Annotated in this window: 57 protein-coding genes (2 of these 57 running past the window's edge); 29 read left to right on the forward strand and 28 right to left on the reverse strand. The window is 51.4% G+C overall.

Annotated elements, in window-relative coordinates; translation table 11 throughout:
• Both V7676_RS01390 and V7676_RS01395 read left to right on the forward strand, forming a co-directional pair.
• A protein-coding gene (locus V7676_RS01390; protein WP_335657868.1) for a long-chain-fatty-acid--CoA ligase crosses the window boundary here: on the forward strand, positions 1–42 show its final stretch. Its footprint begins 1,545 nt before the window's first position; 42 of the gene's 1,587 nt are visible here — the last part of the coding sequence; its start codon lies off the left edge, out of view; its stop codon occupies positions 40–42.
• Positions 43–161: 119 nt separating this feature from the next.
• Entirely contained in the window at positions 162–1,703 is a 1,542-nt protein-coding gene (locus V7676_RS01395; RefSeq protein ID WP_335657869.1) for a nitrilase-related carbon-nitrogen hydrolase, read from the forward strand.
• Positions 1,704–1,773: 70 nt separating this feature from the next.
• Here the strand turns inward: V7676_RS01395 and V7676_RS01400 are convergent, their stop codons facing one another.
• On the reverse strand, positions 1,774–2,577 hold the full coding sequence (locus tag V7676_RS01400; protein ID WP_335657870.1) for a lipid II flippase Amj family protein: 804 nt from the start codon (positions 2,575–2,577) through the stop codon (positions 1,774–1,776).
• 179 nt (positions 2,578–2,756) lie between these two features.
• Between V7676_RS01400 and V7676_RS01405 the strand changes: the two genes are divergently transcribed.
• Entirely contained in the window at positions 2,757–4,550 is a 1,794-nt protein-coding gene (locus tag V7676_RS01405; RefSeq protein WP_335657871.1) for an SLC13 family permease, read from the forward strand.
• 66 nt (positions 4,551–4,616) lie between these two features.
• Here V7676_RS01405 and V7676_RS01410 read toward each other — a convergent pair whose 3' ends face one another.
• Positions 4,617–5,483, reverse strand: a complete 867-nt coding sequence (locus V7676_RS01410; protein WP_335657872.1) for a DMT family transporter — start codon at positions 5,481–5,483, stop codon at positions 4,617–4,619.
• A 289-nt stretch (positions 5,484–5,772) separates the two neighbouring features.
• Here V7676_RS01410 and V7676_RS01415 point away from each other — a divergent pair, with 289 nt between their 5' ends.
• From V7676_RS01415 to mmsB, 5 genes are all read left to right on the forward strand, one after another.
• Positions 5,773–7,191 carry an aldehyde dehydrogenase family protein gene (locus V7676_RS01415; protein ID WP_335657873.1) on the forward strand — a complete coding sequence of 473 codons (1,419 nt, stop codon included), beginning with the start codon at positions 5,773–5,775 and terminating at the stop codon, positions 7,189–7,191.
• 66 nt (positions 7,192–7,257) lie between these two features.
• Positions 7,258–8,403, forward strand: coding sequence for an acyl-CoA dehydrogenase family protein (locus V7676_RS01420; RefSeq protein WP_335657874.1), 1,146 nt, complete (start codon positions 7,258–7,260; stop codon positions 8,401–8,403).
• 26 nt (positions 8,404–8,429) lie between these two features.
• On the forward strand, positions 8,430–9,479 hold the full coding sequence (locus tag V7676_RS01425) for an enoyl-CoA hydratase/isomerase family protein (RefSeq protein ID WP_335657875.1): 1,050 nt from the start codon (positions 8,430–8,432) through the stop codon (positions 9,477–9,479).
• Positions 9,480–9,579: 100 nt separating this feature from the next.
• A complete protein-coding gene (locus V7676_RS01430) occupies positions 9,580–10,365 on the forward strand; it encodes an enoyl-CoA hydratase-related protein (RefSeq protein WP_335657876.1) in 786 nt (261 codons plus the stop codon).
• Positions 10,366–10,435: 70 nt separating this feature from the next.
• Complete coding sequence (gene mmsB, locus V7676_RS01435) at positions 10,436–11,317, forward strand: 3-hydroxyisobutyrate dehydrogenase (protein WP_442955382.1); 882 nt, start codon at positions 10,436–10,438, stop codon at positions 11,315–11,317.
• A 225-nt stretch (positions 11,318–11,542) separates the two neighbouring features.
• Here the strand turns inward: mmsB and V7676_RS01440 are convergent, their stop codons facing one another.
• Complete coding sequence (locus V7676_RS01440; RefSeq protein WP_335657877.1) at positions 11,543–13,075, reverse strand: CpaF family protein; 1,533 nt, start codon at positions 13,073–13,075, stop codon at positions 11,543–11,545.
• Between the two features lie 187 nt (positions 13,076–13,262).
• Here V7676_RS01440 and V7676_RS01445 point away from each other — a divergent pair, with 187 nt between their 5' ends.
• Positions 13,263–14,183, forward strand: a complete 921-nt coding sequence (locus tag V7676_RS01445; protein WP_335657878.1) for a DMT family transporter — start codon at positions 13,263–13,265, stop codon at positions 14,181–14,183.
• 42 nt (positions 14,184–14,225) lie between these two features.
• On the opposite strand, the gene V7676_RS01450 is transcribed toward V7676_RS01445, so the two are convergent.
• Genes V7676_RS01450 through V7676_RS01470 form a run of 5 tightly spaced genes read right to left on the reverse strand, consistent with a single transcriptional unit; the run spans position 14,226 to position 18,963 of the window.
• Positions 14,226–14,483 (reverse strand): ATP synthase F1 subunit epsilon, encoded by a 258-nt coding sequence (locus V7676_RS01450; protein ID WP_335657879.1) that lies wholly within the window; start codon positions 14,481–14,483, stop codon positions 14,226–14,228.
• Between the two features lie 44 nt (positions 14,484–14,527).
• Complete coding sequence (gene atpD, locus V7676_RS01455; protein WP_335657880.1) at positions 14,528–15,973, reverse strand: F0F1 ATP synthase subunit beta; 1,446 nt, start codon at positions 15,971–15,973, stop codon at positions 14,528–14,530.
• Positions 15,974–15,996: 23 nt separating this feature from the next.
• Positions 15,997–16,869, reverse strand: a complete 873-nt coding sequence (locus V7676_RS01460) for a F0F1 ATP synthase subunit gamma (RefSeq protein WP_335657881.1) — start codon at positions 16,867–16,869, stop codon at positions 15,997–15,999.
• Positions 16,869–18,398 (reverse strand): F0F1 ATP synthase subunit alpha, encoded by a 1,530-nt coding sequence (gene atpA / locus V7676_RS01465; protein ID WP_335657882.1) that lies wholly within the window; start codon positions 18,396–18,398, stop codon positions 16,869–16,871. Before atpA ends, V7676_RS01460 begins: the two co-directional genes overlap by 1 nt.
• 10 nt (positions 18,399–18,408) lie before the next feature.
• A complete protein-coding gene (locus V7676_RS01470; RefSeq protein WP_335657883.1) occupies positions 18,409–18,963 on the reverse strand; it encodes a F0F1 ATP synthase subunit delta in 555 nt (184 codons plus the stop codon).
• Positions 18,964–19,275: 312 nt separating this feature from the next.
• Here V7676_RS01470 and ada point away from each other — a divergent pair, with 312 nt between their 5' ends.
• Positions 19,276–20,316, forward strand: a complete 1,041-nt coding sequence (ada, locus tag V7676_RS01475; RefSeq protein ID WP_335657884.1) for a bifunctional DNA-binding transcriptional regulator/O6-methylguanine-DNA methyltransferase Ada — start codon at positions 19,276–19,278, stop codon at positions 20,314–20,316.
• A 41-nt stretch (positions 20,317–20,357) separates the two neighbouring features.
• Here the strand turns inward: ada and V7676_RS01480 are convergent, their stop codons facing one another.
• Entirely contained in the window at positions 20,358–21,905 is a 1,548-nt protein-coding gene (locus tag V7676_RS01480; protein ID WP_335657885.1) for a trypsin-like peptidase domain-containing protein, read from the reverse strand.
• A 118-nt stretch (positions 21,906–22,023) separates the two neighbouring features.
• On the reverse strand, positions 22,024–24,201 hold the full coding sequence (locus tag V7676_RS01485) for a primosomal protein N' (protein ID WP_335657886.1): 2,178 nt from the start codon (positions 24,199–24,201) through the stop codon (positions 22,024–22,026).
• A 78-nt stretch (positions 24,202–24,279) separates the two neighbouring features.
• Here V7676_RS01485 and V7676_RS01490 point away from each other — a divergent pair, with 78 nt between their 5' ends.
• Both V7676_RS01490 and fsa read left to right on the forward strand, forming a co-directional pair.
• Positions 24,280–24,954: a DUF4197 domain-containing protein gene (locus V7676_RS01490; RefSeq protein WP_335657887.1), complete on the forward strand. Its 675-nt coding sequence runs from the start codon at positions 24,280–24,282 to the stop codon at positions 24,952–24,954.
• Positions 24,955–25,087: 133 nt separating this feature from the next.
• Positions 25,088–25,741 (forward strand): fructose-6-phosphate aldolase, encoded by a 654-nt coding sequence (fsa, locus tag V7676_RS01495; RefSeq protein ID WP_335657888.1) that lies wholly within the window; start codon positions 25,088–25,090, stop codon positions 25,739–25,741.
• A gap of 45 nt (positions 25,742–25,786) precedes the next feature.
• On the opposite strand, the gene V7676_RS01500 is transcribed toward fsa, so the two are convergent.
• On the reverse strand, positions 25,787–27,007 hold the full coding sequence (locus V7676_RS01500) for a penicillin-binding protein activator (protein ID WP_335657889.1): 1,221 nt from the start codon (positions 27,005–27,007) through the stop codon (positions 25,787–25,789).
• Positions 27,008–27,017: 10 nt separating this feature from the next.
• Here V7676_RS01500 and rsmI point away from each other — a divergent pair, with 10 nt between their 5' ends.
• Genes rsmI through V7676_RS01520 form a run of 4 tightly spaced genes read left to right on the forward strand, consistent with a single transcriptional unit; the run spans position 27,018 to position 29,832 of the window.
• Positions 27,018–27,860, forward strand: coding sequence for a 16S rRNA (cytidine(1402)-2'-O)-methyltransferase (rsmI, locus tag V7676_RS01505; protein ID WP_335657890.1), 843 nt, complete (start codon positions 27,018–27,020; stop codon positions 27,858–27,860).
• The gene (locus V7676_RS01510) at positions 27,860–28,213 is read left to right on the forward strand and encodes a YraN family protein (protein WP_335657891.1); all 354 of its coding nucleotides are present in this window, start codon (positions 27,860–27,862) and stop codon (positions 28,211–28,213) included. Before rsmI ends, V7676_RS01510 begins: the two co-directional genes overlap by 1 nt.
• Before the next feature lie 35 nt (positions 28,214–28,248).
• Positions 28,249–29,202, forward strand: coding sequence for a glutathione synthase (gene gshB, locus V7676_RS01515; RefSeq protein ID WP_335657892.1), 954 nt, complete (start codon positions 28,249–28,251; stop codon positions 29,200–29,202).
• 21 nt (positions 29,203–29,223) lie between these two features.
• Positions 29,224–29,832: a DedA family protein gene (locus tag V7676_RS01520; RefSeq protein WP_335657893.1), complete on the forward strand. Its 609-nt coding sequence runs from the start codon at positions 29,224–29,226 to the stop codon at positions 29,830–29,832.
• Positions 29,833–30,015: 183 nt separating this feature from the next.
• Here the strand turns inward: V7676_RS01520 and V7676_RS01525 are convergent, their stop codons facing one another.
• The 5 genes from V7676_RS01525 to rph all read right to left on the reverse strand — a co-directional run bounded on the left by V7676_RS01525 (position 30,016) and on the right by rph (position 34,026).
• The gene (locus V7676_RS01525) at positions 30,016–30,360 is read right to left on the reverse strand and encodes an endonuclease domain-containing protein (RefSeq protein WP_335657894.1); all 345 of its coding nucleotides are present in this window, start codon (positions 30,358–30,360) and stop codon (positions 30,016–30,018) included.
• A 174-nt stretch (positions 30,361–30,534) separates the two neighbouring features.
• Entirely contained in the window at positions 30,535–31,446 is a 912-nt protein-coding gene (locus V7676_RS01530; RefSeq protein WP_335657895.1) for a tyrosine recombinase XerC, read from the reverse strand.
• A 58-nt stretch (positions 31,447–31,504) separates the two neighbouring features.
• Complete coding sequence (gene hemW, locus V7676_RS01535; RefSeq protein ID WP_335657896.1) at positions 31,505–32,665, reverse strand: radical SAM family heme chaperone HemW; 1,161 nt, start codon at positions 32,663–32,665, stop codon at positions 31,505–31,507.
• A 9-nt stretch (positions 32,666–32,674) separates the two neighbouring features.
• Positions 32,675–33,304, reverse strand: a complete 630-nt coding sequence (rdgB, locus tag V7676_RS01540; protein WP_335657897.1) for an RdgB/HAM1 family non-canonical purine NTP pyrophosphatase — start codon at positions 33,302–33,304, stop codon at positions 32,675–32,677.
• Positions 33,305–33,312: 8 nt separating this feature from the next.
• Positions 33,313–34,026, reverse strand: a complete 714-nt coding sequence (rph, locus tag V7676_RS01545; protein ID WP_335657898.1) for a ribonuclease PH — start codon at positions 34,024–34,026, stop codon at positions 33,313–33,315.
• Positions 34,027–34,123: 97 nt separating this feature from the next.
• On the opposite strand from rph, the gene hrcA reads away from it, so the two are divergent.
• Together hrcA and grpE are read left to right on the forward strand one after the other, a co-directional pair.
• Entirely contained in the window at positions 34,124–35,167 is a 1,044-nt protein-coding gene (hrcA, locus tag V7676_RS01550) for a heat-inducible transcriptional repressor HrcA (RefSeq protein WP_335657899.1), read from the forward strand.
• Positions 35,164–35,775 (forward strand): nucleotide exchange factor GrpE, encoded by a 612-nt coding sequence (grpE, locus tag V7676_RS01555; protein WP_335657900.1) that lies wholly within the window; start codon positions 35,164–35,166, stop codon positions 35,773–35,775. Before hrcA ends, grpE begins: the two co-directional genes overlap by 4 nt.
• Before the next feature lie 10 nt (positions 35,776–35,785).
• Here the strand turns inward: grpE and V7676_RS01560 are convergent, their stop codons facing one another.
• Positions 35,786–37,141: a GntP family permease gene (locus V7676_RS01560; RefSeq protein WP_335657901.1), complete on the reverse strand. Its 1,356-nt coding sequence runs from the start codon at positions 37,139–37,141 to the stop codon at positions 35,786–35,788.
• A 546-nt stretch (positions 37,142–37,687) separates the two neighbouring features.
• Between V7676_RS01560 and V7676_RS01565 the strand changes: the two genes are divergently transcribed.
• Positions 37,688–37,984: a glycine zipper 2TM domain-containing protein gene (locus V7676_RS01565; protein WP_335657902.1), complete on the forward strand. Its 297-nt coding sequence runs from the start codon at positions 37,688–37,690 to the stop codon at positions 37,982–37,984.
• A gap of 244 nt (positions 37,985–38,228) precedes the next feature.
• Positions 38,229–39,617 (forward strand): MATE family efflux transporter, encoded by a 1,389-nt coding sequence (locus V7676_RS01570; protein WP_335657903.1) that lies wholly within the window; start codon positions 38,229–38,231, stop codon positions 39,615–39,617.
• Positions 39,618–39,650: 33 nt separating this feature from the next.
• On the opposite strand, the gene V7676_RS01575 is transcribed toward V7676_RS01570, so the two are convergent.
• Together V7676_RS01575 and V7676_RS01580 are read right to left on the reverse strand one after the other, a co-directional pair.
• Positions 39,651–40,100, reverse strand: a complete 450-nt coding sequence (locus V7676_RS01575) for a vgr related protein (protein WP_335658881.1) — start codon at positions 40,098–40,100, stop codon at positions 39,651–39,653.
• 27 nt (positions 40,101–40,127) lie between these two features.
• Entirely contained in the window at positions 40,128–40,598 is a 471-nt protein-coding gene (locus tag V7676_RS01580) for a copper chaperone PCu(A)C (protein WP_335657904.1), read from the reverse strand.
• A gap of 200 nt (positions 40,599–40,798) precedes the next feature.
• On the opposite strand from V7676_RS01580, the gene dnaK reads away from it, so the two are divergent.
• Both dnaK and dnaJ read left to right on the forward strand, forming a co-directional pair.
• Positions 40,799–42,745 carry a molecular chaperone DnaK gene (gene dnaK, locus V7676_RS01585; RefSeq protein WP_335657905.1) on the forward strand — a complete coding sequence of 649 codons (1,947 nt, stop codon included), beginning with the start codon at positions 40,799–40,801 and terminating at the stop codon, positions 42,743–42,745.
• A 112-nt stretch (positions 42,746–42,857) separates the two neighbouring features.
• Positions 42,858–44,009: a molecular chaperone DnaJ gene (gene dnaJ / locus V7676_RS01590; protein ID WP_335657906.1), complete on the forward strand. Its 1,152-nt coding sequence runs from the start codon at positions 42,858–42,860 to the stop codon at positions 44,007–44,009.
• Between the two features lie 291 nt (positions 44,010–44,300).
• Here the strand turns inward: dnaJ and V7676_RS01595 are convergent, their stop codons facing one another.
• Positions 44,301–44,486 (reverse strand): hypothetical protein, encoded by a 186-nt coding sequence (locus tag V7676_RS01595; RefSeq protein ID WP_335657907.1) that lies wholly within the window; start codon positions 44,484–44,486, stop codon positions 44,301–44,303.
• Positions 44,487–44,801: 315 nt separating this feature from the next.
• On the opposite strand from V7676_RS01595, the gene V7676_RS01600 reads away from it, so the two are divergent.
• The 5 genes from V7676_RS01600 to V7676_RS01620 all read left to right on the forward strand — a co-directional run bounded on the left by V7676_RS01600 (position 44,802) and on the right by V7676_RS01620 (position 47,562).
• Entirely contained in the window at positions 44,802–45,317 is a 516-nt protein-coding gene (locus V7676_RS01600; RefSeq protein WP_335657908.1) for a sigma factor-like helix-turn-helix DNA-binding protein, read from the forward strand.
• Positions 45,318–45,381: 64 nt separating this feature from the next.
• A complete protein-coding gene (locus V7676_RS01605; RefSeq protein WP_335657909.1) occupies positions 45,382–45,717 on the forward strand; it encodes a hypothetical protein in 336 nt (111 codons plus the stop codon).
• Between the two features lie 289 nt (positions 45,718–46,006).
• Positions 46,007–46,774 (forward strand): JAB domain-containing protein, encoded by a 768-nt coding sequence (locus tag V7676_RS01610; protein WP_335657910.1) that lies wholly within the window; start codon positions 46,007–46,009, stop codon positions 46,772–46,774.
• Positions 46,771–47,115 carry a hypothetical protein gene (locus V7676_RS01615; RefSeq protein ID WP_335657911.1) on the forward strand — a complete coding sequence of 115 codons (345 nt, stop codon included), beginning with the start codon at positions 46,771–46,773 and terminating at the stop codon, positions 47,113–47,115. Before V7676_RS01610 ends, V7676_RS01615 begins: the two co-directional genes overlap by 4 nt.
• A gap of 93 nt (positions 47,116–47,208) precedes the next feature.
• Positions 47,209–47,562 carry a hypothetical protein gene (locus V7676_RS01620; RefSeq protein ID WP_335657912.1) on the forward strand — a complete coding sequence of 118 codons (354 nt, stop codon included), beginning with the start codon at positions 47,209–47,211 and terminating at the stop codon, positions 47,560–47,562.
• Positions 47,563–47,571: 9 nt separating this feature from the next.
• On the opposite strand, the gene V7676_RS01625 is transcribed toward V7676_RS01620, so the two are convergent.
• On the reverse strand, positions 47,572–47,739 hold the full coding sequence (locus tag V7676_RS01625) for a hypothetical protein (RefSeq protein ID WP_335657913.1): 168 nt from the start codon (positions 47,737–47,739) through the stop codon (positions 47,572–47,574).
• Positions 47,740–48,071: 332 nt separating this feature from the next.
• On the opposite strand from V7676_RS01625, the gene sthA reads away from it, so the two are divergent.
• Positions 48,072–49,493: a Si-specific NAD(P)(+) transhydrogenase gene (gene sthA / locus V7676_RS01630; protein ID WP_335657914.1), complete on the forward strand. Its 1,422-nt coding sequence runs from the start codon at positions 48,072–48,074 to the stop codon at positions 49,491–49,493.
• Position 49,494: 1 nt separating this feature from the next.
• Positions 49,495–50,580 (forward strand): GGDEF domain-containing protein, encoded by a 1,086-nt coding sequence (locus V7676_RS01635; RefSeq protein WP_335657915.1) that lies wholly within the window; start codon positions 49,495–49,497, stop codon positions 50,578–50,580.
• Between the two features lie 501 nt (positions 50,581–51,081).
• Here the strand turns inward: V7676_RS01635 and V7676_RS01640 are convergent.
• The 7 genes from V7676_RS01640 to V7676_RS01670 all read right to left on the reverse strand — a co-directional run.
• Positions 51,082–51,927: a flagellar motor protein MotB gene (locus V7676_RS01640; RefSeq protein WP_335657916.1), complete on the reverse strand. Its 846-nt coding sequence runs from the start codon at positions 51,925–51,927 to the stop codon at positions 51,082–51,084.
• Between the two features lie 3 nt (positions 51,928–51,930).
• On the reverse strand, positions 51,931–52,794 hold the full coding sequence (motA, locus tag V7676_RS01645; RefSeq protein ID WP_335657917.1) for a flagellar motor stator protein MotA: 864 nt from the start codon (positions 52,792–52,794) through the stop codon (positions 51,931–51,933).
• A 130-nt stretch (positions 52,795–52,924) separates the two neighbouring features.
• Positions 52,925–53,773, reverse strand: coding sequence for a flagellin (locus tag V7676_RS01650; RefSeq protein WP_335657918.1), 849 nt, complete (start codon positions 53,771–53,773; stop codon positions 52,925–52,927).
• 24 nt (positions 53,774–53,797) lie between these two features.
• On the reverse strand, positions 53,798–55,129 hold the full coding sequence (gene flgK / locus V7676_RS01655) for a flagellar hook-associated protein FlgK (RefSeq protein WP_335657919.1): 1,332 nt from the start codon (positions 55,127–55,129) through the stop codon (positions 53,798–53,800).
• Positions 55,122–55,424: a rod-binding protein gene (locus V7676_RS01660; protein WP_335657920.1), complete on the reverse strand. Its 303-nt coding sequence runs from the start codon at positions 55,422–55,424 to the stop codon at positions 55,122–55,124. Before V7676_RS01660 ends, flgK begins: the two co-directional genes overlap by 8 nt.
• Positions 55,421–56,545 (reverse strand): flagellar basal body P-ring protein FlgI, encoded by a 1,125-nt coding sequence (locus tag V7676_RS01665; protein WP_335657921.1) that lies wholly within the window; start codon positions 56,543–56,545, stop codon positions 55,421–55,423. Before V7676_RS01665 ends, V7676_RS01660 begins: the two co-directional genes overlap by 4 nt.
• A gap of 21 nt (positions 56,546–56,566) precedes the next feature.
• Positions 56,567–57,061 carry the 3' portion of a flagellar basal body L-ring protein FlgH gene (locus tag V7676_RS01670; protein ID WP_335657922.1) on the reverse strand. Its footprint extends 162 nt past the window's final position, so only the last 495 of its 657 coding nucleotides appear in the window; its start codon lies beyond the right edge, outside the window — the gene reads right to left on this strand; its stop codon occupies positions 56,567–56,569.

A 57,061-nucleotide genomic window follows, 5' to 3' on the forward strand; every position in this document is an offset into this window, starting at 1 on the left:
CGCGATCCCTATTGGAAGGGGAAAGAGCGGGGGGTGAATTGAGCTTTAGGGGGCAATTTAAGTCCGCCGAATACCCGGCTTGTTTGTAAAATTAGACCGGAGATATCTAGAAGTTTACGAGAAATCTTCCCCGCGATAAAAAACCTCGCTAATGGACGCGAATGACCGCAGAAAAACCAAAGCTTATTATCCGTGTGGCGGAACTGGAAGATGCCAGAAAAATCGCCGCCTTGTCCCGCAAAATTTACGGCAAGGGTGAAGGCTACTCAGCCGAAGAAGTGCGTGGGCAAATTAATAATTTCGTTGATGGCCAGTTGGTCGCGGAATATGAGGGAAAGATTGTCGGGCATTGCGCGACCTTCCAGATTTCCGAGAAAACCGCCCGCGCGGCGCATAGCTGGTCGGAGATTACCGGTGGCGGCTTTGCAGCTCGGCATGATCCGGCTGGAGAGATTCTCTATGGTATGGAAGTCAGCGTGGACCCGGATTACCGGCGGCTGCGGATTGGCCTGCGTTTCTACAAAGTCCGCCGGGAGCTCTGCCAGCACCTGGGGCTGAAGGGGATTATTTTTGGCGGGAGGCTGCCCGGTTATGCGCGGCGCAAGCGCAAATATCCTGACCCTGCGGATTATCTGGCGGCCGTGATAGATAAACAATTTCGCGATCCGGTGATTAATTTTCAGTTGAATCAGGGCTTTGTGCCGCTGGGAATATTAAAAGACTATATGCCCAGCGACAAGCCGTCCGGCGGCAATGCAGTGCATATGTTCTGGGAAAATCCACTGGCGGCCGAAGCGAAGTTTGTGACGCAGACGCCGCATGACCGCCTACCGCAATCGGTGCGCGTCGCGACGGTACAGTTCCAGATGCGGAAAATTGCGGCGCAGTCCGAATTTGAAGAACAGGTGGAATATTTTGTCGATGTTGCAGCCGATTATGGCGCAGATTTCGTAACCTTTCCGGAATTATTCACACTGCAATTGTTGTCTTTGGAAAGTGAAAAGCTGGATCCGGCACAGGCGATTGAAAAAATCGCGGAATATACCGACCGGTTCAAGGAAGTGATGGAGAAGCTGGCGGTTTCTTATCATATCAACATCATCGGTGGCTCCCACCCCACGCGGATGGAAAATGGCGATATTCGCAATATATCTTATGTGTTCCTGCGCAATGGCGCGATTTACACGCAGGACAAGCTGCACCCTACACCCAGCGAAGTGCGCTGGTGGAATATTAAGGGCGGCTATGGTGCAGAGGCCATTCCAACCGACTGCGGCCCTATCGGCGTCATGATTTGCTATGATAGCGAATTTCCGGAGATGGCGCGGCATTTGGTCGATCAGGGCGCGATGATATTATTTGTGCCCTTCTGTACCGATGAACGGCGCGGTTATTTGCGGGTGCGCTATTGCTGTCAGGCGCGTGCCGTGGAGAACCAGTGCTATGTCGTCATGTCCGGCGTGGTTGGGAACTTGCCGAATGTCGAGAATATGGACATTCACTATGCCGAGAGCGCGATATTGACACCGTCCGATTTTCCGTTCGCACGCGACGGCGTGGCAGCTGATACTGCGCCCAACACCGAAACAATTGCGCTTGCCGATCTATCCATGACGAGCTTGCTCACGAGCAGGCAATCCGGTGCGGTGCAGAATTTGAAAGATCGCCGCTTTGATCTGTATAGGGTGCTGTGGAAGGGCTAGTCCTGGCGCAGTGAAGGTCGTTTGCTGAGCTTGGTCGCGCCCGCATTGAGCGCAAAAAGGGGATATTAGCTCAAACTATTCCTGCTATATATGCGATCAGCCAAGCGGAGGGCAGAAGTAATAGCTGTGCCAGCAACGTCCCACCAATGCGGCTGAATGAAAGCCAAGTAATCGTGCGGCGAAACATCGGCTGGCTGACGTTTCCGCTCACCACATCATCCGTCATAATCGACAATTGCGGATCGATCACAACAAATAATAATATCGTGGCAAATCCATTGACCACCGCGGATAATTGGGATGCCGTTACCCGGTATTCCGGGTTGAGATAGCCTGCATATAGCGAACCGATAACACCAACGGTCAGCAGCGCTTGCGCAACAATATTCAAAATAATGATCGACATCGATACGCCGCGGGGTTTCTTCATGTCCGCTATGTGAACCATCTTCGGCGCTGTGGTTGTTTTGCGAATATAGCCGATTCCGCCTTTAGTAAAGCCATGCAACAGCAACCGCGGCATGGAACGATGTTCATGGAAATGAGTAATTGCGCTGCTAAACCAGCGCTGCGTTGTTGGTATCAAAAGTGCTCCGACGATGGTTGCCGCCGTTGTTGCCAATAATATAATCCGAAAGTCCATTATCAAGCCGTCGCCTGCGCCATTTGCCAGATCAGTTTCTATCCGCTTGGCTAAAAACGGCCCGAGGAAACTGTTTGAAAGACGGGAAATCAGCACGAGTATATTGAATAACGCAAAAGAGACCGCAATCCGCCCAGTGCGGACCCCGGCTATTCTGGCTGAATATGCTAATGCGCCAATAAGATGAATGACAAATGCCAAGCTGCAGATGATAAAAAGCTGTTGATCCATTTCACATATTTCCAATGATGCGATCACTCCACTAATGCGGCGATGCGTTTTTCCATTGCGCGCAAATTTTGCGCGACCCAATAGAAAATTGGACCCCGGCTATAAATTCTATCTATCCCTATTGTTGCTTTAAGCCTAATTGTCGGCCTGCTTAAATACAGCATGATCGGAACACTTGCATGGCTGCTTCAATCGCTTCTTATGCTCCTTATATTGTAAGTCTCACTTTAATCTTTTTATTGATCGCATTCGCGACCGAAATCCGGCCTCCCGAGGTCACGGCTATTGCGGCCGTCGGGGTCCTACTGGTTCTGGGAATCATCTCGACCGATGACTTGCTGGCGGCAATGAGCAATCCTGCCCCGCTCACCATCGCGGCGATGTTCATTATTTCTGCATCGCTGGTACGCACCGGAACACTGGAAGTATTTGCCCGAAAAGTGGCCGAGGTGGCGAAGCGTACGCCGGTGGTCGCAACCGGGTTATTGCTGGTGACAATTGCCGCCATGTCCGCGTTTACCAATAATACGCCGCTCGTCATGATGATGATCCCGATTGGAATTACGCTGGCAAAACAATTGGGAGAGTCTTCTTCTAAAGTGCTGATGCCGATATCTTTTGCGGCCATATTGGGTGGTACGTGTACCTTGATCGGAACATCCACCAATATCTTGGTGGATGGCGTGGCGCAAAAAAGCGGGCTAAAAGCATTCTCTATTTTTGAAATAGCGCCCGCAGGCATTATCATCGCTATAGTCGGCGTAGCTTATATCGCGCTGACCCGCCATTTCTTGCCTGACCGCGAATCTGTCGCATCGCTGGTTTCTGATAGCCAAAGCAAACGCTATTCGATCTCGGTCTTTATCGACGCAACTTCGCCCTATATTGGCCGAAAAATAAGCGACGTAAACAGCCTGAAAGCGGGCGAACGGCGACTGGTCGATCTGATCCGTAATGACGAATCCCTGCGGGATGACCTCAATGATAATATTATCGAACAAGGTGATATAATCGTCCTGCATTCCAACGAAGCTGACATTATGACGATCCGCGAACAAGGTAGGCTATCATTGAAGACCGACGCCGCGGCTGGTGAGGTCGTGCCTGTGTCTTCGCATCAATCGGTGCTTGCTGAAATATTATTGCTGCCGGGCGCGAGTATCATAGGCCAGCGGCTGGATGAAATGGATTTACTTCAGCGCTATGGGGTTTACCCGATTGCATTGCATCGGCGCGGCGTCAATTTGATGGAACGCTATGAACACACCGCTCTGGCGATTGGCGATACTTTGCTGTTCGAGGGCGCCAAATCTGATTTGCAGCGCTTGGTCGACGGTGAAAATTTAATGAATATGACGGAGCCCAAAACACGCGGGTTTCGGACACAAAAGGCACCGATTGCGATAGCGGTAATATTCGGTGTGGTTATCGCTGCTGCTTTTGACATCATGCCGATTACGGGGCTTGCCGTCATGGGGATGGCCGCAGTTCTGGCAACACGGTGTATCGAACCCGACGAAGCATTTGCTGCCGTGGATTGGCGAATTATTGGCTTGATAGTTGCTATGCTGGCCATTGGTACGGCGCTGGAAAACGCAGGATTAGTCGAAATGATGGTGGCTGCTGCAACGCCCGCACTGTCTGGATTCCCGCCAATCGTAGCACTGGCCGCTATCTACCTGCTTAGCTTGACGCTGACTGAACTCGTCACAAATAACGCCGTGGCTGTTGTCGTCACGCCCATAGCGATCAGCCTCGCTCTTTCCTTGGGCGCTGATCCACGGCCATTTGTCATCGCGGTTATGTTTGCAGCGAGCGCAAGTTTTCTCACGCCGATCGGGTATCAGACCAATACTCTGGTCTATGGTGCGGGTGGATATCGTTTTCTGGATTTCGCCCGCTATGGCCTGCCGTTGACGATCATAGTCGCCATCACATCGATTATCGTCATCCCAATTATCTGGCCACTGTAAGAGCGCAGAGGAGAGGGGACGCATCCCGCATTTCTGTGGTCCCTTGGTGTGAATTTTGTGAAGTTTTCAGGCTGATGTGGGCGTGACCCGGCCATGCTCCCGCCACGCAATGAACAGGCCGGACCCGATAATAATCGGTGCGCCTAACATGATCGACAGGCCCGGCCATTCGCTAAAAACGAGGACTCCGATAAGTGTGGCCCAGATAAGCGCGCTATAATCCATTGGAATGATTGTTGAAACCGGTGCGAAGCGCAATGATTGTGTGACGGCCAATTGCCCGATGGCGCCGAAAATACCGATACCGAGCAAATAGCCCCATGTCTTCGCATCATGTCCGCCGCCATAAATATAGGCGCATACGGCGAGAGCCGGCAAAGTATAGACCGAAAACCAGAATATCGTGACAATGCTGGTCTCAGTCCGCCCGAGTATGCGGATCACCATCGTTACAAATGCTGTCACCAACGCCCCGGCTAGCGCTACCGCCGCGCCAAAGGCAGGGATCAGGGAGCCTCCGGGCTGGATCACGACTAGAACGCCGATAAATCCGACTAGAATTGCGAACCAGCGCCTGATCCCGACATGCTCGCGCAGGATGATGGCGGCGAACAAAGTTGCGAAGATTGGAACCGTGAAGCCTATGGTTGTCGCATCAGCCAGTGGTAACAGCGTCATGGCCCAGAAATTGAGGCCCATGGCAGATATCCCCAGAAAAGACCGTAATATATGCAGTCCATGCTTGCCGGATTTAATTCCCTGCCAACTCGCCCGGCTGCGCCAGATCATGAAGCAAACTATCGGCATGGCCGTCATTTGGCGGTAAAACAAGCTTTCGGTGACATGCACGCCTTGCTGTCCGGCCAGTTTGACAAAGGCGAACATGACGGCAAGCGACGCCATGGCGGCCAGTCGGGTTAGGATGCCGGCCATGGGCCGGTCCTGGCTAAGAAGTGGTTCTGTTACGATGGCTTATCAAACGCATTAGTTTTTAACGGGCGCATAAAAAATTGGTAAACCTTTGTGATTGGATCTGCGATAGGCGCAATGCGACAGGCAATGCAATTGCGTAATGCGGTGAACTACTATTGCTTTTCTCATCTAGATGCGCTGGCATTGTACGACAATTGTCGGTAAACTATATATCAGAATGAAAACCGCCGGTTTAACGAGTCCTTTTTACGTTGATTATCGGCCCAGAACAATTTTTAGGAGTTTTTGAATGCTGGACACGACCACCAATCCACAGGATCCTATCGTTGAAGAAGTTGCAGCACTAGTGGCGCGTTCGCGGGCAGCTCAGCAGCAGATTCAACATTATACGCAGGAGCAGGTTGATGACCTCATCCGTGCGATGGTATGGGCTGTGGCCGAAGAATCCGTTGCAAAAAAAATCGCCCAGCACACGGTCGAAGAGACACAGCTTGGCAATTATGATGGCAAATATCTGAAGATTTTCCGTAAAACGCGCGCGACTTTATACGATATTATCGATGACAAATCCGTTGGTATTATTGAGGAAGATAAAGAGCGCAATATTGTTAAAATCGCGAAGCCAGTTGGCGTGATCGGTGCCTTGTCTCCGTCCACCAACCCGGAAGCAACGCCTGTGATCAAGGCGATTTCAGCTGTTAAGGGACGCAACTCCATCATTGTGGCACCGCATCCCCGGGCAAAGCTGACCAACAAGCTGATTTGTGACCTGATGCGCGATGCGATTGTCAAAATGGGCGCACCTGCTGATCTGGTGATCAGCATTGATGTGCCTTCGGTCGAAAAAACCAATGAACTTATGCGGCAATGTGATCGTGTGCTGGCTACTGGCGGCGGCGCAATGGTGACTGCGGCTTATTCAAGCGGCACACCGGCTTTGGGCGTAGGCGTTGGTAATGCGGTTATCACGGTGGATGAAACTGCCGATTTGGATGATGCAGCTGAAAAAATCCGTATCTCCAAGACATTGGATCTCGCAGCAAGCTGTTCATCGGATAATAGCGTTATATTGGTCGACGCTATTTATGACGAAATGCTCGCGAAGCTTGTCGCGAAAGGCGGCTACATTCTGAGCGATGAGGATAAGCAGAAGTTTCAAGACGTGCTTTGGGTTGATGGTCACATCAACGCAAAAGTTGTGGCACAGACGCCTGAATTTATTGCGGGTATGGCGGGATTTGAAATTCCTGCAGATACACAGTTTTTCATCATAAAAGAAACTGGCTTCGGTCCGGATCATCCCTTTTCGGGAGAGAAGATGACCGTCGCCATGGCACTCTATCGCGTCGCTGATATTGATGAAGCGATTGTGCTGACCAATAATATTCAAGCCTATCAGGGGCAGGGCCATAGCTGCGGTATCTATTCGCAATCGGACGAGAATATCATGAAGCTCGCCAATGCAACCCGCACATCGCGGGTCATGGTCAACCAGCCACAATCAGCGTCCAATAGCGGCAATTTGTGGAACGGCATGCGTCAGACATTCTCTCTCGGCTGTGGTAGCTGGGGCGGTAATGGCACCAATAACAACATCACATGGCGTGATCTGATCAATGAAACTTGGGTGTCCAAACCTTTGGTGGTGGCTAAACAGCTGCCGAGTGACGAAGAGTTATTCGGTGACGTAATGCAGAAATTGGCATAATAAACACCAAATGAAATGGTGGGCGGCGGAACGTTCTCCGCCGCCTTATTTTTTAATGGAGTGACCATGACCGATCAATTTTCGCTAACTGAGGACCAATTGGCCATTCAGGATATGGCGCAAAAATTCACTGCCGACGCGATCACGCCTCACGCAGCGCGGTGGGATGAAGAACATATTTTCCCGCGCGATGTTATCAAACAAAGTGCCGATCTTGGCTTTGGCGGCATATATGTGTCGGAAGAGTCGGGCGGTATTGGCCTTGGCCGGCTGGAAAGCGCGATTATCATGGAGGCCATGGCTTATGGTTGTCCGTCTACATCCGCCTTCATTTCCATCCACAATATGGCAGCATGGATGATTGATACTTTCGGTGCGCAGGCGGTGAAGGACAAATATCTACCGGATTTGATCAGCATGGAGAAAATTTCAAGCTATTGCCTGACCGAACCTGGCGCTGGTTCGGACGCGGCATCGTTGAAAAGCAAGGCTGTCAGAGACGGCGACTATTATGTTGTGAACGGTTCAAAGGCCTTTATTTCCGGCGGCGGCGAGAATGAGGTCTATGTCACCATGACACGGACCAGCGATGATGGCGCCAAGGGAGTGACATGTCTTGTAATCGAAAAAGAAATGGAAGGCGTCAGTTTCGGGGCAAATGAAAAAAAGCTTGGTTGGCATTCGCAGCCGACGGCGCAGGTCAATTTTGACAATGTCCGGGTGCCCGTTGAAAATCGTGTAGGTGACGAGGGTGAGGGCTTTCGCATCGCTATGGCCGGCCTTGATGGCGGACGATTGAATATCGGTGCCTGTTCGCTTGGCGGCGCGCAGCGTTGCCTTGACGAAGCGGTGAACTATACCAAAGAGCGCAAGCAATTTGGCAAGTCTATCAGCGATTTTCAGAATACACAGTTCATGCTGGCAGATATGGCGACGGATCTGGAAGCCTCCCGTGCTTTGCTCTATCTAGCTGCGGCTAAAGTTACGCAGGGCGCGCCTGACAAGACCAAGTTTGCCGCCATGGCAAAACGTTTGGCGACTGATAATGGATCAAAAATTGTCAACGATGCGTTGCAGCTTTTTGGCGGCTACGGCTATTTACAGGATTATCCGATTGAACGTTTTTGGCGTGATTTGCGGGTACATTCTATCCTTGAAGGCACCAATCAGGTAATGCGGATGATTATATCGCGTGAAATGCTGCGGCAATAGCGGCGTTCCCAGTTTAGAGAGATAACATGACCGAAGATATTATTATCAACAAAGTGGGACGAGTCGGGCAAATCAGCTTGAACCGCCCCAAAGTCCTCCACTCGCTCAACCTCGCGATGTGCGAAGCAATGCGTGACACTTTAATGGCATGGCGCGACGATGACAGCGTGGAAGCTGTGATTATCGACCATAGCGAAGGACGCGGATTTTGCGCTGGTGGCGACATCGCCATGCTACAGGAATCAGGCAAAAAAGACGGAAAAGAAGGGCGCGAGTTTTTCTATAAGGAATATCAGCTCAATCATCTGTTATTCGAATATCCGAAGCCTGTGGTCGCGTTCATGGACGGAATTACTATGGGCGGCGGTGTCGGAATTTCTCAGCCAGCTAAATATCGCGTCGCGACCGAAAATACACGTTTCGCAATGCCGGAAACAGGCATCGGTCTATTCCCCGATGTCGGCGGCGGCTGGTTTTTGTCGCGGCTAGAAGGGCGTTTGGGACAATTTCTTGCGCTTACTGGCGCACGGTTAGACGGTGCAGAGTGCAAGGAAGTTGGACTCGCAAGCCATTATGTGCCGTCTGAACATCTTGAGGAAGCGAAACAGCGCATTAGCGAAAATCCTGACCGGATTGACGGTATATTGGGCCAGTTGTCGGGCACAGTACCGGCCGCGCGGATCACGCAAAATCTCGACAAGATCGACAAGCTTTTTGCGTCGGATAGCTTAGAGGAGGTTCTTGCCGCACTGGACGCGGATGATAGCGATTGGGCTCTGACCGAGCGCGGTACGTTGGGAACAAAAAGTCCGCAAACCTGTAAAGTGGCACTGCGTCAGTTGAAGGAAGGCGCGGCGATGGAAACATTCGCCGACGAACTGCGCAACGAATATCGCATCGCATCGCGCGTGCTTGTCATGCACGACTTTATCGAAGGCGTAAGGGCATTGATTGTTGACAAGGATAATGAACCGAAATGGAATCCTGCGACACCGGAAGAAACAAGTGATGGGCTGATTGACTCTATTTTTGCACCGCTTCCTGCGGATGAAGAATGGGTACCTTTAGCGCTTTAATCCAACCGACATGCTGGACTTGTTCGGCATTTCAGCGGTCAAGAGATATAACAAGACTTTGAAACAGGTTCAGGGTCTCGAATTTTGAAAAGGGCGAAATATGTCAGATTATGAAACAATATTGGTTGAACAACGTGATGCGGTGACGCTGATTACGCTAAACCGGCCAAAGGCGCTAAATGCTCTGAACACTCAGGTGCTTGATGAGCTTATTGAAGCGTTCGCGGCTTTTGAAGCCGACGAGACACAATTTTGCGCTGTGTTGACCGGTTCGGGTGACAAGGCTTTTGCTGCAGGTGCCGACATCAAGCAAATGGCCGATAAATCAGCCGCTGAATTTTATCTTGAGGATTTTTTCTCGAAGTGGACGAGCCACGTCGTAAAAACCACGCGCAAACCATGGATTGCGGCGGTGAACGGCTTTGCGCTGGGTGGTGGCTGTGAGCTTGCGATGATGGCCGATATTATTATTGCCAGTGAGAATGCGAAATTTGGCCAACCCGAGATTAAGCTGGGCGTGGCACCAGGCATGGGTGGTTCACAGCGCCTTACGCGGGCGATCGGAAAATCCAAGTCGATGGAAATGTGCCTGACCGGCCGCATGATGGATGCGCAAGAGGCCGAGCGTGCGGGTCTGGTTTCGCGGGTTCTTCCGCATGATGAAATGCTGGAATCGGCGATGAAAACGGCGAGCACTATCGCATCCATGCCGCCAATGGCTGCCAAGGTGAACAAGGAAATGGTCAATGCAGCATATGAAAATATGCTTGATCAGGGCTTGATCCATGAGCGGCGGTTGTTCCAGATCCTTACTGCGACCGAAGATAAAGCCGAGGGCATGGCCGCCTTTATCGAGAAACGCGAAGGAAACTGGAAAGGCCGTTAAGCGCTAATTATATGCCCGAGAGCACGGCGATTCAGGCGTGAAATGACAAAGATTATTAAGGAATAAAATAATGAAAATCGGATTTATCGGCCTTGGAAATATGGGCGGCGGTATGGCTGCCAATCTCGCGAAAGCGGGACACGAAGTTCATGCCTTTGATCTGTCTGGCGACGCGCTAGCAAAAGCCGGTGAAGCTGGCTGTCATCCTGTAAGCGACGCCGCTGATGCGGTTCGTAACATGGATGCTGTGGTTACGATGCTACCGGCTGGAAAGCATGTTCGTTCGGTCTATGCCAATGATGTAATCATCAATGCGGCGCCGGGTACATTGGTGCTGGATTGCTCAACCATTGATGTAGACAGCGCGCGTGATGTCGCAGAAATGGCAAAAGCCAAGAATATAGTTCCCGTTGATGCGCCAGTGTCCGGCGGTATTGCAGCAGCCAATGGCGGGACATTGACCTTCATGGTTGGTGGCAGTGACGAGGCTTTTAAACGGGCCGAACCCATCCTGTCCGACATGGGCAAGACAGTTATCCATGCTGGCGATAATGGCGCAGGGCAGGCAGCGAAAATCTGTAACAACATGCTACTCGGTGCATCAATGGTCGCGACCTGTGAAACTTTCAAAATGGCGGAAAAACTCGGTCTAGACCTGCAGACTTTTTACGATATTTCGTCCAAGGCGTCGGGTCAAAATTGGTCAATGACCAGCTATTGCCCGGTACCGGGTGTTGGACCGCAAAGTCCGGCGGACAAAGGCTATGAAGGCGGTTTCGCTGCGGCATTGATGCTGAAAGATTTGCGCCTTGCAATGGAAGCGGCGGAAAGCGCCGGAGCGCAAGTGCCTATGGGCGCAAAGGCGCAAGAGCTTTATACCCAATATGCAGAAGCCCAGGAACAGGGCGGCATGGACTTTTCCGGCATCATCAAGATGCTTGATAAAGGCTAAGTTTCTGTGGTCCCGCAGTGGGTGGCCGTGTGTGCTGTTGCAGCAACCATGACCGCTGTTTCTGAGATCGGAAACCGTAGACGCAGCAAACGTAAGGATATCAACAAAGTGGGGTTCATGCCGTGGCAGTTTATTTCTGCGGCATCCCTGCTTACATTTGGTATTTCAATGGCTTTTGGGTTTGGCTTTATCTCAACCCAATAAGGGCCAGATTTCAGATAAAGCTTATAGGCAAGCTTCGAGTAGAGGCTGTTCAAATCCATATTGGCGCGCTTTTTCAAGCGTGTAGGGGCGCAGTCCGGATGACTGATATTCGCCAATAATCTTGCCGTCAGCATCCTCGTCCAGATATTGATATTTGAACAATTCTTGAGTCACGATCACATCGCCCTCCATACCGATAACTTCGGTGATGTTGGTGGTACGGCGCGAACCATCGCGCAGACGTTTGACCTGTACGATCAGATCCACTGATTCAGCGATCTGCCGAGAGATGGCTTCTTTCGGGATCTTGATATCACCCATCAGGATCATATTTTCCATACGGCCAAGACATTCGCGTGGGCTGTTGGCGTGAAGCGTACACATGGAACCATCATGACCGGTGTTCATAGCGGCGAGAAGATCGAAACATTCTGCGCCACGAATCTCACCCAAAATGATCCGATCAGGACGCATACGCAGGGCGTTTTTCACGAGATCGCCAATGGTAATCGCGCCTTCGCCTTCAAGGTTAGGTGGACGTGTTTCCAGTGGGAGCCAATGCGGTTGTTGCAAACGAAGCTCGGCAGCATCCTCGATGGTCAGTACGCGTTCGCCCGGATCGATCATTTTCGACATGGCGTTGAGCATGGTTGTTTTACCCGAACCGGTACCGCCCGAGATAACGACGTTGAAGCGGCAGGCACCTGCAATTTTTAGCGCTGTACACATATCGTCAGACATAGAGCCAAAGCCCTTCATCATGTCGAGGGTGATGGGCTTTTCGGAGAATTTACGAATTGAGATCGCGGTGCCTTTAAGGCTCAGCGGGGGCACGATGACGTTCACACGAGAACCGTCGGCAAGACGCGCATCGGCAAGCGGCGTGGTTTGGTCAACACGGCGGCCGACCTGGTTCACGATACGCTGGGCGATCTGAAACAGATGCTCTTCATCGCGGAATTTAATCTGCGCGATTTCCAGCTTGCCCTTGATTTCTATGTAAGTTTGTTCTGGACCGTTGACCATGATATCCGAGATATCTGGATTCTGGAGCAGCTCCTCCAATGGTCCGAAGCCGAGAAGTTCGTCTACGAGAACCTTTTCCAGTGCAAATTGCTCACGCCGGTTCAGTGTCAATTTTAGCTCGGTCAGCACTTCCATGATGATCGGGCGGAATTCTTCGGTCAGCTCTTCTTTGTTAAGCGTCGCGGCTGCTTCGGGATCAACCCGTTCCAATAGACGTGGAAGAACTTGCTCCTTGATCTTATGGACAGAAGCACCAAATCCCTCGTCCTTGTCGCCATCTTCGGTAATTGCGTTGGAACGCTCGGCGAGGCGAGACATCGCATCGTCCTTGTCCGGCGCAGCGGATATAGGCTGTTCTCCGGGAAGCGGAACCGAGTCCAGAGCAGGGAATTGCCCGCCCCCGCTTGGCTTGTCCAGTTCTTCCTGTTCATAGTTGGTCTTTAACCCACCACTGCCGGACATAGGTTTTGCGACGCCAAATGACGGTCTTCCGCCACCCAATCCATTTTTCTTACCAAATGCGCTCATATCTCTCCGCCGGAAATAGTTTGTTTCCAATTGATCAAGCATCTCTTTCGACGAAAATGGTTAATGATTGGATAATGGCAGGGACTTGCTTTGGCTGGTAAATGTTATTTATTTTGATGCATCAAGCTTGTCTCGTAGCTAACAAGCTGCAATTCATGACTGTATAGTAACAGTGATCGGACGGATTTTGCAGCAAGATAAAAATATCGGCAGGACCGCGGCGAGCGGCGGTATCTTATTAGCGCTGATCGCTTTTTCCGGCTTCCCTATTGGTGATGCTGTTATCAAGTCCATGGCCGGTGAATGGCCAGCACCCGCGGTAGCACTTTTGCGTTTTACGATCGGCGCGATTGCCCTTGCAGCGATTCTCTTTTGGCGCGAGGGCAGGGCCGGTTTTCAGATCAGACGGCCCTGGTTGCATGCTGCACGCGGATTTGCTTTGGCTGTTGGGACGATCAGTTTTTTTTCGGCAATTTTTGTCATGCCTTTAGCTGATGCAGTGGCGATATCCTTTGTGAACCCTATTTTAACTGCGCTGTTTTCTGGCTGGTTCTTGAAGGAGAAAATGCGTCCTGCAACATGGATTGTGACCATTATAGCTTTTGGCGGTGTGCTGATAATGCTACAGCCTAATGTAGCAGCCTTTGGCTGGGTAGCGATTTTACCGCTATTTACAGCGATAGCGATGGCATCTATGCTGATCCTCAACCGCATGGTATCCAGCCAGAGATCCCTATTCGCGGCGCAATTTTATGCCGCTTTCTGGGCTGCGATATTCCTATCCATTGCTAGTGTCGCAGGACATTTTCTAGTTCCGGCGATGCATGTCCCCGGTCTGCCTGGATGGAGTGTGGTCCTGCGCTGTGCGACCGTAGCGGTGACGGCGACGAGCTGCCATTTTCTGCTTTACATGGCGACTATGCGGACCACCGCTGCAGCCATTGCACCGATTGTTTACATACAGCTGATTATTGCATCGCTGATCAGCGTGTTTATATTCGGGGATGCGATTGATCCGATGGCCCTAGTGGGCGGCGGATTAATTTTGCTAAGCGGATTGTTCCTGTGGCGCAGTGAACGCAGGGCCGTGACGGTGCTAGAGGTTTAACTGCAAGTTATCGTTAGCCAATAGCCAGTCAGGTCTGAAAAATCAGGAAACGGCCTCAGCCAATACCGTCAGGCCTTTTTCATTCACTTCTGCGAAACCGCCTTGAACCAAGATGGTTTCGGCCTCTGCGCCTTCGCTGGCATAGATCGACAGCTCGGCATCGCGAATGGTGGACATAAATGGCGCATGGCCAGCCAGCACACCAAAGTCGCCTTCTGTGCCGGGTACAACGACCATGTAAACATCATCCGAACGGACGAGCTTTTCAGGTGTTACGAGTTCGAAATGTAGGTTTGCCATCTTATTTTGTCCCTATTCCCCTCCCGTGAGGGAGGGGGAATGGATTAAGCCGCTTCTGCTGCCAGTTTTTTGCCTTTTTCAAGCGCTTCTTCAATGCCGCCAACCATATAGAAGGCATTTTCAGGAAGGTGATCATATTCACCATCCACAACCGCTTTAAAGGATTTGATCGTGTCAGCCAGATCAACAAACTTACCTTTGATGCCGGTAAAGACTTCCGCAACATGGAAAGGCTGTGACAGGAATTTCTGAAGTTTACGCGCACGGGCAACGACCAGCTTATCTTCTTCAGACAGCTCGTCCATGCCGAGAATGGCGATAATATCTTGCAGTGATTTATATTTCTGCAGGATTTCCTGAACGGCACGGGCGGTATCATAATGTTCCTGACCCACAACGCGAGGCTCCAGAACACGCGAAGTTGAATCGAGTGGATCAACAGCAGGATAGATACCCAGCTCTGAAATCGCACGGTTCAAAACGGTGGTGGCGTCCAAGTGGGCAAATGATGTTGCCGGTGCAGGGTCGGTCAAATCATCGGCAGGAACATAAATGGCCTGAACCGATGTAATCGAACCCTTGTTGGTCGATGTAATACGCTCTTGCAGCTGACCCATGTCGGTGGACAGGGTTGGCTGATAGCCCACAGCCGAAGGAATACGGCCAAGAAGCGCGGACACTTCTGAACCAGCCTGCGTGAAGCGGAAGATGTTATCAACGAAGAACAAAACGTCCTGGCCTTCTTGATCACGGAAATATTCCGCAATTGTCAGCCCGGAAAGAGCAACACGGGCACGCGCTCCTGGAGGTTCGTTCATCTGACCGTAAACGAGGGCCACTTTCGAACCTTCCGAGGTGGCTTTGCCGTCTTTGTCTTTTGCGATCACGTTTGCGTCGAGAAATTCGTGATAGAGATCGTTACCTTCACGGGTACGTTCGCCAACACCGGCAAAAACGGATGTACCGCCATGGCCTTTTGCGATGTTGTTGATCAGTTCCTGAATAAGAACGGTCTTACCAACGCCGGCACCGCCGAACAGACCAATTTTACCACCCTTTGCATAAGGTGCGAGAAGATCGACAACTTTAATACCGGTGACGAGAATTTCGCTGTCGGTGGACTGGTCCACGAACAGTGGAGCTTCAGCGTGAATAGGTGAATAGGTTTTTGCGCCTATAGGACCCAGTTCATCAATCGGTTCACCGATGACATTCATGATGCGGCCAAGTGTCTCTGGGCCAACAGGCATCATGATCTGTGAGCCGGTGTCGGTTACTTCTTGACCACGGGTCAAACCTTCGGTCGCATCCATAGCAATGGTGCGGACCGTGTTCTCGCCGAGATGCTGAGCAACCTCAAGAACCAGCCGGTTGCCGTTATTGTCGGTTTCCAAAGCGGACAGAATTGCCGGAATTTCATTGTCAAAGGTCACGTCGACGACAGCGCCGATAACCTGTGAAATGCGGCCTACATTAGTGGTTTTTGCCATTAGTCTTTCCTTGCGTACTTGCTTTAGAGCGCTTCAGCGCCAGCGATAATTTCAATCAATTCGGTGGTAATCGCGGCCTGACGGCTGCGGTTATAAACAATGGTGAGGTCATCGATCAGCTCACCAGCATTGCGGGTCGCGTTTTCCATGGCCGTCATTGATGCGCCTTGCTCACCAGCATTATTTTCGAGCAATGCACCGAAAATTTGCGTTGTAAGGTTGCGTGGAAGCAATTCGGTGAGGATTTCTTCCTCATCGGGCTCATATTCCACTGCAGCATCCGACCCAGCGCCTTCGACGGTTTCGATGGAGATAGGAATGATCTGCTGCCTTGTTGGTTCTTGCAGCAGAGCGGATTTAAATTTGGAATAGATAAGATGTGCAACGTCAAATTTGCCATCTTCGGCCAATTCTGTGAGCTCCGCAGCAATTGCTTTGGCTTCTTCAAACCCTGGCGCTTTGACAACGCTGGTATCAAAATGCTTGATGATTTTATCTTGATACAAGCGCTTGATCACCGGCAAGCCTTTGCGGCCTACCATATAGAATAATACGTCTTTACCCTGACCGAGCAGTTCTTCTGCCTTAAGCCGCGCTTCTTTAACGATATTAGCATTAAAGCCGCCGCAGAGACCTCGATCCGAGGTGGCTACGACCAAGAGATGCACTTGATCCTTGCCAGTCGCCAGTAGCTTGGGTGAATTTTCATCAACCGTCACTTTACCGGCAAGGCTGGACATGACCTTTGCCATCTCGTTGGCATAGGGACGTGCTGCTTCGGCCGCCATTTGCGCACGGCGCAATTTGGCAGCAGCCACCATTTTTTTGGCCTTCGTGATCTTCTGGGTCGATTTAACCGACCCGATCCGATCCTTAAGTTCTTTTAAGGAAGCCATTAGGCGAAGCTCTTACCAAATGCGGTCAATGCTTCTTCCAGAGCTTTCTTGCTGTCGTCCGAAAGATCGCCGCTTTCGCGGATGGTCTTCAGGAGATCGCTATGCTGGCTGCGCATATGAGCAAGCATCGCTTCTTCATAGCGGTTCACATCGGTTACCGCGACAGTGTCAAGGTGGCCATTTGTACCGGCATAGATAGAAGCAACTTGCTCTTCAAAAGCCAATGGAGAGAATTGAGCCTGTTTCAACAACTGCGTCAAACGCTCACCGCGTGCCAGCAATTTTTGTGTCGAAGCATCAAGATCCGAACCGAACTGGGCAAATGCCGCCATTTCACGATATTGCGCGAGATCGAGTTTAATCGAACCCGAAACTTTTTTCATTGCCTTTGTCTGTGCGGCCGAACCAACACGAGACACGGACAGACCCACGTTAATCGCAGGACGGATGCCCTGGTTAAACAAATCGGTTTCAAGGAAGATCTGACCGTCGGTGATCGAAATCACGTTGGTTGGAATATAAGCAGAAACGTCACCGGCCTGTGTTTCAATGATCGGCAATGCGGTCAAAGAACCCGAACCATTATCTTCGTTCATTTTCGCGGCGCGTTCGAGCAGGCGAGAGTGAAGATAGAAAACGTCGCCTGGATAAGCTTCACGTCCAGGAGGACGACGAAGTAGCAAGGACATTTGACGATAAGCCACAGCTTGTTTGGAAAGATCGTCATAAACGATACAAGCGTGCATGCCGTTATCGCGGAAATATTCGCCCATCGTCACACCGGTATAAGGCGCAAGATATTGCAGAGGCGCAGGCTCGGAAGCAGTAGCTGCCACAACGATGGAATATTCCATCGCGCCGTTTTCTTCGAGCTGACGCACGATCTGTGCAACCGTTGAACGTTTTTGACCGATTGCAACGTAGATGCAGTAAAGTTTCTTGTTCTCGTCATCGCCAGCATTGACATTTTTCTGGTTGATGAATGTATCAATGGCCACAGCGGTTTTACCGGTTTGACGGTCACCAATGATCAATTCGCGTTGACCACGGCCAACAGGAACCAAAGCGTCGAGAGCTTTTAGGCCGGTTTGAACAGGCTCATGGACCGATTTACGAGGGATAATGCCCGGCGCTTTGACTTCAACGCGGCTACGTTTTTTGGTTTTGATCGGGCCCTTGCCGTCAATAGGATTGCCAAGACCGTCAACAACGCGTCCGAGCAGTTCCTTGCCAATGGGAACGTCCACAATCGTGCCGGTCCGCTTAACAATGTCGCCTTCTTTGATGTTTGCATCTGAACCGAAGATCACGACACCGACGTTATCGGCCTCGAGGTTCAGCGCCATGCCTTGGATGCCGTTGGAGAATTCGACCATCTCACCGGCTTGCACCTGATCGAGGCCATGGATACGGGCGATGCCGTCACCAACAGCCAAAACGGTTCCGATTTCGGAAACCTGTGCTTCATTACCAAAATTGGCGATTTGGTCTTTAATGACCTTTGAAATTTCTGCTGCGCGAATATCCATGTTTCTTCCTTTAGCCCTTCATGGCCTGAGATAGCGTGTTCAAACGGGTTTTAATCGAGCTGTCGATCATCTGGCTGCCAATTTTGACTACCAGACCGCCCAAAAGGGACGGATCGACAGAGGTGGAAACCGAAACATCGCTTCCCACACGTTTCTTAAGCTGCGCTTTGAGCGCATTAATTTGTCCGTCATCCAGAGGATGGGCAGAGGTTACGTCAGCTTTGACTTCACCACGATGGCCGGACGCCAAAATCGTAAAGGCGTGAATTACGGCCGATAGTTTATCAAGGCGGCGATTGGCGGCCAAAACACCAAGTACATTGGTGGTCAATTTGTCCAATTTCATTTTCTTGGCTATAGCAGCAATCGCCTTGCCAGCATCATTGCGAGACAAGACTGGGCTGCTGATCAGCGTTTTAAGGTCGTCCGATTCGCTCATCGCTTTGGCGAGCGAAGCAAGGCTCGCTTCGACGGTGTCGATGGCTTTATTTTCGGTGGCCAAAGCGAATAAGGCAGTGGCGTAACGCCCCGCTAAACTCGCCCTAATGCCGCTGGAATTCTCCACGCGTTCGTTACTCCATGCCTGTTTTATTGGCTTGAAACTTCGGTCAGAAAACCAACCAAAATCCCAATAGTGATTAATGCCCGTAGGCAGACAAAATAGGATGTATCTCGCCTTCGATTGGGCGGCGTCTAGCAACCATTTTGCTGGGACGCAAGATAGCTGTGGGAATGATTTTTGGAGAGCGGTTTTTGAGGGAATTACTTGCGGCTTCCGGCGCTCACCCTAAGCGGGAACCCTGATCGGTCGCAGGAAAATCACTTTGATCGCAAGATACGGGATGCGAGGGATCGGAAAGGCTGGCAAAAGAAAGCCATGAGCAAGTACGAATCCTTGATCGACGACAATATCGCTTGGCAAGCGGTGTCCAATCGCGACCGTAGTTATGACGGAAAGTTCGTAACCGGTGTCTTGACCACCGGCATTTATTGTCGCCCTTCCTGCGCCGCACGGCATCCCAAGCGTGAAAATATACGCTTTTTTGCCAGGCCGGAGCAAGCGGAGGCCATCGGGCTGCGCGCGTGTTTGCGCTGTATGCCCAACGATGTGGCGCGCGACGATGCGGCGGTGAGGGCAGTGATAGATGCGATCCGCCTGGCCGAAACAGCGCCGACATTGGCGGAATTAGGAACTATAACCAACTATTCTGCGACCCATTTGCAACGCATATTCAAGCGGGAGATGGGTATCTCACCCGCCGCCTATGCCCGCGCATTAAGATCCGAGCGGGCTAAAGAAGCATTGGAAAATGGTGCTTCGGTTACCGAAGCTATATATGATGCTGGCTATAGTTCCGCTTCGCGTTTTTACGCAGATAACGAAAAAAGGTTTGGGATGAAAGCAAGTGCTTGGAAAAATGGCGGGGCAGGGGTTTCGATCCAATGGGCCAATGTGGAGACTTCGTTAGGGACGATGATGGTCGCCGCCACGGATATGGGGGTGTGCTGCCTGTCTTTCAACGAAGGCGAAGACGAACTGCGCACCCGTTTTCCCAAAGCTCTATTGCAGGCAGGAGATGCTGACTTCGATGCTTTGGTTCGTCAGGTCACCGCGTCTGTGGAGAAGCCCGGTGACTTTAGCCATATTCCGTTGGATGTGCAGGGAACCGCTTTTCAGGAAGCGGTCTGGAAAGAGTTACAGAAAATTCCTTTGGGCGAGACACGTAGCTATTCTGATATTGCCGCTGCGATTGGGAAGCCAAAGGCGGTTCGGGCCGTGGGTAGCGCTAACGGGGCTAATAATGTCGCCGTCTTGATTCCCTGTCATCGCGTTGTGCGCAGTGATGGAACTATGGGCGGATATGCCTATGGGTTGGAAATTAAAGAGCGTTTGCTCGACAAGGAAGCCATTAAATAAAAGGTTGCGGCAACCCGTCTAAATTCATCTCAAGCCTTTTATCATTTCGAGGATTTCGCGCATTCATAAACGAGCCGTTCGTTTATATCGGTCGGTAATTCTGACCGGATGGCTTTTACCATCTCCGCAATATCGGATAGCGATTTTTCATCGGCAGTACAGGCTCTATTGCCATATTGCGTCCGAATTTTGCGCGCATTGGTCATGGCTGACAGGCTCAGCAGATAGCGTTCGGTCGTGAATTCTGCACTGCTGGGATCAAAGCTGCTGATCGTCACGGTTTGCTCTTGATTGGGTACGAATATCCGCGACCATTTAGCGCCATCGGGACCATATTGGGTGCGTCCGTTGACACAGCCGCCTTCCGCCCACTCAAGATCTAGTGAGTCTGTCTGTGATACGGTTATACGGCTACGCTCGGGGTTCAAGCGGCATTGATATTTACCAGACCCTGCCAAGCTTTTGCCGGTGTTATCGCTTTCTTTATCGGACAGTTGCTCGTTCAGTGCGGCGGCAACCCGATCGTCAATTTCGCTAAACGCAGGTCGGGAGAGAAACAAAAGGATTGCGCCGACCAGCAGCACAGCCGCGCCGCCCGCTGCACCGATGGCGGGGGTCCGCTTATCCTGAAACATCAGATAGCCTGCGCCGCCCATGGCCGCCAGTGACAGCACTAGAAATATGGCCGCAATCGCCATTTGATTTTCGCGCTCGGTAATAATGTCCTGAGAAATGGTAGTGCGCAGCTTTTCCTCTGTTGCTTGCCGTTGCTTTGCTTTGGCAGATTGTGCCTCCATTATTTTGGCACGGGCCGCCGCCTCACGCTGTTGTTCCTGAAGGCTGATATCGGCAGCAGAACGGCACGGTGTCGCGGTGATTCCGACTTTGACGCCCGCCTTGCGCAAAAAGGAAAGTATCTCGCGACTGGACACGGCAAAGCCGAATTCCGCATCATTGCCATCGGATAGTGATCCAAAGCTGTTCGCACCCAATACGCGTCCGCAATTGTCGATCAGCGGCCCGCCGCTATTGCCGCTGGCAATCGGCGCGGTGTGCAATATCGTATCAAATTGTTTGGTTGAACGTCCACCGGAAACGGAACCACGGGTTTTCACGGGTGACATCGGATTGATAAGATCGTCGAGATTAAGCCCCTGTGCCCGGTCCACCGAACCCGGATAGCCAACGGCTACAACATCCGCTCCGTCGGTAACCGGACCGCTGAAAACCGTCATCGGTGGCAGGCGACCGCCATCTTGCAGTTGAATTAGCGCGAGATCATTGCCGGGAGAATAGGCGATAACTTTTCCGCCGTAGCTCGTCCCACCTTGTGAGGGCACAATTCCGATGACCACTGATTTTTCCTGTCGCGCAATTTCGACGACATGGGCGTTTGTCACAATTTTATCCGGTGCAACGACAAAGCCGCTGCCGTGGCCGACAAAGGCGACTTTATCGCCATCCGTCGCGGCCAAAACAACGCGAACGACTGAACGACTTGCAGCTGCAATATCAGCGGGATCGGCATGGGCTGGGCCGGTCAGCAAAGCGGTAAATGCGAGAGCAAAAATAGCGAGAAAACGGTTCATCGATGAGCCTTTGGTTTTTTGCTCCTAGTTGATCTGGAGCCCGGATTAGGATGCAGCGCTAACACTACACTCTGCTTCGTATCAAGCGTAGAAAACGCCTTGGGCATATTTTGATGAATCAAACAAAGCTGTAGGGGTCGACATCGACGCCAACCCGCACCGCCCTAGGCCATTCCAGCTTTTCCAGCCATTGCCGCAAAATCTCTTGCAACTCGACCGAGCGATGAGCGTGGACCAATAGCCGGTGCCGATAGCGGCCGCGCAGCATGGAAAGAGGGGCAGGGGCTGGACCGTAAACCGCAAAGCCCTCTAATTTCGGAGCGGTTTGGCCGATTAACCGCGCGGTCTCCATCGCTTCCTTATTGTCCTCTGAAGACACAACAATGGCCGCCAGTCGCGAAAAAGGCGGGGCAGCGGCGGCGCGGCGGGATTCAGTTTCAGCGGCATAAAAGCCGTCACGGTCGCCCTTGATCAGCGCCTGAATGACGGCTGCACCCGGCATGCGCGTTTGAACATAGACATGCCCGGGTTTGTCGGCCCGCCCAGCGCGGCCGGCAACCTGTGCAATTTGCTGGAAACTGCGCTCGGCCGCACGCAAATCGCCGCCTTCCAGACCGATGTCGGCATCGACAACACCAACTAATGTCAAGTTGGGGAAGTGATAGCCCTTGGTCACGAGCTGCGTTCCCACAACAATATCTATCGCGCCCGCTTCCATTTGCGCGACAAATTCTCCGGCCTTGGCGGGCGACCAGATGGTGTCGGACGTGACAATCGCTGTTCGCGCCTGCGGAAAGAGCATTTTTACTTCGTCGCAGATGCGTTCTACTCCGGGACCGCAAGCCACCAGAGAATCCTCGTCGCCGCATTCCGGGCATTTTTCTGGTGTCGGCATGACATGGCCGCAATGATGGCAGGCGAGGCGCTTGGTCAGCCGATGTTCGACCATCCATGCGGTGCAATTGGGGCAGTTGATCCGGTGACCGCAAGTTCTGCAAAGTGTGAGCGGCGCAAATCCCCGGCGGTTAAGGAACAGCAGGGATTGCTCGCCCTTGTCGAGATTTTCTTCCAGTGCGTTAATCAGCGTAGGAGCCAGCCATGAACCGCGCGCCGGAATATCCTGCGTCAGGTCCAACGCTTCGATTTCCGGCAATGTCGCTGCGCCAAATCGGGCGGGTAGCTCCAACAGTTCATAATTGCCCTGTTCGACCTGATGGCGGCTTTCAATTGCGGGCGTGGCAGAAGCCAGTACTACCGGAATTTTCTCGTGCAATCCGCGCATCACCGCGACGTCACGGGCATGATAACGCACGCCGTCTTCTTGTTTAAAGCTCACTTCATGCGCCTCATCGACGATGATCAGGCCGAGATTTTTATAGGGTAGGAACAGGGCTGAGCGTGCACCAACCACTACTTTTGCATCGCCATCGGCCAGCGCGCGCCAGTTTTTCTTGCGATCCGATTGTTTGAGCCCACTATGCCATGCGACCGGGTCCGCGCCAAAGCGCGCTCTGAATCGGTTCAAAAATGGCTCGGTAAGGGCTATTTCGGGGAGCAATACCAGCGTCTGCTTATCTTGACGCAAGGCTTCGGCCACGGCTTCAAAATAGACTTCGGTTTTGCCCGAACCGGTTACGCCATCCAGCAAATAGGGTTGGAAAGACGCGTCCTGTACGGCGCGGATCAATATATTACTGACCCGTTGTTGATCATCGCTTAAATCCACCTTCGAGAAATCAGGGGTGGGTTGCTGGATATTATCGAAAGGTGAAACTTCGCTGCGGTCCAGCGCTCCCGCTTTCTCCAGACCTCTGATGACGGCTATGGACACATCTGCTTTAAAAGCCAGCTCGCTGATCGTGCCTTGCACATCGACCAGCTTTTCCAATGCCTTTTCCCGTTGCGGCGTCATCCGGTCCGGGACATTTCCGTTTAAGCTATATTCGATCATCGGGCGATTATCGGCAAAGGCTGCACCGCTCGACAGGACCATGCGGAGCACTGAAGCAGGGGACGCAAAATAATAGCGTGCCGTCCATTCGATGAGCCGTCTAAGCGGTGCCGCCAGCGGTGGAACATCGCGCAGTTCCAAAAGAGGGCGCAGCTTTTTTGGATCAATCTCGTCGACCGGGAAGCTCTCTGGTTCCCACACGACGCCCGGTACTTTGCGCGGCCCCAGCGGTGCCATCACAATCGAGCCCGGACGCGTATCCATGCCTTCGGGGACCCGGTAATCGAGCGGCCCCAAGGCAGCATTGAGCAATAACACTCTCACTCGATTGATAGCGCGATTCATCAGACTCGTATAAGCATGCTTTGGGATTGCGTCACCAACTGCTATGAAATCAATCTGCTATTTTTGGGGAGTGAGAACATGCAAAATATAGATCGCCGGAAATTTTTGGTTGCCGGAGCCGCTGCTACTATCTTGTCATTGCCGGGTTGTTCTAGCCTTCCGGGGTTTAGTCCGACTGAGGCGATCAAGCGGCTGCTGACTTTGTCATCGCAAAATGCCTTTGCAGAGTTGATGCAACCAAATGGGTTTTTTGACAGTCAAATTGCGCGCATATCTGTGCCGGATAGACTGGGCGGCGCACGTGCGACCAGCATTGCAACAGCCGTTCTAGGGTCCAAGCCGATCCAAAAGCGCCTGCTCAAACAGGTTAACCGCGCCGCTGAAACGGGGGCAGAGCTGGCCGCACCGATGATTGCGGACGCCATCAGGGGCATGAGTATTGCCGATGCTGCAGCCATTATCAAAGGCGGAGACCGCGCTGCCACCAGTCTTTTGCAGAGCCAGCTTGGAACATCGCTGGCGACGCAGATGTTGCCGGGGGTAAGCAAGGGTTTAAACCTGTTCGACAATGAAATCATCAATTTGGTGCTGTCCCAAGTCAGTAATATAAATTTTACCGACATTAGCGCAGACGTGGCGGACAAGGTCAGCGATGCGATATATCGCTCCATCGGGGCGCAGGAAGCGCGGATCCGGGCTAACCCTCAAGCGACCAATGATCCGCTGCTCATTGCCATATTTGGTTTAACCTGATCGGGCGAACAGCCCCCCATTTATCCACAGGTTTCTGCACAGCTTTTCCATATGCTGTGTTTCGCCGCGCTGTAAAAAACGGTAGGCAAATCGCAACGACTATTATCGCACCCGCATCAGGAGCACACACCACATGAAATTTTTTGTCGATACCGCCGATACTGCCGAAATTGCCGATCTGGCTGCAACAGGAATGGTTGACGGTGTCACCACCAACCCGTCTCTGATCAAAAAATCCGGCCGTGACATTATGGAAGTGACCAAGGAAATTTGCGGCCTGACCGATGGTCCGGTCTCTGCCGAAGTCGTCGCGCTGGATCATGAGACAATGTTGAAAGAAGCCGAAGTGCTTCGCAAAATCGCGGATAATGTCTGCATCAAAGTGCCGCTCACCATTGATGGTCTTAAGACCTGCAAGGCCCTCACCAGCGAAGGTACGATGGTCAATGTGACGCTTTGTTTCTCCGCCAATCAGGCATTGCTGGCGGCCAAAGCAGGCGCGAGCTTTATCTCACCTTTTGTGGGCCGCCATGATGATAATGGCTTTGATGGTATGAAGCTGATTGATGATATCCGGTTGATTTACGACAATTATGCCTATGAAACAGAAATATTGGTCGCTTCGATCCGTCACCCGATTCACGTGCTGGAATCAGCGCGCATCGGCGCAGATGTCGCCACCATGCCGCCAAGCGTGATCCGCAACCTGTTCAAACATATCCTGACTGACAAGGGTATTGAGGGCTTTTTGGCTGACTGGAAAGATACCGGCCAGCAAATTGGCTAATATTAGGTGCTCCGCAGTGTTTGCGGAGCACCGTTTAGCTTAATATTAGAAACCTTTGGGCGCAGGATCGACGACACTAAAGCTTCCGTTTTTAATTTCCTGAACTTCCAGTGCCCGTTCCGAAACGCCGTTCCGGCCAAAGCGGAAAACGCCGTCTAGGCCGATGAACCCGCCGGGATCGGTAAGTTTCTCAATCGGGAACGGCGTCCCGACTTTCCAGTTCTGCGCCACTTTGACGGTGAGCAGAACCGCATCATATCCCAAGCTAGAGAGCCGGAAAGGCGCGCTTCCGTACCTCGCGCGATATTTGTCGGCATATTGGCTGTATAATCCGTCCGAAACGCTGGCAAACCATGCGCCGCGCATGGAGGGAGCACCGGCAAGATTGCTGCTGGTATTCCACAGGTCCGTACCAAGAATTTTGGCGGTCCCGCTTGCATTTTTGCGGATTAGCGGCGCGGCTTTGATTGCCATTGTGCCGTTATCGGCCAGCAATACCGCATCAAACTCGCCATTTTGGGCCAGCTTTTTGGTGGCGGCTTCCATGGATTGCGAATCGCGGTTAAAATTCTGGATGGAAATGACCGTTCCGCCAGCATCCTTAACCGAACGGAGCAGCGTGGAAGAAGCGCGCTGTCCATAGACGCCGTTAGGCACCAAAGCGGCAAAGCGTTTCATGCCTTTTGATTTCGCATAGCTGACGACACGTTCAATGGACTGTGACGGAATATGGCCTAGCAAGAAGACATTATTACCCGCCACACCGGCATCGTTAGAAAAGCTGAGGATAGGTACACCGGCTGGTCGTGCAATATTGGCGGTTGCCACAACATTATCGCTGAGCAAGGGGCCAAGGATCAGCTTATTACCATCGGCGACCGCTTTTCTTGCGGCGGCGGCGACACCTGTGGCGGTATCATAGCTGGTCATGCGGATATTTTGGGCTTTGGTGTCGAGCATCGCCATTGTCGTCGCATTGGCAATAGACTGTCCAACGCCGGCATTTTTGCCGGTCAAGGGCACAAGCAGAGCAACACGGTGATGCTGCTGATCGGTCGGCAACTCACCTGTTACCGGCGCTGGTGTCGGTGCGGTGGCAGGGGGACGATCTCCGCCGCGCGGAACAATGGATTGGCAGCCGGCCAGAAAAATGATCGAAGCGAGGGCTGCATGCTTCAGCAAGCTACGACGCTGCCCTTGCGCTGGCGCTAAGGTAGTTTGGGGGGATGCTTTTTCATCCTGTTCTACACGCAAATTATCTGTCATGGCGTTCCTTATGTCTGCACCCGTTGAACATGGTCTGTATATCGTCGCGACGCCAATCGGCAACCTCGGAGATTTGTCTTATCGGGCCGAAGAAATCCTGAAAACTGCTGATTTGATCTTAGTCGAGGATTCAAGAGTCACTGGCAAGCTTTTGAATCATATCGGTAAAAAGGCTAGAATGAAGGTCTATAATGACCATAAAGGCGAGCATGAGCGGCAGGAAATTTTAGCGGCCATTGGATGTAAAATTGTCGCACTTGTCAGCGATGCCGGTACCCCGCTTATTTCTGACCCCGGCTACAAGCTGGTTCGCGATGCGCGTGCGCAAGGCGCCTATGTCACGACAATACCGGGGCCAAGCGCTGTTATTGCCGCGTTGACCCTGTCCGGATTGCCCAGCGACCGGTTTTTATTCGAAGGATTCCTGCCTAGCAAAACCAAAGCACGTGGGGAGGCTTTGGCGGAGTTAAAGCCCATAAAGGCCACGCTGATTTTCTATGAAAATGGTTCGCGGCTTGGGGGGATGCTGGCAGATGCGGTGGCCAATCTGGGGGATCGCCGCGCCGCCGTCATTCGCGAGATTACCAAGAAGTTTGAAGAAACCGTGACGGGAAGCCTGCAAGAATTGTCGGATCGCTATGCCGATGAAAAGCCCAAAGGCGAGATTGTCGTCGTCGTTGGACCGCCCGGCGCAGTGGAACCGGCGAGCAGCACTGACATAGAGGCCGCCTTGCGTGAAGCATTGACACGGCTACCGGCATCCAAGGCGGCAGGCGAGGTGGCGCGCACATTGGGTGCCGATCGCAAAGAGCTGTATGAACTGGTGAATCGCTGGAAAGCGGACGAGCAATAATGACGAGACAGCGTGCCGAACAGCAGGGACGGCGCGCTGAGAGCATTGCCGCAGGTTGGTTGCGCCTACATGGCTGGCGTATATTGGCCCAGCGGGTTCGCACGCCGCGCGGGGAAGTTGATCTGGTCGCAAAGCGGCGAGGGCTTGTCGCCTTTGTTGAAGTGAAAGCGCGGACCAAGGCGGCGGATCTGGAGACAGCGATTGACCTCCGCAGATTGAAACGGGTCGCGGCGGCGGCAGAAATACTCTATCCTGAATATTGCAAAAAGGGCGAAGATGCGCGGATTGACGTGATTTTGGTTGCACCGCGCCGCTTGCCAACCCATTTAACCAATGTCTGGCACGGTTTCTGACCCCGCCAATCCCAATGACGTGAAAAGGCGCCCCTATGACTCTGAAAATCGCTGTGCAAATGGACCCCATGGAAACCGTGAAAATTGGGGGCGATAGTAGCTTTGCATTGATGATCGCGGCCCAGAAGCGCGGACACCGGCTCTATCACTATGATGTCAAAGACCTGACCTATCTGGGAAGCCGGCTCACTACACTCGCGCATCCGGTGAAGGTGCAGCAGGTGGAGGGCGACCATTATGAATTTGGTGAACAGGTGCGGATTGATCTGGGTAGCGATATCGACGTCGTGTTGATGCGGCAAGATCCGCCCTTTGATGTCGGCTATATTACCGCGACCCATTTGCTCGAACGAATTGAGGGAGAGACGCTGGTCGTCAATAATCCGGCATCGGTCCGCAATGCGCCGGAAAAAGTCTATGTGCTGGATTACGCACAATATATGCCGCCAACATTGGTGACACGCAATATTGATGAGATCCGTGCCTTTCAGGCCGAACATGGCGGCATTGTCGTCAAACCGCTCCACGGCAATGGTGGCAAGGCGATTTTTCTGGTCCCAGAAGATGGCAGCAATTTAAGTGCCTTGATCGAGGTTTTTAACCAGACCTGGCCAGAGCCGCATATGATCCAACCCTTCCTTCCCGAAGTGCAAAATGGCGACAAACGGATCGTATTGGTCGATGGCGAAGTCGCGGGCGCGATCAACCGCAAGCCCGGCAAAGGCGAGTTTCGCTCCAATCTGGCGCAGGGCGGCTATGCCGAGGCAGCCGAACTAACCGAGCGCGAGAAAGAAATTTGCGCAGCGATGGGACCGGATTTGAAACGGCTGGGCCTGTTGTTCGTGGGCATTGATGTGATCGGCGGCAAATGGCTGACCGAAATCAACGTGACCTCACCGACCGGCATTGTTGCGATTGATAAATTCAACGGCACCGATACGTCGGGGATGATTTGGGATGCGATAGAAAAGCGCCTTGGAACAAATTAACAGTCCAGCGGTTTCTCTCCGATGAGTGACTGGATTCCCCAATTTATTGAACAAGGCGGCTATCTCGCGATTGGCCTGCTCATGGCTATCGAGAATATATTTCCCCCCATTCCTTCCGAACTCATCATGGGTTTGGCCGGAGTAGGCGTGGGCGAGCGCAATTTTATAGCGCCATTGGTGGTGTTGGTCGGTTCTCTTGGCTCGCTTGCGGGCAATTATGTTTGGTTCATGGTTGGGCGGCATTGGAATGAGGATGATCTGCGTAACTTTGTCCGCAAGCATGGCCGCTGGCTGACCCTTGATGTGCGAACCGTGAACCGGATTGACGCCATTTTCGACAATCACGGAGAATGGGTCGTCTTTTTTGCGCGTTTCATTCCCAATATACGGACATTAATTTCAGTACCGGCGGGATTATTCGGAATGTCCCATAAGCGGTTTATACTCTCCACTTTTGCAGGTGCTACCGTGTGGAATAGTGCATTGGTGTTTGCCGGTTACCAGTTGCAACAAAATGTGGACCATATCGAAAAATATCTCGGCCCCGTCTCTTTGGGCGTTATCGTGGCGGCGGTGATTATTTATGTCTGGCGCGTGATATTCTGGCGGCCTCAGGAAGAAGAGGGTTAGGGCGACCCAAATCCTCTCCCATCGGGAGAGGCAAGTGTAGCTTGTGAACTCGTTCACTAGCGAAACTCGGTGAGGGGTTTGCATCGTCAAGAAGTTCGAACCCCTCACCGACTGCGACTAGGTCAGTTCGGACCAAGTCTTCGTTGCCTCTCCCGATGGGAGAGGGTTTTGGATGGACTAATGTTATTGGTTTCTAGCGTTCCTTATGGTTTGGCGGATATCCTCCAGGACGCCATCGAGATTTTCGAAAACCTCATTATTCCAATATCTGAGCACCGAATAGCCAAAGGCCTCCAAAACTCTTGTTCTTTCCGCATCATCCGGGTTGTCGGCATGTTGGCTGCCATCCAGTTCGATGATCAATTTAATTTCCTGACAGACAAAATCGGCGACTGCATTTCCAATGGGAGCTTGCCTCCTGAATTTGGCATTTTCTAACTGGCGTGATCGCAGTTTAGACCAGAGCAGGGCTTCGGCATCGGTTTGGGTCTTTCTGAGTGTGCGAGCCATGGGTGTTAGGCGTTTCATCGTGATAATATTCCTCTAAAATACATCTCCCATAGGGAGAGGCAAGTAAGCCTTGGCCAAAGGCTTAGGCGCACTCGGTGAGGGGATCGAACCTCTCGATCGTATAAACCCCTCACCGAGCTTCGCTAACAAACACGTTTGTAAGCTCCACTTGCCTCTCCCCTCGAGAGAGGGTTATCTCGCCCTCGGATGGGCATTATGATAAACATCCAGCAAATGCGCCGCATCGACCGCCGTATAAACCTGCGTACTGCTCAAACTCGCATGGCCCAATAATTCCTGCAAACTCCGTAAATCGGCTCCGCCAGCCAGCAAATGAGTAGCAAAGCTGTGGCGCAAGGCATGGGGCGTGGTCTTGTCCGAAATGCCGAGCTTTTCGCGCGCATTTTGAACGACCCGTCGGATCAAATTGGGCGCCAACGGTCCGCCGCGTTTGCCTCTGAAAATCGGCTGGTCCGGTTCCATTACATGGGGGCAAAGGTCGATATAATGTTCAATCGCTTTGCGGACTTGCGGAAGCAGCGGTACGATCCGCGTCTTGTCGCGCTTCCCGGTGACGCGCAGCACATCGGACAGGGGTAGGGCGTCTGCGGTTAGATCAAGCGCTTCGCTGATCCGCAGCCCGGAGCCATATAGCAGCAACAAAACGGCCCAATCACGCGCGCCGATCCAATCTTCGCTGGCATTTGTCGCAATATCATTGGCCATCGCCAATATATCATCGGGTGAAGCGGGACGCGGAACACCGCGTGTTACCTTGGGGCCTTTGATCTTTGGTATCTGTGCTCCAGAATCATTGGCATCTCCGCCAACATGCTTCAAAAATGCCCGAAGAGCGGATAATTCGCGTGCTGCGCTATTGTTGGTCAGGCCATCGGCGCGGCGAAAGGCGAGGTAGGAGCGGATGTCCGCTTGCTTGAGCGCTTTAATCTCCGCCGCGCCCACGGCTCCGCCAATATGCTCCATCAGAAAGGCGCAAAAACGCTCCGCCGTGGTCACATAGGCGCGTACCGTATGTTGGGAGCGCCGCCGTCCTTCGCGCAAATGGCGGGAGAAATCCTGTATAAGGGCGGTGGTGCTTTCCATCCGGCGGAATCTAGCAGCGGCGGGACGAAATACCAAATCCCGATTGCAGCGATTCACGTTAAAGCTGGGAAGGGTCCGCAATGATTTTGGGCAAAATGGCATCCAGCAGGGGCATGCCTTTTGGTGTCACCGTCAGCCGATCATCATGTTGATGAACAAGATCAAGCGTGGAAAGCTTGGCAATCTCTCCAATGTCCAGCATGGTCGATACCGCCAATCCGGTTTTATCCTGCAAAGCGACAAGATCAACCCCTTCGGCCAGTCTGAGTCCCATCATCAAGGCTTCCATCGCGCGTGTCTGCGGTGACAAAGCCTGTTCGACTTTCAGGCCATTGCTGTTGCGGTCCACGGCGGAGAGGAAGTTTTCCGGCTTTTTGTGACGCTCGGTTGCTGTGTTCAGCCGCCGTCCATGGGCACCAGGACCAATACCGACATAATCCTCATAGCGCCAATAGGTTAGATTATGGCGGCTTTCCTGACCGGCGCGGGCATGATTGCTAATCTCGTAAGCGGGCAGTCCGGCGTTGCGGGTTAGGTCCTGCGTCAATTCGAACATATCGGCGCAATGATCATCATCGGCGGGAACCAAAGCGCCGGTTCGTACCAATGTTTCAAAGCGCGTTCCGGGTTCTATGGTCAGTTGATAAAGCGAGAGATGATCGGTGCCAAAACTCAGGGCGCGTTCCAATTCCTGTTGCCAACTGTCCAGCGATTGATCGGGCCGTGCATAGATGAGGTCAAAACTAACCCGATCAAATGCTTTCTGGGCAACATCGAGCGCGGCCAAGCCCTCTTTCACATCATGGGCTCGCCCCAGAAATTGGAGAGTCTGGTTATCCAGAGATTGCAGGCCCAGCGAAACGCGGTTCACGCCTGCTTGCGCCAGATCGATAAATCGCGCGGCTTCAACGGAGGAGGGATTGGCCTCCAGCGTAATCTCGATATTCTCGGCAAAGCCCCAATGGCGCTCGGCTTTGTTGATCAGCTCTGCCACTAGCGATGGCGGCATCAGGGACGGGGTGCCGCCGCCAAAAAATATGCTGGAAAGCGGGCGGCCGGTTGTCAGCGCCGCTTCATGGGCCATATCGGCGAGCAAGGCAGTTTTCCATGCGGCAACGTCGGTTTGTTCGCGAACGTGGCTGTTAAAGTCGCAATAAGGGCATTTGGATACGCAAAACGGCCAATGAATATAAAGCGCGAGGGGAGCAGGTGCGGTCATTGTTCCATTTTAGAAACAGGCCGAAACCAGTTTTTTGAAAGCATCTGCGCGGTGGCTCATGTCATGTTTCTGCTGAGGGTCTAATTCGGCAAAAGTTTGTTTAAAACCAATGGGTTGGAACACAGGGTCATAACCAAAGCCCAGCGTCCCGCGCGGGGGCCAAACCAAATTGCCCTGCACGGCACCTTCGAAAACTTCCGAATGCCCGTCGGGCCAAGCAAGGGCGAGGGTGCAGATAAAATAGGCGCTCCGGTCGACATCCGGCCCCAGTTCCGCCAGCTTTCCTTCAACCTTGCCCATTGCCATATACCAGTCCCGGCCTGGTCCGCCTTCGTAAATGTCCGCCTCCGCCCAATCGGCTGTATAGACGCCCGGCGCATCGTTAAGGGCGGCAACACAAAGCCCGCTATCATCTGACAGAGCGACACAATTGGCGCCTTCCGCACTTGCCCGGGCTTTGAGCAATGCGTTTTCCGCAAATGTCGTTCCGGTCTCTTCCGGTTCCGGCAGGTCTAATTCTGCTGCCGATACAGGTTCGATGCCAAAAGGCGCCAGCAAGGCACGAATTTCTCGCACCTTGCCTTGGTTATGACTGGCAATGATGAGCTTGCCGGGAGTAAGTTTGCGGTGCTCGGTCATAAACGTCCTTAAGAAACCGCCTTGTCCTGCGCTTCAAAAATTTGGCCGCAACCGATTTTCGCAAGCCGCATCAAGCGCATCAAGCCTTCATCATCAAATGTTGCGCCTTCCGCCGTGGCCTGTGCTTCGGCAATATTGCCATCGCCGGTTAGAACGAAATTGGCATCGGCTCCGGCGTTGCTGTCTTCATCATAGTCGAGGTCGAGCACGGGATTGCCGTTAAAGATACCACAGCTAATCGCAGCAATTTTCTGTTCAATCGGATCTTCGCTGATCAGTTTTTGATCGAGCAAGCCATTAACCGCAAGCCGCAAGGCAACCCAAGCGCCGCTAATCGAAGCAGTACGCGTTCCGCCATCGGCCTGAATAACATCGCAATCAACGGTGATCTGCCGTTCGCCCAATTTCTTCATATCCACGACTGCACGCAAGGAACGTCCAATAAGGCGCTGAATTTCCTGCGTCCTGCCGGATTGTTTGCCGCGCGCCGCTTCACGGGAATTACGCGTATTGGTTGCACGGGGCAGCATCGAATATTCGCCGGTGACCCAGCCTTCACCCTTACCGCGCAGCCAAGGCGGGATATTGCTTTCGACACTTGCGGTACAAATAACTTTGGTATCACCAAAACTAATTAGACAAGACCCTTCAGCATGTTTGGTAAATCCGGTTTCGATAGAAATAGCGCGCATTTCGTCTAGCGCGCGTCCTGATGGGCGCATGGGTGATTCTCCTGTGGATGGTTTGGGCTTCGTCTTAGAACAGGCAGCTAAATCTGCAAGGCTGGAATCAAATGAATAATATCCCTATCTAATAGTCATGACCTCTGGACCAATTACCGAAATGACGACTCGCGCACAGGATATTTTCCGTATCGTAGTGGAATCCTATATCGACAATGGCGCGCCGGTCGGGTCGCGCACTATTTCGAAAGCTCCGGGTTTGGAACTCTCGCCTGCCTCAATTCGCAATGTGATGCAGGATCTTGAAGAATTTGGTTTGCTTGCTGCTCCGCATACCAGTGCCGGACGTATACCGACCGAATTGGGATTGCGGCTGTTTGTTGATGGCATGATGCAGGCGGCAGAGCCTAGTCAGGAAGAGCGCGATGCGATCGAGAGTCAGATTACCGAGAGCGGTCCAATAGAAGATGCGCTTGCAGCTACGACAATGATATTATCGGGCCTTTCTGCCTGTGCGGGTCTTGTTCTGGTGCCCAAGCGCGAACCGGTTCTCAAACAGTTTAGTTTTATCAAATTATCCGAAGGGCAGGGGCTGGCAATTCTCGTGTCTCAAGCTGGGGGCGTAGAAAACCGTGTGCTTGATCTGCCGATCGGAATATCGGAATCTGCGTTGGTTGAGGCGAGTAATTATCTCACCGCGCAATTTGGCGGAATGACGCTATCTCAGGCGCTCGGTAGGCTAGATAATGAAATTCAAGCGGGGCGTTTGGCCATCGACAAGGCGTCCGAAGACCTTGTAAAGCGTGGCTTTGCTACTTGGACTCAAGACCCGACCGAACGGCCTGTGCTGATCGTGCGGGGACAGGCCAACCTGCTCGAAGACAGTGCACTCGCCGATCTTGATCGCGTCCGGCAATTGCTCGACGAATTAGAAGGTAAGCAAGAAATATCACGCTTGCTCGATAATGCGCGCGATGCCGAGGCAGCGAAAATTTTTATCGGCGCGGAAAATAAATTATTCTCGCTTTCGGGTTCATCTGTGATAGCGGCGCCCTATAAAGACGGGGACGGACAAGTGGTCGGCGTGGTCGGCGTTATCGGTCCGACACGCTTGAACTATGCGCGCGTAGTACCCATGGTAGATTTTACAGCACAATCGCTGTCCAGATTTTTGAAATGAGTGACGAAATAATGAGTGATACGAAACCACAAGACAATGAAAATGCAAATTTGGATGAAGCCGCTACGGCTGAGTTGCAAGGCGTTCCGGACGCGCTGAAAGAAGGTGCCGAAGAGGAATTAGAGGAATTTTCCATGGAAGAACGCGTCGCAAACTTGGAAAATGAACTTGCTGAAGCGAAACAACAGGTCCTCTATGCCCAAGCGGAAACCCAAAATGTTCGCCGCCGGCTTGAAAAGGATGCGCAGGATGCGAAAGCCTATGCCGCAACCGGTTTCGCACGCGATATGTTGAGTGTTTCCGATAATCTTCAGCGCGCGCTCACCGCTATTCCTGCTGAAGTGAAGGACGAGGAAAAGTGGAAGGGTTTGATCGGCGGCATAGAAGCCACGGGCCGGGAACTGGATACGGTCTTCGAGAAGAACGGCATCAAACGCGTAGCCTCTATTGGCCTACCCCTTGATCCTAACCAGCATCAGGCGATGATTGAAATTCCAACCGACGAGCATGAGCCCGGCACAGTGGTTCAAGAAATGCAGGCCGGATATGTGATCAAGGATCGGTTGCTTCGCCCTGCTTTCGTAGGCGTTGCGAAGAAGCCGGAATAATCCGTAGCTTCTAGAAAATTCCGAACAGGATGACTGCCGCAATCGTACCAATAACAGGTATCACCACGGTTAGCGCGCCGACTGCACCATAGGCATCCTTATGTGTCTCACCACAAACCGCGCGGATTGTGGTGACGACATAGCCATTATGCGGCAGGCTATCGAGCGCACCGGATGATATGGCGACGACGCGGTGCAATTCGTCGGGTTGTGCACCCATGTCGAGATAATGGGGCGCAATCAGGGGCAGGGCGATAGATTGTCCGCCTGAAGCTGATCCGGTTAGGCCCGCAATGACGGTGACAGCGACTGCTGCTCCAATTAGCGGGCTGCCCGGAATATTCTGGACCATCATTAGTGCTTCCTGAAAAGCGGGCGACAGCTTGGCTACCGCACCAAAGCCCACCACTGCGCAGGTGTTCGTAATTGCGACGACGGCGCTGGTGGCTCCGCGGGAAAAGGCTTCCGGCATGGCCGGTAATTTTTGATAGCCAACGGCAATAGCGACGAGCCCACCTGAAGCCAGTGCGGCTACAAGTGCCCATTTATCGAGCGAGCTTTGTGGCAAAATCGTTGATAACGGACCCATATTTTGCGGATATTGGAAGATCAGGAAAACAGCTAGCACGGCGACCAGTGGCAAGAGGCACAAAATTGGTGCGGGCAAATTGCTGTAATCGATATTGGCGTCGTCGGTTTCGCGGCCAACAAAAGTCTCGCCTTTAGCGACAGCGCGTTTGACCATCCAATTGAGCCAGAAATGTCCGGCGATGGCCATTAAGACGGCAATGACAAGGCTAACCTGCCAACCGGCATAGGCTGTGGTGCCAAGATATTCCATCGGGATGAGATTCTGGATTTCCGGACTTCCTGCAGAGGTCATGGTGAATGTGACGGACCCAAAGGCCAGAGCAGCGGGAATGAAGCGGCGTGGCAAATTGGCCTCGCGGAAGAGATGGACTGCCAAGGAATAGACCGAAAATGCTACGATGAAGACGCTGACACCGCCATAAGTAAGAACAGCGCAGGCGGCCACGACGGCGAGCACCGCATGTTTGATGCCGATTTTCTCGACAATCCAGTGCGCGACGCTGGCGGCGGCACCGGATGCGCCCATAATCTCGCCAAATATCGCGCCGAGTAGGAACATGAAGAACCAGCTTTTGAAAAAGCCGACAAAGCCGTCCATATAAGCAGTCGCAAAGTCCGGCGCGCCTTCAATGGCAAGCGGCGGCAACCACGCCAAACCGCTGGTGGCAGCAACTATCGCAGCGGCGACTGGGCCAGCAATCAGGATATTTACGCCCTTCACCGTCATATAGATGAGCAGCGCGAGCCCGCCGATTAGTCCAATTGCCGATAACATCCGCTGGTCCCTTCTTTTCGTTGAACGCTTATTGGCAGAGGAAGGGAAGATGTCGCAAGGATCAATTTACATCCATGATCCGGCTTGAGGCAGTGTGACCTTTGATTTGCCCACTTATCCAAGTTGCATCAGATGTATAAAATGCGAATAACCTGCTATAATAATTAAATATTTCCAAAATTTAACAAGAATCTAACGCCATTTTTGGTCCAAAATACCGGGATGAAGTTCACAGGATACCCCTTGTTTGTAGTATCGGTAATGCCGGGCACAAGTGCAGGAGTAACTATTTCGGTGATCAGATTGATATCACTAGTCTAGCGATAATAAACCGGACGCCATAAACGGAGTGACAGAACCTAAATCTAAAAATTAAGATCATTATGATTGAGAAAGCGCACGCACCTTATAGCATCAACTCGCCTGTGTAGGAAAGACAGTCCGGTTTGCGGCAGGTGATCTGAAAAATCTTGATGCTTCAGGAACCAAAGCGGCAATGGCGCGTTTACGAAAGATCAGCGGGGCAGATTATTTCAGGAGCATATCATGCAAATATTGGCAAAAAAACTTACAGTCTTTACCGCTACAGCCGTGTCTGCCCTATCTTTGACGGCCTGCGCGAGTAACTATGCTGGCGAAGGTGCTGCGGCTGGTGCAGCCGCAGGCGGCATTATAGGTGCGGTTACAGGCGACACAGATGACGCCATCAAAGGCGCTGCAATTGGTGCTGCGGCCGGTGCGGCGGCAGGCTATTTTGTAGACAAAAATGATCGCTGTGATGGTTATGACCGCTATGGCAAGCTGGATGAAGATTGCCGCGGTAAGCCGGGTTACCCTCGCTAATTGGTGTTAATGGTTTGCGCTTAGGGTCTGATCCTAAAGTGCAAACCGCAATTATCGGTGCCTAATCCTTCAGATAAGTTCTGTTAACCCTGAGCCTGTCGCAGGGTGGCATGTGATGCTTGACTTTGAAACGCCCTTCGGCAGGCTCAGGATTGACGGCCTCTTACTTCTTTTACCAAATAGATTTGTATCGAAACGAAGGGTTTCACTAGCGCGGTTCAGCAGGCTCAGCTAACGGGCTTTTATGGCTAGCGCAGCGTATTCTTTTCCTTCACCCAACCCGTGGCGCCGCGAAGCGAACACCACGCTGAAACTTGCCTGGCCGCTTATACTCTCCAATCTCACTATGGCTTTAATTGGTGCGACCGATGTGCTGATGATCGGCTGGCTAGGCGCGCGCGAATTGGCAGCCGCAACGCTTGGTTTTAACCTCGCCATGAGCTGCGCGATTTTCTGTATGGGACTGATAACCGCGTCTGCCCCCATGATGGCGAGCGAAATTGGCCGCATGGGCCATAGCGTAAGGGATCTTCGCCGGACATTCCGGCAGGCCATGTGGGCAGCGGCAACCGTTATATTACCTTTCTGGCTGTTGCTCTGGAACACCGAAAGCATATTGCTTTTCTTTGGCCAGCAACCTGATCTTGCCCGCAATGCCGGGATCTATATCTCCGCTTATATGTGGTCGATCTTGCCATTTCTGTTTTTTATAATCTTGCGAAATTTTGTCTCGGCTTTGGAACAGCCGGTCTGGTCGCTGGTGATTAGCGTGATTGCGGTTTTGGCCAATGCCTTGTTCAACTATGCGTTGATTTTTGGCAAATTCGGCGTGCCTGAATTTGGCGTGATTGGTGCCGGTATCGGCAGTGTGATGACCAATGTGCTGATGTTTGGCGGCATGGCGCTGGTGGTTATTTTCCACAAACGTTTTCGCCGCTATCATTTGTTCGGCCGTTTCTGGCGCAGTGATTGGCAGCGTTATCGCAAGCTTTGGAAATTGGGCTTGCCCATCGCCGTGACTATGGGACTGGAAGGTTCCATCTTTGGTATCGCTGCGTTGCTGATGGGCCTGATCAATGCTGAATCTGTTGCGGCACATGCGATTGCGCTGCAACTTGCATCGTTGACGTTTATGGTGCCGATGGGTTTAGCGCAGGCAGCTACGGTTCGCGTCGGTATCCAATATGGTCGCCGCGATCATGCCGGTATCACCCGTGCTGGCTGGGTAAGCTTTGTGTTAGGCACGTCATTCATGGCGGCGATGGCGATGATATTATTGCTCGCCCCTAATTTCCTTATTGCAATTTTCATCGATGCGAAGGCGCCGGGCAATGAAGAAGTTGCGGCTCTAGCGGTTAGTTTTTTGGCCATTGCGGCTATTTTTCAGATTGTGGATGGAGCGCAAGTGGTTTCTGCAGGGATGCTGCGCGGGCTGCATGACACCACCGTGCCGATGGTTTTTGCACTGATGGGCTATTGGTTTATCGGCATTGGTGTGGGCGCTGGTCTAGCCTTTTGGCAAGGTTGGGAAGGCGTGGGCGTTTGGACGGGGCTTGCCAGCGGACTTGGAATTGTCGCGGTGCTGATGCTGGGGCGCTGGACGATGCGCGAGCGGATTGGATTACTGCCTTAGGGCCCCGCACGCATTCTCTTCCACAAAAGCCCGCTAAAACGGGATCAGTCCGACAAACTGGTCCGGTGTAAATCCGTTATTCAACTTTGCGCCATGTCTCAGCATAAAATCATGCCGGACAATTTCTGCCTGCTGTTCAATACCATAATTTTCAAACGGCTTGCCGGGCACCAGTTGATAGTCATAGCGGCAGAAGGGATGCCGGGCGAGGGGAAGGAATACGCCTTCTTGATGTTGCCAGACATGGACCATTTCATGAATGAACAATCCCTGCAGATTAAGGTCTGCTTGGCTATAATCATGCCGGAACAGGCCGCCCTCGGGATGAAACCATAGATTTCCATCAGGCGCCATGGTTACGCGCTTGGGATGAAAGGGCCACCATTTGCGATTGTATATCTGGACCAGAGAATAATCGATCCTGTCACCGAATACGGATTGGCATAAAATCACCTCCGCTTTAGAAAGCAGACGCGCCGATATGGTTTTGGCTTTTACTTGTTCTGGCACTTATTCCGGCTTGTCTGCTTTTTTGGTGTCTGCAGCCGGTGTACCGACTTTATTGATGACGGCGTTCACCTGAATGCGGTCATCATTGGAGAACATGAAGATCATTTTCAATGTGCCTTGAGCAACCGATCCGCCGCCGATGCCCCAGATCATAAGATGTTTGCCGCCCGGTTCAAATTTCACATCCTTGCCAGCCGGGATCAGCACCTTTTCCATATGTTGCATTTTCGCCATGCCGTCTTCTTCAACAGTTTCATGCATTTCCATGCGCATGACATCATCAGCCGTTACACTGATCAACGTAACATCTTCTGTTCCGCCATGGATTCTGGCGTAGCCAGAGGACGGATTCCCGTCGACTGGGGATAGATTGACCACCACATCACTGACATAAAGAACGTCGCCTTGACCACAGGACGTTAAAAAAATTGCGGCGAGGCCAGCAAAAAATATCGAAAGCTGTTTCTTCATGATTGGCTGAAAACTCCTGAATTTGGCGTCAATCGCATGCTTTTTTAATATCTACAGTGTCTATCAGCTTGTGCCAAGGCTTGTCCCAAAGAAAATGCCCCCTATATCCAATTTCGAAGCCGTAACGGTGCCAATAGAAAAGGGCCGAGCGGTTATTTTGCTTATTATAGAAAATATTTGAAAATTGAATTGAGGGAAAAATGGCTAAAGTTATCGGTATTGATTTGGGCACCACCAACAGCTGTGTTGCCGTTATGGACGGCGGCAAGCCGAAGGTTATTGAAAATTCAGAAGGCGCACGGACAACACCGTCAGTTGTCGCTTTTGCGAAAGACGGCGAACGTCTTATCGGACAGCCGGCTAAGCGCCAGGCGGTCACCAATCCGGAAAGCACCATCTTTGCGGTTAAGCGCCTGATCGGGCGCCGCTTTGATGATCCGATGACCAAGAAAGATATGAAGCTGGTCCCTTATGAAATCGTCAAAGGCTCCAATGGCGATGCATGGGTGAAAGCTGGCGGTGAAGATTATTCTCCCGCGCAGATTTCTGCCTTCACGCTTCAGAAAATGAAAGAAACCGCCGAGAGCTATCTTGGCGAGACGGTGACGCAGGCTGTTATCACGGTTCCTGCCTATTTTAATGATGCTCAGCGTCAAGCGACGAAAGATGCCGGTAAGATTTCTGGCCTCGAAGTCTTGCGCATTATCAACGAACCAACTGCTGCGGCTTTGGCTTACGGACTTGATAAAAATGACGGCAAAACCATCGCGGTTTATGACCTTGGTGGCGGTACGTTTGATATCTCGGTCCTTGAAATTGGTGACGGCGTCTTTGAAGTGAAGTCCACCAATGGTGACACCTTCCTCGGCGGCGAAGATTTTGACGCCAAGCTGGTCGAATTTCTTGCTGAAGATTTTCAGAAAGCAGAGAGCATTGACCTGACCAAGGACAAGCTGGCGCTCCAACGTTTGAAAGAAGCAGCGGAAAAAGCGAAGATTGAATTGTCTTCCGCCCAAACCACCGAGATCAACCTGCCATTTATCACTGCTGACCAAAATGGTCCAAAGCATCTGGTCAAATCGATCACGCGCTCTGACCTTGAAAAGCTGGTTGGTGACCTGATCAAGCGGACACTTGATCCTTGTAAGAAGGCGCTTAAAGACGCTGGCATTAGCGCATCGGAAATTGACGATGTTGTGATGGTTGGCGGCATGACCCGTATGCCTAAGGTTCGTGAAACTGTTCAGGAATTTTTCGGTAAAGAACCACATACCGGTGTGAACCCTGACGAAGTAGTTGCCATGGGCGCAGCCATTCAGGCCGGCGTTTTGCAGGGCGATGTGAAAGACGTGCTGCTCTTGGACGTGACGCCATTGTCATTGGGTATCGAAACCCTCGGCGGTGTCTTCACCCGTATGATTGATCGTAACACGACCATCCCGACGAAAAAGTCGCAAGTCTATTCGACTGCTGATGATAATCAGGGTGCTGTTACTATTCGCGTATTCCAAGGCGAACGTGAAATGGCTGCCGACAATAAAATGCTCGGCAATTTCGATCTGGTTGGTATTCCGCCAGCACCGCGCGGTGTTCCGCAGATTGACGTGACGTTTGATATTGATGCGAACGGCATCGTCAATGTTTCGGCAAAGGACAAAGGCACCGGCAAAGAACAGCAGATCAAGATCCAGGCTTCTGGTGGTCTGACCGATAATGATATTGATCAGATGGTTCAGGACGCAGAGAAATTTGCTGAAGAAGACAAAAAGCGGCGTGCAGAGGCAGAAGCCAAAAATAATGCTGAAAGCCTTGTTCATACGACTGAAAAGCAATTGTCCGAACATGGTGACAAGATTGATGCCGATTTGAAAGGCCAGATAGAAGCCGCCATGACGGAAACCAAAGAAGCTATCGAAAGCGGTGATCCGGAAGCGATGAAGACCAAGTCGGAAGCTCTGGCACAAGTCTCCATGCAAATGGGTCAGAAAATCTATGAAGCCGAGCAAGCTGCTGGCGGCGATGCTGCAGATGCAGCCGCAGCCGACGCAGCCGCTAAGGCGGATGACGATGTTGTTGATGCAGAATTTTCTGAGGTCGACGATTCTGACAATGCTAAGTCTGATGACGACACGAAAGCAGCAGAGTAAGTAAAATTCACCCACTGGCACTCACCCTGATTTTTTTGCAGGGCGAGTGCCAGAGGCTTCGGCAGGTGCGGCCTGAACGGAGTATCAGTATGGCTTCGGGGGAAGCAAATTAATGACTACCGAAATAGACTATTATCAGCAGCTTGAGGTCGAACGCGGCTGTGATGGTGCGACGCTCAAAACATCCTATCGTAAATTGGCGATGAGATTTCATCCGGATAAAAATCCGGGTGATGCTGCAGCTGAAGCGAAATTCAAATCGATTAGTGAAGCTTATGAGGTTCTGAAGGACCCGCAAAAGCGCGCAGCTTATGACCAATATGGTCATGCGGCTTTCACCAATGGCGGCGGCAATAATGCCGGCGGCGGCGGCTTCGGCGGCGGTGCGGCGTTTAACGATATCGGCGATATTTTTGAGACAATTTTTGGCGGCGGCGGTGGCGGCTTTGGTGGCGGACAGCAACAACGCGGTGCTGCGCGTGGTGCCGACCTGCGCTACGATATGGAAATTACGCTGGAAGACGCATTCCACGGCAAGCAGACAGAAATTGAAATAGATGTTTCTGTCGGCTGCGATGAATGTGATGGTTCAGGCGCTGAACAGGGAACCGGAGTTAAAACCTGTGTGACCTGTCACGGCCACGGCAAAGTTCGTGCGCAACAAGGGTTTTTCGTGGTCGAGCGTACTTGTGCAAGCTGTCAGGGTCGCGGTGAAGTCATCGAGAGCCCGTGCCACGTCTGCATGGGCGAAGGTCGGATCGACAGGCCGCAGACGCTGGATGTTGAAATACCGGCTGGCGTAGATAGTGGAACGCGTATCCGGTTGACCGGAAAGGGCGAGGCCGGGGCACGCGGCGCTCCATCGGGTGATCTCTATATTTTCATCCATCTGGCCCGTCACGATATTTTTGAGCGCGAGGGTACGACCTTGTTTACCCGCGCTCCGATTAGTTTTTCGGTAGCGGCGCTCGGCGGGGAGATTGTTATCCCTGGCCTCGATGGCATCAAACATCAAATCCGCATTCCGCCAGGAATCCAGTCCGGCAAACAAATACGCCAGCGAGGTGCCGGCATGCCGGCTCTGCGAGCACGTGGCAACGGAGATATGGTGGTCCAGATAGAAGTTGAAACGCCGACCAAGCTGTCATCCAAGCAAAAAGAATTATTACGTGAATTCCAGGCGACTGAGACAGGCGATGAAAGTCCGAACAGCAGTGGATTTTTTTCGAAGATTAAGGAAGCTTGGGAAGGCCTCGCAGATTAATAAGCGACCTTCTACCCACGGGAAATAATATCCTAACGGAAAATTCTTGTCTGCTGTCTAAGCATTTCCAGATCATGATTGGGTAATGAATTGGAGAAAGGGGCGACCCAGTAAGGACCAGCAGACAGAAATCGCCCCTTCCCAATTCGTGTTAAACGCACCGCTCATTGTGGGGATGATTAATGCGAGGCTTAACAAATTCAGGCAGTTTCTAGTGCCTAATAAGGTTTACGGGTCTTTCAAATCCGGATTAACAGCGAATCTGACTTTTTTAATTTTGTTTGATTGAAGCTACTGTAAATCGCTCTCGGTAAAGCCCTGAGCCTGTTTCAAAATATCAATCGCTTCTGCAACTTTGATCGCCGGCACAGTGAGTTCCAATGCATCAAGTTGGTTCAACATCTGTCGTAGCACCGCTATGATCTCTAACGATTGCGGCTCGCTGCTCGTTTGGTCTATTTGTTCCAAATTCTTCATCACATATTGTCCAATGTTTTTGACGAACCCAAATCCAAATAGGAAAGCTATATTTTTAATTAGTGTCGGTGTCTCTGAACGAACAAGGACATCGAACGCGGCAATATTATATAAATTGATACTATATCAGCGCGGTCAAATATACAATGTTGTTATCCGTTGATAAGTTTTGTTACCTTCCGACGACAGTATAATAAAGCATTTGAGCAGCAAATATATCTTATCGAGCTTTGTAAGAAATTGGGTTAAGTTTTTTGGCTGGTTGCCTAGAGCCATGTTCGAAACTATACTGAAAGCGTATAGTGGGGTATGCAAGTGGGCCAATTTGAAAATGAAGCCGCACGTGTGGCAAAACTGACTGAGAAGCAGCGCGAATGCCTGCATCTTGTTGTCCTGCGTAAATCATCAAAAGAAATTGCGCGAGTGTTGGATATATCCAAGCCAGCTGTGGATCAGAGGCTCGACAGCGCACGGCGTACGCTGGACGTGGCGACCCGTGACGAGGCAGCTATCGTTTATGCGCGCGTTTCTGGGACCTATGATCGGATCATATATGATCCAGCCTATCTTCCATCTGAACCCGAAATGACTGCAAAAGCTTCTCAGGGCGAACAACCTGAACCGTTCATGTTGGAAGAAGCTGCCGTACCATACGGTTTCAACTCCACTCATGAGTCCGATCATTGGTTGCAAGCTTTTAAGGAACCGGGAGATAATCTGGGGACCGTTCAGCGACTTGCTCTTATCGTCGGTATGACCATCGGCATTTTGGCAATTGTTTTAATCGGCCTGTCAGTTTCCCAGTCTCTTTCAGGTCTGCTGGCCGGCTAAACCGGCACCAGACCTACCGCAAATTTAACCTAATGAAATTCGCGTTTCGCGGAAAGGGAATCTTATGTCTTACGAAATCAAGAAAGCCACGGACCAAATCGGGCAAGATATGCCGCACACTGAATATAGCATTGACCAAGCACTTCTATCCGTCGCCGACCTTATGTCTACGCTGGTAAAAGCCCGTCTTAACACCGGCGTACCTGCTTCTACCGGCCAAGCAGCGATCCTGCGTCTTGCCAAAGCACAAATGACTCTTGTTGACGCCAGCAGTGACGTCTTGCGCGTACATGGTGAATTGAAGAAGCTTGGTACAGAATATGCTGGATTCCCTGACCATGAATGTCCCCCCGCTCAAGCTGCAAAAAGAGAAGATAAACATCTTTCAATCGTAGCCTGAACACGCAAAATGTTGACTAAGATGACCTATCATGGTCCTTGTGGGGAATGCGATTTGCTGTATTTTATTTCTTATTTTTTTCGTGTTCCCTTTATGCTCTGTGGCGGGGTGGGGCGCCAGAACGTACAATTGCAATTTCTTACTTTGCAGCGTGGGTTTTGGACCACTCCGTCCATTCGATTACACCGGCAGAATATGCCGAAATGGATCCGGGGCACCTGGTCATCGATCTTCTCATTTGGCTTGCATTTTTTGCTGTCTCATTGCGGGCAAGAAGGTTCTGGCCGCTATGCGTAGTCTCGCTACAAACAATCGCACTGGTCGGGCATTTAGCGAAATTGATGGATGTGTCCATACATCCGCAGGCATATTTTATAATGCAAGTCGCTTCTTCTTATCCCTTGTTGATAATTCTGGCGATAGGAACTTATTGTCATCAGCGCAGATTGACGATCAACGGGATCGATCCGTCCTGGCGCAGCTGATAGCATCGGTGGTCCCTGAAAAGGCCATCGCGTTATCGGATGCGCTTTTGACGGAATTCGGTTCTATTGGTCGGATATTATCGGAATCGGAAGAGGCATTACGGCGTATAATAGGGTCGCACGACGCCGTGATAAATTTGTTGATGGCTACTGAACGGCTGCTCATGGCACAATTACATAATGATCTGCCAAAAAAGCTAGTTTCGGCCACGGACGAAAAATTGATTAGATATTTGCAAGGCAGCATGGCATCTTTGGCAACCGAAACCATGCGGGTTCTGTTCCTAGATAATGCGAACCATCTGCTTGATGATCAGCAGTTTGGAAGTGGTTCACCGCGTAGAATTATTGTGCAACCGCGATGTATATTGAAACGTGCCTTGGAGTTGAATGCTAGTGGGATCATATTGGTGCACAACCATCCTGCGGGGAATACCCAGCCGAGCCAGTCCGACATTAAATTTACGATATTGATCAAGACTTTATGTCGTGAACTAGAAATAATTTTACATGATCATATCATTATCGCCGGCAATAAATGGTCGAGTTTTCGAAAGATGAAGATTCTATGACCGATCAAACTCTCGACAAGCATATCGATCGCGCTCGAAGATTTCTGATGATGCAGCGTAAAAGAAGTCTTTTCTTTCCTAATAACGCAATATTTGGAGACCCTGCTTGGGAGCTACTACTTGAAATTTATATAGCGACGGAGAAGCATCAGTGTGTCTCTAAAGCGGCCTTGTTTGCAGGGCTGTCAACCACGCCTGCCATAGCATCGCGATGGATTTCCGTTTTTATTGAGAATGATTATGTGACAATTTGTGAAAAGCATAGCACGGACTGCATCTGTTTGACCGACGATGCACGCGCTGAGTGCATAGGATATCTCGATGCAATCGCGGATTTCTAGGTTCTTAAGGCTTCATACCAGTCCGGTTAGCTCCAATTTTTAAAAAAGATACAGACAAAAATTTGCGTTGCCGCATCTTAAATCCATGTTAAAATGACCGTCAACGACCCTGAACCATTGAAGCATGGGGGGGGGCGTGTGATTATCATTGATCGACTGGCATTATTTCGTACCATAAGATTGAAACCTGCGGCCGCGAGTATCTTGATCATTTTGATGTTGGTCCCTGCAAAGGCCAAGGATTACCATGCCCCAAAAGGAATGTCCGTTGGTACAGCTGTTGCCAGTGTGAACATACAAAAGCGGATTGAAATTCGACCGGACAGCTTTGCTGATTCAGGTATGTCCCTTGATAACAGGATATCAGATATCAGTATTCGGGATTGCAATTTCGAACGGAAAGAAATGATTAAAAGCTGTATATTGATGATTTACGAAATTCAGTAAAAGTTGAAATCAGCTATCATGCTCGGATTTTTCTTTCCGATCTTCAGCTTGTTTTAAAGCATTAATAGCTTCTTCCACTTTAATGGCCGCAATCGGGTGTCCGCTATCATCCAGTATGGATAGCATATTCTCGAGTTTCTCAACAAGACTGAGCATGTCGATTTTGCTATCATTCATATTGATCGACAGTGCCTTTCTTGCGTCAGTGGAACTGGATTATATCTAATTTCTATTAGTGTTTTCGCACCAATGTAACGAATGGTTACAGTCGTTAAGCTCAGGTCACATAATTACAACTTCTTGCTTTATCAACAAAAATGATAAAGTTATTATCTAATTTAACAATTTATTTGGTTATGTCCCAAATTGGCGCGCCAATATTGACCATCTTCTTCACTAATGATTCGATAGATAATAGTTCTGTTTTTCTACCATTTTTCGCTGATATCTCTGCTTTGGGATTAATGTTTCTCTTCGTCACCGTTAACCATGGAACGGGAGGGAAATGCATGACTGAATATGATTATGATTTCGTAGTAATTGGAGGCGGTCCCGCTGGACGCAGAGCCGCTATACAAGCGTCGAAGCTAGGTAAGTCGGTCGCTATTGTTGATGATCAAAAGAAAATAGGTGGCGTGTCTGTACACACGGGCACTTTGCCATCGAAAACGATCCGGGAATCCGTCCTGTCTGCAACCGGATGGAGGGATCAGCATTTCAAGTCAGGGCGCCAGCGCGACAGTTCAGATGCTACGCGGCAATCAATCTCGTCGCGGCTCTCGACAACTTTATGTGACGAAGTCGAGGTGATTGACAATCAGCTATCCCGCAACAATATTGAGACACTAAAAGGCCGGGCGAGATTTACGGGTCCTAATAAATTGGCTGTGTCGCAATCTGTTCAAGGAAAGACGACAAGCTATACTGTTACGGCAGAAAAATTTCTGATCGCGGTGGGGACAAAGCCTTACCGACCGAGCCATATCCCCTTCAATGGCACCAGCGTCGTAGATAGCGATTCTATCGCGGCCAATATGCCGATGCCGAAATCCATTATAGTGGTTGGCGGCGGCGTTATTGGCCTGGAATATGCGACGATATTTTCGACGCTCGAAATTCCGGTCACGGTGGTCGAAGCGCGGGAAAATATACTGGAATTTATCGACCGTGACATCGTGTCGAATTTTGCACATCAACTCGCTGAACGCGGGATCAGCCTGCGCCTTGGCCGGACGATTAAGAATATCGAATTGGACAAAAACGGCAGTCCGCATGTTGAACTGGATGATGGACGTCAAATTCGGGCGGAAATGCTGCTCTTTACCGCTGGTCGTATTGGCGCGGTGGACAAGCTTGGATTGGAGAAGATCGGGATTGAAGCGGATAACCGCGGGCGATTAGTGGTGGATCAAAAAACGCTCCAGACGGCACAACCGCATATCTATGCGGCCGGCGACATTATTGGTTTTCCGGCACTCGCATCGACATCGATGGAGCAAGGCCGACTGGCAGCCTGTCATGCGTTTAACCATCCTATCCGCTGCTCTGAGGATAGCTTTCCACTGGGTATTTATTCCATTCCTGAAATTGCTAGCATTGGTCTTACGGAAGATGAAGCACGCGGAAATGGAACGCAGGTGGAAATTGGTATTGCCAGATTCCAAGAAACATCACGCGGACATATATTGGGCAATTGCAAGGGCATGCTGAAATGTATTTTTGATCTGAATGATGGAAAATTGCTGGGCGTCCATATCGTAGGGGAAGGGGCGACCGAACTTATCCATATTGGCCAAGCTGTCCTCAACCTAAATGGCGGCATAGAATATTTGTCGGACACGGTTTTCAATTTTCCAACATTGGCCGAAGCCTACAAAGTCGCAGCGCTGGACGCATATAACAGGATGCCAAAAACCAGATTGAGAGCATGAAGTGAAAATAGATATTAAGAACATACTCGAACAATATTTCCGCGACGGCGATGGCAATGAACAGTGTCCGGTTTGTGTAGAAGGCGATGATGGCAAGCAAACCCCGATTTTCGCGATTGCGAGCTTCATTCGGCAGCATAATCTCTCCCTCTCACCCTATAATCTTGAGTTGGCTTGGGAATATGTTTGCGGAGGTAAGCATGGCCTGAAAAACGAGATACTGGGACTGTCCTCTGCAGGGCGTTTGAACAATGTCTCTGCTCAGGAACTATATGATAAGTATTTGCGGTCCGATATTGGCGTCCAGATCGATAAGATCCTCATGGAAGCGATGGAGCATATACGGTCGACAACGCAAATTATCGATACCGGTAATGAAAATACGCTCCAATGTGAGAGTAACTTGATCGAGCAGGCCGATAATATCCGCTTGCGGTCAGGCGATATGGATATTGCAATCCAAAAGCTGCTCAATCTTTCACAATTAATGGTTGAATCGACACGGGAAAATCGTGAGCAGATTTCTGAAACTAACAAGAAACTAGCCAACCTGCAAAAAGAACTTAAGCGAGCCAAAAATGAAGCTGATTTTGATCAACTTACCAAATTGGCAAACCGGCGGAAATTTGAACGGACATTGGATGAGGCGCAAGAGCATCAGCGTGAGCTAGGCCATTCATTATGTCTAGCTTTCTTAGATATTGACCATTTTAAGAAGGTAAATGACACATTCGGGCATGAATGCGGGGACCGCGTTCTAAGGCTCATTGCGGATGAATTGTCTTCCATATCTAACGGTAAATGTCATGCGTCTCGCTATGGTGGCGAGGAATTCGCCATTATCTTTGAAGATGAAACGATCGAGAAAGCTTGCCGGATCGTTGATGAATGCCGCGAGAACCTCTCGCGCCGTCGACTTATTGACGCGGCATCTGGGAAGCCTTTGGGTACGATAACTTTTTCCGCTGGCGTCGCAGAATGTTTGGAATCTGATACAAAGCGCGCCATTCTTAGAAAAGCGGATTTGGCATTATATGAAGCGAAATCCAAGGGGCGCAATAACGTTCTAATTTATTCCAATCGATGAGTTGTTCTTTCGCGAATATTTTCGTGAAGAAAGGGTAAGGCTGTTTTACAGCGGCCAATAAGAAGCTTCAGCAGTCAATATAAGGAACAGGGGAATAGGCGAAAGTTTATTGCCCTGTTCTTTTATCCGCGACATCTGCAAGTGGGTTTGGCGCCTATGACATGCCGTCATGAAGATTGGCGTCGCCAATCCGTCGATTGTAGCGAAATGATCGGTCTTTTACAGAAGGATAGCATTTTTAAAGGTCTGTAAATGACAAATGGGCAGGGTGAATAATCACCCCGCCCAATCGTAACAACGCAGACCAGGTGCGCTACGTTTGTCAAAGCCGCAACCTGCGGGGGTTGAGATGACTTTGGCAGAAAGATTACGCTTTCACCTACTGTTATCCGAACCGGTGGCCTGAATAGCAATTCATTTTCAGACCAATCTGGGAGGATTGGTCCATATTATCGCCAATATGGTTTTAGTTCGGTGCGTATTCTGAGAAGAAAGGTATTTTTACTTCTTCAGAGTTATAGAAATGCGCCGATTTCTGTCATCCATGGGTTCGTCAGGATTATAGGGTTCGGTGTCTGCGACGCCTTCAATCCGGGCCATGCGGTTCATTGGGACGCCTTGTTCGACCAGCTTCTGCCTCGTCGCTTCTGCTCTTGCAGAGGATAGCAACCAGTTATTCATGCTTTGCCCGCTGGCATAAGGGATGCTGTCGGTATGACCTCTAATGATCAGCTCATTGTCGACAGTCGCAATGATTTTGGCAACTTGCCCGATCAGCTCTGCCGCACGCGATTGCAAGTTATTGGTTGCCGAGGCAAACATACTGAAATCGGCTTCATCAACAATATCGATCCGAAGACCTTCTTTTGTATCGGTAAAGCGGACGTTGGATAGCAATTTTGCTGTTTCCGGGTTTTTCCGGAGCTGTTCACGGACGCGCTTTTCGAATTCCTTGGCTGTTACCGTTTCAGGTATGGACTTCCGATTGCGTTCATCCTTTTTGCTCGCTTCTTCTTGCGGCGAGATGTTTTCGCTGGGAATCGCGCGATTTGCTTTGTGCGGATATTTATCTGGATCAGTAACCGATGAACCGCCGAACATTCCTCGGCCGCCAGCACTGTCCCGCTTAACATTTGCGATTGTGGGGGCGAAATAATCCGCGATACCCTTGCGCTGTTTTTCTTCGGTGGCGCCAAGCAGCCACATCAGCAAGAAAAATGCCATCATGGCCGTCACAAAGTCAGCATAAGCCACTTTCCATGCACCGCCGTGATGACCACCATGACCTTCCACGATGATCCGTTTGACGATAATGGGGCGAACTGGTTCTACTGGTTTTTTGGCCATGGATTAACGCGCCCGTACTGCATCAAAAACATCAGCGAAGCTCGGTTGGTTTGCATGCTGCAAGCTGGTCCGGGCTGCTTCGATAATCAGTGGCTGTGGATGTCCATGCAGGTTCGCAATGATCAGCTGTTTTGCCACATGATAAATACTCGCATCGCTCTCAATAATGGAACGCACGCGATTTGCTATGGGTCCTACCAAGCCATAGGCTAGCAAAACGCCGAGGAAAGTTCCGACGAGTGCAGAGCCGATCATACCGCCCAATATTGCCGGAGGTTTATCGATTGAGCCCATGACTTTGATAATGCCTAAAACAGCAGCAACAATGCCCAAAGCGGGCAGGGCATCGGCCAGACCCTGCAGGTTGTCGGCCGGAGCAATAGCTTCATGATGATGGACTTTGATCGACTGATCCATGACATCTTCGACCGCGTGTGGATCAAGTGTTCCCGAAGAAACAACAACCAGCCGCAAGCTATCGGCGATCAAGTGGATCAACGCGTCGTCTTTTAACAATTTGGGATATTCGCTGAATATCGGAGAGGCTTTAGGGTCCTCAATATGCGGTTCAAGTGCGACGGGCCCTTCGCTTTTTAGGATTTTGTTCAGCTTTGAGACCAGTAATATGCAATCCATAAAATCCTGCTTGACGTAGGTTGGGCCTTTAAAAACTTTACCAAAGCCGCCGAGCAACGCTTTAAGCTGCGCGCCATTATTACCAATGATCAGCGCGCCGACTGCGGAGCCGCCGATGATACCCATTTCGATGGGAAGAGCATGAAGAACCACGCCCATATCGCCGCCGGATAGCGCGAATACGCCAAAAACCATGACGAGTAGGACAACGATGCCAATTCCAGCGAACATAAACTTATTTCCAATCCACAGGCCCGGTTAGATTTTTTCTCTTCATTATATAACGAAGGGATATTCATCATAATGGTGAACGGACGAAAGCCGTTATGGTTAAGGGCGCGATAGCGATGAATTCGGCTGGTTAGCCGATGAGTTGTATCAAGGACGTGCGGGCAGTCTGAGCATAGAGCTGCTGGGCCGCTTCCAAATTAACCAGCAATGACTTGAATTGAGATATTGCCGCGGCAACATCGGTGTTTTCCAGCGCTGACCGGCGTTCCGACGTGTTCAGTTGTGATTCCTGTAACCTCAGTTCCTGTTCTTCCAGCCGGTTGACGAGAATGCCTTGCCCACCCACCAGGGTCGAGAAGTGATCTGTCATCGATTTAGCGTGATCCAGTTGAACAAGACGTTCTGCCGGCGTTCCGGTGCGAACTGCATTGATCAGATCGGTCATTAGGGTATCAAGGGTCTCGGTTGCTCCGCCACCGATATCAATATTTCCTGCCACTGCCTGTAAAGTCGGTGCTGGTGCCACCAGAACATTTGTATCGATGCGCATTTTAATCGGATCGCCGGAGTGGAAAAGCTGACCGCCGTAATTATCTTTGACCTGGGTCAGTTGATTAAATTGGTTCTGAAGGCTTTCCAGCTCTATTGCGATAATTTCGCGGTCTTGCGGTGCTAAAGTTTCGTTATTGGCCAACACCATCAACTCGCGCGTGCGTATGACGCCATTTGAAATGGTATCCAGTGTCGATTCAGCCTGCTGCGCCAAAACGCGCGCGCGGCCAATGTTGTTGGTCCAGCTGCTTTCGATTGAAGACTGCCTGCTGATACTGGATAATTCCAGCCAGCTCGATGGGGCTTCAGACGGTCTGTTAAAGCTCTTGCCAGTGGAAATGGATTCCTCCGTCCGGGCGATGAGCTGGGAAAGATCATTCTGCCTTTGAATGGCATTTACGGGCCTAGTGCGATTAATTGAGTCCATCAGTTTTTCCTTGCGGCGCGTCTGTTAAAAGATTGCCAATATGGATTGGATGGTTTCGCGAGCGACCTGAATAATCCGTGCGGAGGCTTCATAAGCTTGTTGTAGTCGGATGAGGTCGGCGGCTTCGCGATCGAGATCCACGACCGACACCTTGTCTCGCGCTTCGCGGGTCGCAATGTCAAAAGCCGTTGCCGCCTGGCTTTCGCTTCTCGCAGAGAGGAGGTTTTGGGCTTGTCCAAGGACTATGCCCTCGTAATTTTTCTCGGTACCTGTAGCAGTCCGCAGATCCACGAATGCCAGAATATTCCCGTTTGCTACTCCGGCGGGGGATGCAAGAGCCAGATCCGTGGCCGTCAGTCCGGTGGCCGTTAGGCTGGCTGCTGTACCGCCATGAGATACGACAGCGCCGCCGACAGCGCCCGCATCGGTCCGGCCATTGGCCTGCCAGCCGTTTAGTTCATTCGCAAATTGGACGGCTAGAGTGTTGAGTTTTGTCGAAACAGCCGCGATATCGGATTGCGCGCGGTGCAGACCGCCCAATGTCCCGTTTGTCGGGGGAGGCTGTAACGCCCCTCCAATTTCGATATCAAAGGCACCGCTTGCATTAGCGACAAATGTCACCGGACTGGCGCTGTTATAAGTGACCAAATTGGTTCCACCGCGTGAAATATCGGCCGTACCATTATTACCGAAGGTGATCGTGACATCCAGCTTCTCGGTAATCACCGTTAACGCCGCATCGCGCTGATCCAAAAGAGCGACATGTTGCGAAGTGCCGGGGGTGGTAGGTCGCAGTTTTCCGTTAATCTGGGCAAGTTCGGCTAGCGCGGTGTTGAGCTGCGATGTTTCTTGTGCCGCCGCACCGTTCATTAATGTGGTGGTCGCGGAAAGATTGGATGCGGTCTGGTTAAACCGTGCCACGGTGTCTTCGATATCACGCAGAAACTGTGTTCTGAGTGCCGGTTCGAACGGAACGGCAGAGAGCTCTTCGGCACTGCCAAAAAGCTGGGTGAGCTGGCTTCCGATATCCGCTTTGTTATTCGCCAGAGCGATTTCGCCCTGGTCCAGCCATTGCACCATGACTTCGGATTTAACCCTGTTTGCGCCGGTTTGGCGCGTGGCGGATTCCAGAAACTGATCGCTGGCGCGAACAAGGCTATTAACTTCTACGCCGCCTGTGCCCGTAAAATTTCCGTATAAATAATTTGTATTTCCGTAAATTGTCGTGTCCCCAACGTTGAGGGTACGGCGGACATAATTTGGATTGTTCGCATTGGCGACATTGGAGCCGACGACTTCTAGCGCACGGCTGTTCACCTGTAACGCAGAGCGCCCGATAGAAAGCATATCAGACATTTATTTTCTCCACATGGCGGCTCAGCAATTGGGCAACGCCGAAAACGCCTTTGTCGGCCATGTCTTTTGCCAGCATGCTATCTTGCATATCGCGGAACTTTTCTGTGCCCTGGCCATCGAACAAACCTTCTCCCAATGATGCCGTTCGCATTGTCGACAACATCTGGCGGACAAAAATTGCCTCGAAATCAGCCGCCATTGCTTCAACTTTTGATTTTTCGCCGTTTCCCGCCGGCTTTGCGGCATTTGTGGACGACGCAGCCAGAAGGTTCCCATTAGGATTAATAGTGGTCATATTATGATCAACTCCGCTTTTAAGGCACCTGCTTGCTTCAATCCTTCGAGGATCGCTGTTAGATCAGACGGTGAAACACCGATGGAATTAATAGTCTCGACAATTTCTGACAAAGAAGCACGGCGCCCAATTTCAAAAGCCGGGGCTCCTTTATCTTCTAACGCAATGTCACTATTCTGCTCGGTGGCGGTCCTGCCGCGGCTAAAAGGAGCGGGCTGTACGACGGTCGGATTTTCTTCGACCCGCACTGTTAATTTTCCGTGACTGACCGCTGCCGGGCCCAGACGGACCGCGCCATTGATCACGACCGTACCGGTCCTTGCATTCACAATAATACGGGCCGGTGCATCGGCAGGCTTCACGAGCAGGTTTTCGATTTTGCCCATCAGCATGACCCGTTCCTGTGCCCCAACCGGAGCGGAAATCCGCACGGTGACTGCATCAGCGGCGATTGCCAGTTCTGATCCGACCGCTTGATTAATCGCTTCAGCCACGCGCAAAGATGTGGTGAGATCGGCATCGGTGAGGTTAAAGCTCAGATAGGGCTGGGTTTCGAAACCCGTCGAGACGGTTCTTTCAATCGAAGCTCCGCCAGAGATGCGTCCTACCGAGGGAATGTTTACAGTCAGGCTGGACCCGTCAGCCGCAGAAACGCCAAGACCGCCCACGGCCAAATTGCCCTGAGCCATGGCGTAAATTTCTTGATCGGCACCATATAAGGGCATTAAAATTAATGTACCGCCGCGCAGCGATTTGGATTTACCAAGCGCCGATACAGTGACATCCAGCCGTTGTCCCGGCTTTGCAAAGGCTGGCATTTCAGCGGTTACCATTACGGCAGCAGCATTTTTTGTTGCCGGATTAACACCGGGTGGCAGCGCAAGGCCGAAGCGGCTTGTCATACCTTTCACGCCCAATGTCGCATATTCCAGACTGTCATCGCCGGTGCCAGCGAGCCCGACCACTACGCCATAGCCCACCAATTGGTTGGTCCGAAGGCCAGCGAACTGGCCGATATCCTTAATCCGTTCCGCTTGTGCCGGTTGCATAGCAATCAGCAATGTAATCGCGAGTGCGGCGATCAAGTGAATGATGCGGGATAATTTATTAACTTGGGTCATATTGACTCGCCTGTCCGGGGACTAAAAGGGGGAAATGATAGAAAAGAAACTCTGTAACCAGCCCTGTTTGCTGGCCGTGGCGATTTCACCGGACCCTCCGTAAATAATGCGGGCATCAGCAACTTTATTGGAGGGGATGGTGTTCTCGGAGGACACATCAATGGCACGGATCAGTCCACTAAACTGAACATGTTCTTCGCCGCGATTGAGGGACGTCAGCTTTTGTCCGCGCACCAGCATAGTGCCATTGGCATAGCTTTCAGCAACGGTGACGCTAACCTGTCCTTGCAGAGAATTGGATTGGGCGGCTTTGCCAGTGCCCGTAAAATTTTGTGAACCGCTGGTCGCAACGTCACTGGGAGAGAATAGAGATAGGAGCCCGGTCGTCGGCGGCGCCAATGAAATACCGCCTTCGCGATCTTTCGCGGCGCTATTTGATTTGGCTGCCCGCGTATTTTCTACGAGCAATATCGTAATAATATCACCCCTCCGACTGGCGCGCGCACCGCTCGTCAG

Source organism: Parasphingorhabdus sp., from assembly GCF_036963805.1.
Taxonomy (GTDB): domain Bacteria; phylum Pseudomonadota; class Alphaproteobacteria; order Sphingomonadales; family Sphingomonadaceae; genus Parasphingorhabdus.

Coding starts and splice junctions, on each gene's coding strand:
- V7676_RS01565 (WP_335657902.1), top strand. CDS start 37,688: ATGCAAATATTGGCAAAAAAACTTACAGTCTTTACCGCTACAGCCGTG.
- V7676_RS01450 (WP_335657879.1), bottom strand. CDS start 14,483: ATGGCAAACCTACATTTCGAACTCGTAACACCTGAAAAGCTCGTCCGT.
- V7676_RS01620 (WP_335657912.1), top strand. CDS start 47,209: ATGACCGTCAACGACCCTGAACCATTGAAGCATGGGGGGGGGCGTGTG.
- V7676_RS01580 (WP_335657904.1), bottom strand. CDS start 40,598: ATGAAGAAACAGCTTTCGATATTTTTTGCTGGCCTCGCCGCAATTTTT.
- V7676_RS01525 (WP_335657894.1), bottom strand. CDS start 30,360: ATGAAACGCCTAACACCCATGGCTCGCACACTCAGAAAGACCCAAACC.
- V7676_RS01625 (WP_335657913.1), bottom strand. CDS start 47,739: ATGAATGATAGCAAAATCGACATGCTCAGTCTTGTTGAGAAACTCGAG.
- V7676_RS01405 (WP_335657871.1), top strand. CDS start 2,757: ATGGCTGCTTCAATCGCTTCTTATGCTCCTTATATTGTAAGTCTCACT.
- V7676_RS01410 (WP_335657872.1), bottom strand. CDS start 5,483: ATGGCCGGCATCCTAACCCGACTGGCCGCCATGGCGTCGCTTGCCGTC.
- V7676_RS01570 (WP_335657903.1), top strand. CDS start 38,229: ATGGCTAGCGCAGCGTATTCTTTTCCTTCACCCAACCCGTGGCGCCGC.
- V7676_RS01460 (WP_335657881.1), bottom strand. CDS start 16,869: ATGGCTTCCTTAAAAGAACTTAAGGATCGGATCGGGTCGGTTAAATCG.
- V7676_RS01395 (WP_335657869.1), top strand. CDS start 162: ATGACCGCAGAAAAACCAAAGCTTATTATCCGTGTGGCGGAACTGGAA.
- V7676_RS01660 (WP_335657920.1), bottom strand. CDS start 55,424: ATGACCACTATTAATCCTAATGGGAACCTTCTGGCTGCGTCGTCCACA.
- flgK (WP_335657919.1), bottom strand. CDS start 55,129: ATGTCTGATATGCTTTCTATCGGGCGCTCTGCGTTACAGGTGAACAGC.
- ada (WP_335657884.1), top strand. CDS start 19,276: ATGAGCAAGTACGAATCCTTGATCGACGACAATATCGCTTGGCAAGCG.
- V7676_RS01665 (WP_335657921.1), bottom strand. CDS start 56,545: ATGACCCAAGTTAATAAATTATCCCGCATCATTCACTTGATCGCCGCA.
- V7676_RS01610 (WP_335657910.1), top strand. CDS start 46,007: ATGCGTAGTCTCGCTACAAACAATCGCACTGGTCGGGCATTTAGCGAA.
- atpD (WP_335657880.1), bottom strand. CDS start 15,973: ATGGCAAAAACCACTAATGTAGGCCGCATTTCACAGGTTATCGGCGCT.
- rsmI (WP_335657890.1), top strand. CDS start 27,018: ATGTCTGCACCCGTTGAACATGGTCTGTATATCGTCGCGACGCCAATC.
- rph (WP_335657898.1), bottom strand. CDS start 34,026: ATGCGCCCATCAGGACGCGCGCTAGACGAAATGCGCGCTATTTCTATC.
- V7676_RS01440 (WP_335657877.1), bottom strand. CDS start 13,075: ATGAGCGCATTTGGTAAGAAAAATGGATTGGGTGGCGGAAGACCGTCA.
- fsa (WP_335657888.1), top strand. CDS start 25,088: ATGAAATTTTTTGTCGATACCGCCGATACTGCCGAAATTGCCGATCTG.
- V7676_RS01530 (WP_335657895.1), bottom strand. CDS start 31,446: ATGGAAAGCACCACCGCCCTTATACAGGATTTCTCCCGCCATTTGCGC.
- V7676_RS01400 (WP_335657870.1), bottom strand. CDS start 2,577: ATGGATCAACAGCTTTTTATCATCTGCAGCTTGGCATTTGTCATTCAT.
- V7676_RS01615 (WP_335657911.1), top strand. CDS start 46,771: ATGACCGATCAAACTCTCGACAAGCATATCGATCGCGCTCGAAGATTT.
- V7676_RS01430 (WP_335657876.1), top strand. CDS start 9,580: ATGTCAGATTATGAAACAATATTGGTTGAACAACGTGATGCGGTGACG.
- V7676_RS01595 (WP_335657907.1), bottom strand. CDS start 44,486: ATGAAGAATTTGGAACAAATAGACCAAACGAGCAGCGAGCCGCAATCG.
- sthA (WP_335657914.1), top strand. CDS start 48,072: ATGACTGAATATGATTATGATTTCGTAGTAATTGGAGGCGGTCCCGCT.
- V7676_RS01425 (WP_335657875.1), top strand. CDS start 8,430: ATGACCGAAGATATTATTATCAACAAAGTGGGACGAGTCGGGCAAATC.
- hemW (WP_335657896.1), bottom strand. CDS start 32,665: ATGACCGCACCTGCTCCCCTCGCGCTTTATATTCATTGGCCGTTTTGC.
- V7676_RS01420 (WP_335657874.1), top strand. CDS start 7,258: ATGACCGATCAATTTTCGCTAACTGAGGACCAATTGGCCATTCAGGAT.
- V7676_RS01510 (WP_335657891.1), top strand. CDS start 27,860: ATGACGAGACAGCGTGCCGAACAGCAGGGACGGCGCGCTGAGAGCATT.
- V7676_RS01490 (WP_335657887.1), top strand. CDS start 24,280: ATGCAAAATATAGATCGCCGGAAATTTTTGGTTGCCGGAGCCGCTGCT.
- V7676_RS01415 (WP_335657873.1), top strand. CDS start 5,773: ATGCTGGACACGACCACCAATCCACAGGATCCTATCGTTGAAGAAGTT.
- V7676_RS01500 (WP_335657889.1), bottom strand. CDS start 27,007: ATGACAGATAATTTGCGTGTAGAACAGGATGAAAAAGCATCCCCCCAA.
- hrcA (WP_335657899.1), top strand. CDS start 34,124: ATGACCTCTGGACCAATTACCGAAATGACGACTCGCGCACAGGATATT.
- V7676_RS01650 (WP_335657918.1), bottom strand. CDS start 53,773: ATGGACTCAATTAATCGCACTAGGCCCGTAAATGCCATTCAAAGGCAG.
- atpA (WP_335657882.1), bottom strand. CDS start 18,398: ATGGATATTCGCGCAGCAGAAATTTCAAAGGTCATTAAAGACCAAATC.
- V7676_RS01485 (WP_335657886.1), bottom strand. CDS start 24,201: ATGAATCGCGCTATCAATCGAGTGAGAGTGTTATTGCTCAATGCTGCC.
- V7676_RS01560 (WP_335657901.1), bottom strand. CDS start 37,141: ATGTTATCGGCAATTGGACTAATCGGCGGGCTCGCGCTGCTCATCTAT.
- dnaK (WP_335657905.1), top strand. CDS start 40,799: ATGGCTAAAGTTATCGGTATTGATTTGGGCACCACCAACAGCTGTGTT.
- grpE (WP_335657900.1), top strand. CDS start 35,164: ATGAGTGACGAAATAATGAGTGATACGAAACCACAAGACAATGAAAAT.
- gshB (WP_335657892.1), top strand. CDS start 28,249: ATGACTCTGAAAATCGCTGTGCAAATGGACCCCATGGAAACCGTGAAA.
- V7676_RS01480 (WP_335657885.1), bottom strand. CDS start 21,905: ATGAACCGTTTTCTCGCTATTTTTGCTCTCGCATTTACCGCTTTGCTG.
- V7676_RS01520 (WP_335657893.1), top strand. CDS start 29,224: ATGAGTGACTGGATTCCCCAATTTATTGAACAAGGCGGCTATCTCGCG.
- motA (WP_335657917.1), bottom strand. CDS start 52,794: ATGTTCGCTGGAATTGGCATCGTTGTCCTACTCGTCATGGTTTTTGGC.
- rdgB (WP_335657897.1), bottom strand. CDS start 33,304: ATGACCGAGCACCGCAAACTTACTCCCGGCAAGCTCATCATTGCCAGT.
- dnaJ (WP_335657906.1), top strand. CDS start 42,858: ATGACTACCGAAATAGACTATTATCAGCAGCTTGAGGTCGAACGCGGC.
- mmsB (WP_442955382.1), top strand. CDS start 10,436: ATGAAAATCGGATTTATCGGCCTTGGAAATATGGGCGGCGGTATGGCT.
- V7676_RS01640 (WP_335657916.1), bottom strand. CDS start 51,927: ATGGCCAAAAAACCAGTAGAACCAGTTCGCCCCATTATCGTCAAACGG.
- V7676_RS01605 (WP_335657909.1), top strand. CDS start 45,382: ATGTCTTACGAAATCAAGAAAGCCACGGACCAAATCGGGCAAGATATG.